This window comes from Desulfopila aestuarii DSM 18488, assembly GCF_900143695.1.
In the GTDB taxonomy this organism is placed as follows: domain Bacteria; phylum Desulfobacterota; class Desulfobulbia; order Desulfobulbales; family Desulfocapsaceae; genus Desulfopila; species Desulfopila aestuarii.
Genome location: NZ_FRFE01000036.1, coordinates 1 through 47,702, shown reverse-complemented (window position 1 = coordinate 47,702; position 47,702 = coordinate 1). Strand labels below are relative to the sequence as shown.

Genomic DNA, 47,702 nt, shown 5'->3' with positions numbered 1-47,702 from the left:
AGAGGACCGGGGTGGACGAACCTATGGTGTGCCAGTTGTTCCGCCAGGGGCATTGCTGGGTAGCTAAGTTCGGCAGGGATAACCGCTGAAAGCATCTAAGCGGGAAGCCCACTCCAAGATGAGATTTCCCATGGCATTAGCCATCTCAAGGCTCGTTGTAGACTACAACGTTGATAGGTCGGGTGTGGAAGCGTGGTAACACGTGGAGCTTACCGATACTAATAAGCCGTGCGGCTTATCCACATTTTTTTGATTAACACTGACTACTGATTACTCTACTATTCGATTATCTTTTTTATTGATAGTGAGGAGTTAGGTGATAGGAGTAAGGAGTGTACAGTTTGGCGCCTCCGGCGCGAAACTAAAGTCCCCTTCCCCCTCACCCCTTACACCTCACAGCCGAAAGATTTTTCGGCGGTCATAGCGAAGAGGATCCACCCGTTCCCATTCCGAACACGGAAGTTAAGCTCTTCAGCGCCGATGGTACTGCATGGGAAGCCGTGTGGGAGAGTAGGTCACCGCCGATTCTTTATACAAACGCCCCGATCAGAGTAATCTGATCGGGGCGTTTTGTTTTTCAGTCCAAAGGCGTGAAGGACAACAAGTGATATGGGCTATCTTTGCGCCCAAAGCGTCAAGTTTTATCCACCTTACCAAGCCATTTTAAAATGTTACCCTTGTCACCTCTCCTCTTCTTCACTCAAACATACAAATCCTGCATGCTTCTATGTGGCAATCGCTCATAGCGCTCCTGCACTTCAACACACATGGTTGCGACCGGTCTAGCCAACAATCTTCTCAGCCCGATCTCTTCACCGGTAATTTCACAATAGCCATACTCCCCTTCTGCTATTCGGCTCAGTGAATAGTCAATCTGCCTTAGCAAGCGGTTCTGATGATTTCTCGTCTGAAAATCAACTGTCATTTCCGTATTGGCGCTACTTTGATCAATAGGATCAGGTTTGCGTATATCAACCTCTTTGAGGGTCTGGATAAAATTTCTGGATGAGGCAATCAACTCGGACCTCCACATCATGAGATGAACTCTGAAATACTCTAGTTGATTACTATTCATGTATTCTTCATCTTCAGTGGGACGATACTGTTCAATGGTTCGTAAGATCATTTCCATCTCCTACCCTAATTGTTTGTGTGAAGACTTCTATACCTCGCCTTGAAAGTTCATGGATTCCCGTTGGGATAGGTATCATCTACCCTGCTCTTTTTAGTTTAGCGTTATCGAACAATTATTTAATTTGTCATTTCTTGTTAGCCGTAACCCTGCCTTCCTAGAAGTACCACTAGTCATTCATTTTGATTCCTCAGCATTTTCAATGTCCCTAGAACCACTTGCCTCTCTGCACATACGGTAATAGAAGATAAAATTACACAGATCAAACCATCTAATATCATTGAAGATGCCTGAAGAGTTCTTGCGGAAAATCGTATCTCTTCGTATATATCTATCCCTGAAAACTCAGCAACATTCCATTTCAACCACCCAAAGCGAGGAACATAGATGACCAGCAATCCGCAACTCTCCGTTATCGTACTGGCAGCCGGCAAAGGCACCAGAATGAAATCCGGCAAAGCCAAGGTCCTGCATGAGGTGTTTTTTGCTCCTATGCTCCATCACGTACTTCAGGCTATCGCTCCTCTTTCCCCTGAGAGAACGGTGGTTATCGTTGGCCACCAGCGTGAAGCTGTTGAAAAGTCTGTTGCACCTTATTCAGTCATCACGGTGACCCAGGAAGAACAACTCGGAACCGGCCACGCCGTAGCCATTGCTGAACATGCAATTCCTGGAACAACAGACACGGTTATGGTCCTTTGCGGTGACACTCCACTTATTCGACCGGAAACACTACAGGAAATGTACGCCACGCACCGCAATAGCGGTGCCGATTTGACGGTGATGACCACCCTTCTCGACAATCCAACCAATTATGGTCGAATCATTACCGACAAAAACAACCTCGTGTTGGGTATCGTTGAAGAAAAGGATGCTTCCATAGAGCAGAAAGCTATCCAGGAAATCAATGCAGGTATCTACTGTGTCGATAAACAGTTTCTCTTTACCGCACTGGCGCAGGTAGACACCAATAACAGTCAAGGTGAAGTATACCTAACTGATATTGTGGCCATTGCTGTTCGAGAGGCTCGGAAGGTCGAAAAATATGTCTGTCCGCGACCACAAGATGTGCTTGGTGTAAATTCCAGGGTTGAACTTGCCGAGGCCCACGGCCAGTTGCAGCAACGTAGAAATGTCGAAGTTATGCTGCAGGGCGTAACCATTCAATCACCAGAAACAGTCTCCATCTCATCTGCAGCGATCGTGGGGCGGGATAGTCTTATAAAAAGTGGCGTGCAAATTCATGGCACAACAATAGTCGGCAAAAAATGTGTCATTGGCAATGGCGCCATACTTACGAATTGTAAACTTGGCGACAACGTTGAGATTGGCCCGTATGCCGTTCTTCACGATTGTTCAATGCCTGATAAGACGATAGTTGCCCCTCACAGTACGACATTCTAGACGACTGTTTATCACTCGATTGCCAAAGAATATTGGCAATCGAGTCAAATACGGGTAAATTTATTTATTGCATCGTTTTTTCAATACAGCAGCCTCGTTGTCCACGGCATTCTCGTTAATCCATCCACGTTATGCACCATACGCTTAAGCGGCGCAGGCGCGTTTTCATTACTCGAATTCTTCAGTAACCCGACATCGTTTCAACGAGTGCTTCCAGCACGACCCAAACAAAACTTAAAGTCACTACCAGAAACACGCGGTCTGTTACTTACAGCAACAGCTACTACGAAACATTTCCTACTCTTTTCAGATTATTAACACCTATCCGGAGTCAGCCATGAGTGATTTGAAGAAAATGTACAGCACCATCCTGGGAGACCAGTTCCCGATGGAAATGACCATCACCTTTGGTGAGCAGAAACTCGTCTACAAAAAACGAACCTGGAAAATTTCCCAACCTGACGGGAGTGTCGATGAGCGCGGTGTTCGCTATGGAGAGAACCCTGATCAGGAGGCAGCTCTCTTTGAACTGGTCAACGGCAATCTTGTTCTCGGCGACTGCCATTATATCGAGCCAGGTAACGGACTGGTGTCGGCCATCGAGGTGGAGGATATGCTACAGGTCGGCAAGCATCCGGGCAAGATCAACCTCACCGATATAGATAACGGACTTAATATCCTCAAGTACCTGATGGATAAACCCGCCGCGGTTATCCTCAAACATAATAATCCCTGCGGGGCCGCCTATGGATCGACTCTAGCCGATGCCTTCAATCGTGCTAATCGAGCAGACCGTATTGCCGCCTTCGGTGGTGCAGTGGTCATGAGTCGTCCCTGCGATAAGGATACGGCTGAAATGCTTGCCAGCAATTATCTTGAAGTGGTGTGCGCCCCTGAATTTGAAGCTGGAACACTCGAAATCTTGAAAAAGAGCAAAAATTTACGAATTATTCGGATGAACCGTATCGATCGGCTAGCCGAATTCGAGAAATATCGTTTTGTTGATTTTAAGAGTCTTATCGATGGAGGCATCATTGTTCAACAGTCAGCAGTAAATTCCATTCGCTCAATACGAGATCTGAAACCTGCTACAGCTTCATGGCAAGGCAAGGAGTATCAATGTGATCGTGAGCCCACCCAACAGGAGATCGATGATATGATTTTCGGCTGGGCTATCGAGCATGGAGTCACTTCCAATTCTGTACTCTATGTGAAGGACGGCTGCACCGTCGGCATCGGAACCGGCGAGCAAGACCGCGTTGGCGTTGCAGAAATTGCGGTACACAAGGCCTATATCAAATATGCCGACATTCTCTGTTTTGACAAATACGGCATCCCGTATGCCGATCTTGAGCTGGCGATCACAAAGGGTGAGCGGAAAATGGCAGAGAAGGAAGAGATCGATGCCAAGGTTCAGGCTGACCGCGCCGGTCTACCCGGCTGCACCATGATCTCAGATGCTTTTTTCCCTTTCCGGGATGGTGCCGATGTAGGAATTAAAGAGGGAATTACTGCCATTCTCCAAGCAGGTGGCTCCATGCGAGACTTCGAGACCATCGAAGCCTGTAATGAAGCAGAGCCAAAAGTTGCCATGATGTATACAGGCCAGCGCTCTTTCAAACACTGAGTGTTTCATCATTTCTCAGAGCTCTATAACAGACAGGGCCACCTCGCAAGGTGGCCCTGTCTATTGAAACGGAGCATTGGATCACGTGGACGATGATCTTAGTTTCGCAAATTTACAAGGAAACCGAACCAGATTTTCATTGTCACACGCTGAGAGTTGGGCCATAATCTCCGAGCCATTAAAGGTGGCTATGTCATACAAGACACTGGCCGTCTCAACATTGGCGGTTATTAAATCCATATCAATTCTCGATCAGAACGACCACCAGATGAAATCAAATAAACGTGGTATATCCCGGATATTCTCGGCCTTCTTTTATTCCCTCGACGGCCTCATTTCCGGCTTCAAGTATGAAGAAGCTTTCCGCCAGGAGGCCATACTGTTCATACTGCTACTGCCGGTAATCTATTTCGTACCGGTATCCCTGGCCTTCAAACTTGCCCTTCTGGCTGCCAACGCTTTGGTGCTCATCGTAGAGTTACTCAATTCTGCCGTGGAGGCAGTGGTCGACATGGTCTCACCCGACTACCATGTTCTTGCGAAGCGGGCCAAAGATATGGGCAGCGCTGCTGTGCTCCTCAGCCTGTTTCTTGCCGGCGGCCTGTGGCTGACAGCCATCTATCAGGCATTCTGCTGACCTTTAGAGTGCATGGACATATAGCAATCACACATCGATCCAGCGATTTTCTGCTACCGATTGAAGACAGCAGTCGCACACCTTTACCGCATAGAGGCCATCCTCACCAGTGACCGGATTGTTCTGACCAGTCTCCAGAAATGAGGCCCAATCTTCAAGCAATGGCAGAATGGTTGGTACCTGCTCAAGTTGCTCCTGGAAAACGACGCTGCTATGGCGAATGGTCTTGGTAAAACAATGAATCTGATCGCCATGGAGCTGTCCCTCCTGGCAGATAAATTCATACCGGCCACTCCTGGCGTGCCCTACCTTACTGACATCAAGGGTCCCTAAAACCCCATTTTCAAATTCCAGCAAGACGATAACCAGGTCTTCCAGACAGCTGCTATGGACACAACGTGACGCCGCCATTACACGTCTGATCCGTAATCCGGTGATAACCTTTAAGGCATCGAAGACATGGACGGCGGTATGGATGATGACACCTGCCCCAGCTACTTCCGGGTCATCATGCCAGGCAAGAGTTGATGGTTCGATACGCTGATTGACCGCCAGGGAGTAGAGCCTTCCCAAGTGTGGCAGCTGCTTTTGCAATGAACCGATCACAGGATTATAACGAAGCGTCTGCCCTACGGTGAGCGGACAGCCTGCCTCCCTCATGACCCGGACAATCTCTTCCGCATCCCGGCCGTTCCCCGCCAAGGGCTTTTCCAGGAGTAAGGGTTTGCCATGCTCGGCACACAGTCTGGCAATATCCAAATTCAGCGAAGGTACCGTGACCGCCACCAGGGCATCGACATCAGGACTGGCAACAAGGTCACGCCAGTCAGGGAAATAGCAGGTCTCCCACTCTTTGGCCTGGTTAAACCCCTCTTCTGAGCGCCGGCTGATGCCGGTGAGAGCAAAGGTGTCAATATCGGTTATGATGTGATTGGCATAGCGGCTGCCATGCTTACCGGTACCTATCAGTCCAATTCTTTTCATCCGCAACTCCCAGAAGTATGGATGGCAGCTGGAAAGTCTTTCAGGCAAGTACCGTCCGAAAGAATATCACGTAACCAACTGTGCCCACGGTAAAAAGAAAAAATCCCAAAAGAGAGATCACCACGAAAAGTCGCACCATGGAAATCCTGCGCTTTTTTGCTCGCCCCTTTCCTGCCCGTGATTTCCTGGCTGTCTTTTTTCCGTTCGTCCTCTTCCACATACGGCAACCTGTTATCCGTCCTGCGTACTTTAGCAATAATTTTCGTCGCGACAATGCGCTTATTTGTGTCTATTCAACACATATCTCGTCAGTGCGAGAAGGGTCTGTTTGGCCGGATCGGTATCGGTTCCGGGAAAGCAGTCAAGTGATGCCACCGCATCCTGTACGGCGGCTTCAGCTTTTCTGCGAGTTGCATCATAGCCGTTATATTTGTCAATGAGCCCGCTCACCACCTGAAACTGTTCGGTTCGTAAAATCTGATCTTTGAGGATTTTTTCGAGCAGTTCACGATCAGACTGATCAGCACGCTCCAGTGTCTCAATCAACGGCAACGTCATTTTCCCTTCAGCCAGATCGTTGCCGACCCTTTTTCCGGTTTTTTTCTCGTCGCCGGTATAGTCGAGCAGATCGTCGATCATCTGGAAAGCACAGCCAAGCCCCACCCCATACGTGCGCAAAGCCTGTTGCTGCACTCGGGTTGCGCCACCAAAAAGCCCCCCAATCTCGCAGGAAGCGGCAATGAGCAGCCCAGTTTTTCCCATAATTGCTTCGGCATAATCCACCTTAGACAGATTTGTCTCTGAAGCGTTTCTCAGCTGCATGAATTCACCGTCTACCATTCCAGCAGTGGCCTGGCAAAACACACGGAGCCCATCGTTGCCGGTCATTTCTCCGACTATCTCCATGGAACGGGCATGCAGGAAGTCACCGGCCAGAATCGCTGCCACCAGACCGAACTGCCTGTTGACCGCCGGCCTGCCGCGTCTGGTCAGGGCATTGTCGATCACATCATCATGGAAAAGGGTGGCAGCATGCAGATACTCAAAGGCTTTTGCCAGCTCGTAAACTTTCTCATCATTGCTGCCGGCCAGTCGGGCACACAGCACGACCAACAATGGGCGGATACGTTTACCACCGTTAAAGAGGCCGTATTCAAGCACATCGGATAGCAGGGGGTCGAATTCAGGTCGCAGACGAGCCAGATCTTCCAGCATCACTGCATCTATCTTTTCCGCCTCGACCTTGACGGCCGCCATGAGTTGTTCTTTATCCGCCATTTTTCATCACATTATTGCAGGATTCGGTAAAAGCCATAGGACCAGCTTTTCGGCTGTAACCGATCAATTCCCAACGGCCGCTTTATCAATCAATTTCAGATGTACCATAAAAATCGCCAACAGAGTGCAACGACCGCACCACCGGTGACGGTGGCAGGCTTGCCCGAAATTTAAGGCCATAGCCTTTGGTGAAGAGCCGCACATCAAGAATGGCAATGACACCACTATCACCCGCCGCCCGCATCAACCGACCAACGCCCTGCCGCAAAGTCAGAATAGCACGCGGAACCTGAAAATCAAAAAAGGCATTGCCACCCTGTTCGGTCACAGCCTGGATGCGCGCCTGAATTACCGGGTCGCTGGGTACTTCGAAAGGCAGCTTATCGATTATGACGCAGCTGAGCGCTTCGCCCTGAACATCGACCCCTTCCCAGAAGCTGGCAACTGCCACAAGTACCGAGCCGCTATTTGCCCTGAACTTCTGAAGCAGGCTGTTTCTCGAACCATTTCCCTGGACAAAGACCGGATATTCCAGATGAGCCTCGAGATAGGCAGCCATACTTTCCATCCCGCGAAAACTCGTACAAAGCACCAGTCCCCTGCCACGGCTCAGCTGCAACAACTCCGCTGCCCTTCGACAGGAGATATGCTGATATGCCGGATCAGCAGGCTCGGGAAAACCCTTTTCCGGGATATAGATTAGGGTCCGCCGCTGATAATCAAACGGAGACGGCAGGCGAAGAAACTCAACACTCTCGTCAAGGCCCAGCCGCTGCTGAAAATAGCTGAAATCGCCGCCAGACGAAAGCGTCGCCGATGTCATGATACACCAGTCGACGCCAGAATACAGCGTTTTCCGTAAGTGATCCGCCACCTTCACCGGAGTAGCCGATAACGTAACTGATCGCTCTCGTCGTTCATACCAGTGCACATACCCATCAGTTTCGCCAGCATCGTTGGTAAGCGCAATCTCAAGAAGATTGTCCGCCAGTTCTAAAGCCCGCTTTTCCAGAGTACGCCAGCCTTCACCGAAACCGCTGCAGTCACCCAGATCTTTAGCAAGGCGTTTAATGCCGGTGGCGAGCAGATCAACTTCCTGATGCCAGCGGCTATACGAATAGTGGCGAACAAACTCGAGCAGGTGGAATTTCCCTGTCTGTACAGGAAAAAGGGAAGCAAACTCATCGGTCCGCTGCTTCAGACCCTTTGCCGAACCGACGATCCTGTCGTAACGGTTCGGATCAAGATCGGTCTCGGCCTGCCGTTCGATATCTGACACCAGGTCAATAAGCTGGTACTGGCTAAATCCTTTACCGAAAAAGGCGGTGGCGACATTTTCGATATGATGTGCCTCGTCAAAGATTACTCCTTCATAGCGCGGAAGTACCTCACCAAAGCCACCCTGTCGCAAAGCCAGGTCAGAGAAAAAGAGATGGTGATTAACTACCAGGAGCGAGGCTGAACCCGCTCTCTTTCGCAACTGATTGACAAAGCAACTGGTCGCCTCTGGGCAATCACTGCCAAGGCACTGGTTGGACTGGGCGGAAATTCGCGGCCACAATGAGGAGCGTTCAGGCAACGATTCAAGTTCGGCACGATCACCGCTTGTAGTATGCTCAAGCCACTTGCCGATCATACTGCAATCAGTATGATCTTCCTCACGAAACTGGCCGGAACCCTGATACTGAAACCAGCGATAGAGACAAAGATAATTTTGGCGACCTTTAATACACACTACAGGGATTTCTCTTCCGAGAACCCGGCTGATCAGCGGAACCTCCTTGTTCATAATCTGGTCCTGGAGATTCAGGGTGGCAGTGGAAACAACCACACGTCGACCTGAAAGCACAGCAGGAACAAGATAAGCAAGCGTCTTACCAATACCAGTTTCTGCCTCAATCACCAGTAATCGTGCCCCTTCTGCCGACACAGAATCGGTGTCTCCCGAGATCACTCCTGTAACAGCGGCAGCCATAGTCTGTTGACCGGAGCGCGGTTCATAGTTCTCAAGATAGCCTGCAAGGGGGCCTTCTGGCGAAAAAAAATTGGACATTCTTTATAACTGGATCAACAGTAAACTCGAAAGGCGGATAGAGCCGTTACGATAGTAAGTGAGCGTGTATAACAAGCTGAACATGAATGTAACATCATATATCTACATAACAATATCAAATGATGCACTTTGCTTTTCTTACAATCACCACCCAAAAAACAATATGGAGAAAATACTAACTACTCCCCCGGAAGAAACATTTTACATACCCTCAATGGGTGGATTGTATTTCAAAAAATTGGAGTTGAGTATACAATAGAAATGCATACACGAGTAGACCAATTTCACAGGCAATACTTCCCTTGTGCGCTCCGGCCGTACTGCAGTTACGGCGGTAACTGATCCGAGGCAGCACAAGACCGGCACTACGATTATGTTAAACATGCTCATGGCTGCCAAAATAGATCCAGCCCCCGGGACATCTGCATCCTACCCGTAAAACCGGAAAGCGTGTTATTACCAGCTCGATTTTTTTTGTCCGAAACAGCTATTTTCACGCCCACCTCAGGCAGGCATATGGTTGAATTGCTCAACGCCTCAGATAATGAACCGTTATTAGCCTCGGCAGAATTGCTCGATAAAGGCGAAGCGGTGGTTATTGTCGATGACTCCCCCGAAGTGGTCTTGCTGCTCAATCGCTATCTTGAAAATCAGGGTTTCACCGTCTTTCAAGCCGGAAGTGCCGCCGAGCTGTATACTTTACTTGAGACCAGCCGCATCGCGCTGGTTCTTCTCGACATAGGGCTTCCCGACAGGGATGGTAATGAAGTACTCCATGATATCGTACCGAAATATCCCGATCTCGGAATTATCATGGTTACCGGCACCACCGATCTCTCCACGGCCCTGGACTGCCTCAGGCTGGGAGCCGATGACTATCTCACTAAGCCGGTCACCATCAAACAGTTCAGCCATATCGTCAGATCGACCCTGAAAAAACGCCGGCTGGCGATTGATAACCGTAAATTTCAAAGCGAACTCGAATCCACGAATTACCGGACCCAGTTTCTTCATGCCCTTAACCTGAAGATGAACTCGGTTTATCTCAGTACCGTAGAGCTGAAAGGTATACTACAGGCCATTCTAGTCGGGATCACCTCAGAAGAGGGATTGAAATTCAACCGGGCTTTTCTTGCCCTCTACAACGAAGAAACCCAAATGCTTGAAGGCCGCCTGGCTATCGGTCCTGCCACCCGTGAGGACGCCAGTAGAGTTTGGGAATCGATTAAGCAGAAAGACCTGCACCTTCAGGACATCATCACCCATGTTCAGTCCTCAGAATCTGAAGGAGACGTAGCCATTAACCGAGTTGCCCGTCAGCTGAATATCCCCATCACCGAAAGCAATCATGTTCTGGTGGCAGCCGGCCGTAAGCGACAGAGCATCATGGTCGTGGATGGTTACGGGTACGGGTATGATGTACCGGAGCAATTGCTGCGTACACTTGACCATGACACTTTCATCGTCGTGCCCCTCTACTCTCCCAGCAAATCACTGGGAGTGATCATCGTCGACAATTTTGTCACGAGAAAGAAAATCAGTCAGGAAGATATCCTGACCCTGGAAATCTTTGCTAGTCAGGCGAGTCTTGCCATAGAGCACAGTCATCTCTATGAGGATATGCGACTGAAAATCAGGGAATTGGAGCTTGTTACCCAGGAGCTGGAGAGAAGTAAAGATCTGCTGGTGGCTTCAGAACGATACTCTGCCGTCGGCCATATGTCGGCTCAATTGGTACACGTTATCCGCAACCCGATCACCTCCATCGGGGGGACAGCCCGCTTACTTGCCAAGAAAACAGACGACGATTATATCGCCAGCTTTTTGAATATCATCACCCGGGAGGCGGCAAAGATCGAGTCGACCCTTGAGGATCTGTTCAGTTTCGTGGAAGATAGCGAATTGAGCCCTGCCGACCATCAACTCTACCCGTTGATCCGACGCAGCGTGATGATCTTCTACGCCACCATGAAAAATGCCAACATTACGTATCAGCTAGATCTACCAGGAGAAAGTCCGATAATGCATGTTGACGCTACTAAAATGCGACAGGTCTTTCTCCACCTAGTGAAAAACGGTATTGAGGCTATGCCCAACGGCGGCACACTCAAAGTCAGCTGCCAGGAAAAAGAACATACTATTGAGATCAGCATCAACGATACCGGCTCCGGCATCAGCGATAACAACCTCCGGATGGCAGCCGATCCTTTTTTCACCACGAAAACATATGGCACCGGCATGGGTCTCACCCTTGTACAGAAAATTACCGAGATGCATGATGCCACTTTTGCCCTTCAGCACAATGAAGGTGGCGGCATGACCGCAATCGTCAAACTGCCCAAAAGTCGTCTAGCGGCCCCGTGACCAGGAGATCAAACAACCACAGAACAGAAGAAGAAGTGCAATGGCCAGGGTAGAGCGTTGTGCGAATAGAAAAGCATCGCCATAGTCGTGAGTGAAGTGCAGTACACTCTTTCCACTGGTCAAGCGACCATAGAGAAGCGAAAAAGTTGTCCCCGCCAATGCCGTTCCGCTCAGCATCCCGAAATTTCTTGCTGTTGCCAGGATACCTGAAGTAATCCCTGCATAGGAGTCCTGAACTTTGCTGAGCACTGATGCGCTGTTTGGTGAAAGAAAAACAGACTGACCTGCGCCAAGCAATGTCAGCCGCCAGCAGACACCAAAAAACGAAGAATCGCCATCAAGCAGAAGAAGACATAGAACCGCAACTGTGCTTATCAGCAACCCAACTGTAGAAATCACTCGGGCACTGCCCAACCGGTCATACAACCAACCAGACATAGGGGACATGACCACCAGACTCACCGGAAGGGCCATCATGACCAGGCCAATTCTTCTGGGAGAATATTGAAGAATATAATCAAGATAGAACGGTAGCAGAATAAGTACAATAAAAAGTGCACCAAATGAAATGCCCGCTGTCGCGACACCGGTCCAATAATAGCGTCTTCGTACCAGCACCAGCGGTAGTATCGGTGCTTCGGCTCTCTTTTCGACCTTGAAAAACAGATAGAGCAAAAAAATGATCGCTAGAATCATCACGATATTGAAATACCAATGGGGAAGAGTACCGTTGGCCAACAGGACAAACGCCACGACAAACCCAACCCACAGTAGCCCGCCCTGCCAGTCGAATTTCTGGTGATGCAATTCCTCGCGTTTGCGCAGATCGGGCAGGAGATAGAGACTTCCTAAAAGAGCCGCCATGGCAGCAAGAGGGACTGGAACCAGAAAAACCCCACGCCAGCTGGTCACTGAGAGGATAAATCCGCTTATCAGTGGTCCGGTCATGAGGCCACACGATGTCGCCACACCAACAAAACCGAGTGTTTTCCCAAGATGTTCACGCGGACTGACAAACTTTAAGATTGCAGGTCCGGTGGCCATCATCATGGCAGCACCAACTGCCTGCACCGCCCTGGCAATTATTAATAATGAGAATAGCGTGCTTACAGCACAGACAACAGCCCCGCATGCAAAAACAACCATGCCGGTGATATAGACCCTGCCTTTACCAAACTCGTCGCCAATCCGTCCCCAGAAGACAAGAGAAAAGGTGATCACCATCAGGTAAATAAGGACCACCAGCTTGACTTCACCTATCCCCACTTCGAAACTGCGCATTATTTCGGGGAGTGCAACATTGACCATACTGCTGTCCATGGTCGACAGCAGCACGCCGCAGGCGATCAGCAATGCATAGAAACGACTCTTGGTCAGTGGTGCTTTATCCATAATGATATTGAATCACAAGCGATCAGGAAGACCAAGTGGAAGATGAGGTATTCAAACCATTTTGAAAAGACAAAGAAAAAGGCGGGCTCCCGGAGGAACCCGCCTTTAAAAGACGCTCTTCTAATCTTAGCTTGTTACTAAATTAGAAGGATACATCAAGAGACAGACCAACTGCGGTAGGATTCTCGTCACCAAGATCGTCAACGTCAGCATAACCAATTTGGGCACTCAGTGAAGCACCGTCGGTGATTGCATACTTTGCAGTACCACCAACCTCGAAGAGATCCTGATCATCCAGGCCAGCTGCATACGGATCAACAGTTACGTATGAGAACTGAGCGCTGATGCTCAACTTCTCAGATACCTGGAAGGTCGGAACAATAGCGGCCCAGAAAGCCTCGCCAACTTCACTGAAGTCCGTACCAATTGAAACCTGGCTGTAGTCCTGCAGCATGATGAACGGTCCGAAATCGGCCTCGTCGATGTTGTAGCCGTCAGCTGTGAAGCCAACCATGCCCAGCAGTGATACAGGACCAACCGGAACGGTTGCTTGTAAGTAACCACCCCAACCGTCGTCATTGGTAGCGGACAGGAAGTTTTCCTCCTGATATGCAATCTCACCAACCAGAGCTACGTCAGCAACAGCACCGGACACTTGAACGGTACCAGCGAATCCGGCTTCACTGTTATCCTGGTAAATACCACCAACAGTCAAGCCCCAACCACCTTCAAAGCCCTGATTCAACAAGAAACCGAACCAATCCTGATCGCTGAAGTCAAAACCGTCTGCTTCATTTTCCTCTGTTTTATCAAAGAATACAACCAAACCGGTCTTGTCATTCTTGTATTTCACCTGGAGGCTGTCTGCACGGCCGTCAAAATACAGGAACGGAGTTACGTCACGATTGATGAGACCACCCTCAACAGTCACCATTCCCATAGGTACGCCGATATAAGCGTAGTCGGTGTAAATATTGTTGTTCTTATTACGGGTATTGCTGGTTCCGTCCCAAGTTCCCTCAGCAAGACGTACACGAGTCTTCACATACGCACCACCTTTGGTGTCTGCTTCAATCTTGAAACGGGTACGGCTATTCCACGTATCAGCGCTGTCATCATCAGCAGGATAAGCAGTCCAGGTGTCATCAAAATTGCTCTTGTAGTTCATACGAGCACGGGCATCACCACTAAACTTAAACTCTGCCATGGCAGAAGTAGCCATGGTGCCAACCAGTGCAAGACCAGCTACTGCGAGGATTACTTTTTTCATCTCTTTTCTCCTTAATAACTGTAGCCCCTTCTCAAGGGACCCTATTATCTCTTCATCGCAGCTCCAATCCACGAGAAGAGGCTTTTACTTCTTAAAATGTTACTTGTTATTTATCCCGCCACGTATAGCATGTCAAGATTTTTTTACTCTGCGGTTTAATTTTTTATACTGGTGCGCGTACTGTTCTCACCCGTTACACCAAAAAAGTATACCTGCCCCCGCACCGCATGAGTGTTGCAATGATCTTCTTGCCTACTTCATAGACACATTCATCTCATATTTCAAAACCTTACTGTCACTTGAATAGGCAAATCCCAGCATTTGCGTATCCGGTACCTGGGCAATATATAATGCGCTGGTTGCTTTTCCGCCCCCTTCTCCACGAGGAGGCACGTACATATAATCGGCAAGGTACCCTGTAACAGTATTGGTTTTCCATAACTCGGCCATTGCTGTTTCCTGCCAACTCAGACAGGCAACAGAACCTCCGTCATACTCCCTGAAACTCGCAAACCACTTGGGAGTAATACGTTTGTTGCTACCGGTAATGATTTCGTCGATTCCATCTTTATCCACGTCGACAGCGAGCAGTCGCGTAGGGACAAACACAACAAGTTGTTCTATTTTCTTATTATCGTTTTTACCAAACAAATCCCCTACCGACGTTACCGCACTTTTCGGTGGTCCGATAAAATTGCGGCTGCCGCCATAATCGTTTTCACTTACCCAAAGAAGACTGTTCGAGGCATCATACACCAGTATTTTTTCGTTACGATCCACGGCGACAAGCTCTTTTCCACCTTTTCCATCAAGTTCGGCATAGACAAAATCGAACAAGTGAAGGTTAGCCGGCAACGGCAGAACCTTGTCTTCAACATAACCTTTCGTATTTTCATCGAATACAAGTTTTACGATGTTTTTCTCTACAAAGCCGAGAGTATAATCGTTGCTGCCTCGCTGGCCCGCAAGAATCCAACCATCAGCAGGTGTTTCAACCGGCCGGATGTAATAGCGGATATCAGTCAGAACGGGTTTCAACCCGTTAGAAACCGACCAGCTAAAAACTGCTGACGACGCAAGAATTTTATTATTTGCACTGAGATAAATCTCTGGCGCACCGTCCCCATTCAGGTCAGCAATATTGACCGCATGGATCTTGTATGATTTATCGAACTTGTATTCTGCAAGTTTTTTGAACACGGTCTCGTCAAAACGATAGATTTCAAGAGTGGTACGAGAGGCTGCAACAATCTCCATGATACCATCTCCATCCAGATCGCCGGTAGCCATGGAGACAAGGGTAAGAGGTAAATCCGAACTTTTTCGTACCCCAAGGGACTCTACCTGCATGGCACCTTCCGCCACAATTGCCCCACTATACAGACCTTTTTTGAAAATCTTCTCTGGATGTTCAGTACCAAATCCGGATATCGCTTCTCTATCGCTGCCCTGGGTATCAGCAAATAACGCTCCTGCTGTCCTGGATCCGATTCCCCGAGAGGCGATATCGTCAGCCAGTTCTTCAACAGAACTGATGATTTGGCTTTCATTTTCAGCGAGAACGGCAAACCCCCCTTCCCGTGCCCCGGGTGTCGTTGTTTTACGGCTGAGGGTCGCCTGAATTTTCAGCCCCGTCTGCAGGGCATAGAGCGAACCGGAGATCAAATAGTCGGCGTTCAACCTGGTGAATACCGTTTCCCCAGCGGCGGCCCCTTCACCACCCTGCAAGGCTGCAAGGTCTGTCGCAGAAAGAGCATATTCCACAACTTCTATATTCTGTTTGGCCGCCAGTCTGCTGGCGATCATGGTCCGGACACTATCAGTCAGATATTGAAAGTCGCCGGCGGAACTCCCGTCAAAGGGCAGCACCATCACCCGGGACAGCTCTGCTTTTTCTGCTGCAATTGCAGGTACAACACCAGTAATCATCAGGCAAAGAACAATGACAGCCGCAATCCTGCTCAACATATGTATCTCCTCAATCTCTTATCATCAGCACCACCGGACTCCCGGTAGCTTTTCAGGCTGTACCTATATCCCGTTTTCTTTTTCGTGGCAAGTACAGTATTGAATCCGCGAACTTCCATAGTTTTTCACGAGTTACCAACTATTCCCAAGCTTTTGGTTCCCAACATAACAACTAAGTCGACTTTCTTTGTAAAAATCGTCTTGACATTTTAGCAACAAAGGACGATATTGGAATTAAGTATAATTTTTTGTACCACAGAACACCAATACACAGTGAGACACTGGATAGGGACACCACAAATGAAACAATTAATGCTTCTCATAATCGCACTTGTCGCGATTACAACTGCCACTCAGGCTTTGGCCGAAGGCAATGAGACGCATAGTGTCTACAAAGTAACGACCTACAATCTCGGAGCCTTATTGGGAGAACAAGGTGGGTCGAAACTCAGTCTCCAGAATTATGAGCCGCTGATGATCACTAGTACCAAGGCTGATATTCTGAGTGTCAATGCTGCCAAAGCAAACAACATCCGCGGCACCGCCCAGGCCAGAAACGCCAAAGGCTTTGCCATTGCCGCAGAATACAGTGCCACGCCGGAAATCGCATTGCAAGGTGTATTAGGCGTAACGCAAAATATGCAGCCAAGTTTGGCATTCGACACTGAGGCCGCCTGGGAAGCGAACTTGGGTGTCATCTACCGCTTTCTTGATAATCTCAGCTATGAAGTGCATTTCGGCTATATGGATGCTGGCAATCTGCTCAGAGAACGTAGCAGCTACAGCAACGATGAAAGCATTATCATGATCAGCAATAAACTCTCATTGAGTTTTTAGTCGAACGTAGTAGTTTTTACACAGCCCCTTCCCCTATCGGGTAAGGGGCTTTTTTTTGGCCATTACCATACTCCCATAAAGAGCGAGAGCCAAACCATCCTACTTGACAGGTCATATACAGTGGAATAGGTGCTCGTTATATGTTCAGCAATGCGGAGCACCTCATCTCCGCAATCACCTCGTCTTTTTTCCGGTATTATTTATGAGCGGCACATCCACCTACAACATCCTCATGTACTCCCACGACACCTACGGTCTGGGACATATTCGCCGCTCCATGGCTATTGCCAACCACCTGCGTGACAAGAACACCAATGTGCTTATTCTGACCGGTTCACCCATAGCCGGGCGTTTCGCCTTCCCTGAACAAGTCGATTTTGTCCGGATCCCTGGGATGATTAAGAAAACCAACGACGATTATCAGTCGCTTTCCATCCGTATTGAGCAGGAACACGCGCTATCTATTCGTACCAACATCATCCTCGCTACTGCCCAGGCCTTTCAGCCCAATCTTTTTATTGTCGATAAGGAACCACACGGTCTCAAAAGAGAGGTACTGCCTACACTTGAGTGGCTCAAAAAAGAGTGCCCGCAAACTACCTCAATCCTCGGATTGCGTGACATTCTCGACGACAGCGAGGTCATCATCAACGATTGGCGGGAAAAAAACGTCTACAACTCGCTAACCAGCCTTTACGACCAGATCTGGGTATACGGTAACCAGGAAATATACGATCCTATCTGCCAGTATCAGATACCTCAAGAAGCCCAGGACAAGGTGAAGTTTACCGGCTACATTCCCCGCAAGAACCTACCAGATAACACCAGGTGCAGGATCCGCAAGCAATTCCGCATACTCGAGGATGATATTTTTGTCCTGATCACTACAGGTGGCGGCGGTGACGGCATGGAGATGCTGGAACACTATCTTGATATGCATGATTACTACCCGACATCCCTGCCTTTGAAAACGATCATGATTACTGGCCCTTTCATGCCGAAAAGCCAGCGACGTGAGGTCCAGCGACGAGCGAAGCTCCATGGGATAAAATCATTACCCTTCCACCACAAAGTAGAAGAGATGATGAAGGCGGCGGACCTGGTCATCTCTATGGGAGGGTACAACACCATCTGCGAAATTCTCACCCATAAAACGCCTGCCCTTATCATTCCCCGCGAATGGCCCCGCCGCGAACAGCTGATCCGCGCCACCTGCTTAAAAGAGCGAGGCCTCCTCGATTTCATCCCCTGGACCGAAGTAAACCCACAGCTCCTCAGGGACAAGATCTTCTCGATCATTGAAAACAAGGACAGATACGTGGAGGCCATGAGTGGCTTCAAGCTTTCCGGGCTAGATACCATGCTGGCTGAGCTGCACCATCTACAACACAACTGACCCGCCACCCTTGCCCATATCCGCCATCACGGCCAACCATCACCGTCTTTTTTGGCTTACAAAAATCCCAATGACCGACTCCAGCAGACCCGTTATCGCCTATATATTAAAAGGCTATCCGCGCATTTCTGAAACCTTCATCTCAAATGAGATCCTCATGCTCGAGCAGCTCGGTTTTAACATGCGACTGTTTTCGATGCGAAAGCCAAGGGAAAATTTCAGCCACGCCTCTGTCAAAAAAATCCGGGCCAGGGTCGATTATCTACCAACGGAATTGCTGCTCGAACTGCCACGTCTACTCGTCCCAAATATTTTTCTGGCTAGCAAAGAGCCCAGACGCTACCGCCAGGCCCTTATGCTTGCTGGAGCCAGGTTCAGGCGAACCGGTAAAATTGCCACCATCAAGCATCTGCTCCAAGCCGGCTACATGACAAACAATTTCCTATTACATGAACCGGAAATACGACATTTACACGGACATTTCGCCCATTCTCCCACCTCGGTCACCATGTTCGGCGCAATCCTGTCCGGATTGCCATTTAGCTTTACTGCTCATGCCAAGGATATCTACACTTCCAACCCGGAGCAACTGCGGGAAAAGATGGATGAGGCGCGATTTGTTGTGACCTGCACCCGTCACAACGCGGAATACTTGCGCAGCATCGCTCCTGATTCAGCCACCCCGATCCATTGTGTCTATCATGGCATCGATCTGGAGCTCTTCAATCATCCAGAGCAAAAGCCTGTACCCACCGAACCGTACCGGCTCTTCACCGTTGCCCGCCTCACCGAGAAAAAAGGTCTGCCAACCATCTACCGTGCCCTTGCACATCTGAAAAGCCGCGGTGTATCCTTTCAGCATGTCCTGATCGGTGATGGCGATGACCGGGAAAAGATTCTTGGCTTGATCCACACTTTGGGCCTCGATGATCAATGTCACTGGCTGGGAACAAAGACCCATGACGAGGTGCTGGCCCGTTTCAAGGAAAGCGATCTCTTTGTGTTGGGTTGCGAGATTGCTGATAACGGAGACAGGGACGGGATCCCCAATGTATTGGTGGAGAGTCTGGCCATGGGAGTACCGGCCATCTCCACCACAGTATCGGCCATTCCCGAAATCCTGAAAAACAGGGAAACCGGGCTGACCGTACCACCGTCTGATCCTGACGCCATGGCAGAGGCCATCATGACCTTGCTGGAAGATCGGCAACTGCGCGAACACATCATAAACACTGGAAACACATGGGTTGCCGAGCAGTTTGACAACCGGTTCTGGATCGAACGACTGGCTGAGATCTTTCGTGCCGAACCCCATATCGGCTAAAAACCGGAGGTTCATCGTGGACACAACACACAACACGACTACCCCATACATTTATGGATTGCTCCGCCATGGTGAAACTGTCTGGAACAGTCAAAAGCGGGTGCAAGGACATGGCAACTCCCCCCTTACCGAGCACGGCAGGTCGATGACCGCAAAGTGGGCTGCCTTTCTTGCCGATGGCGGCTGGCAACACATCCTCTGCAGCGATCTGGGCCGGGTAAGGGAAACTGCCCAGATCATCAACGAGGTCCTGCAAATCCAGATAACGGAAGACGTGCGGCTGCGCGAGCAGGATTGGGGCGACTGGGAAGGTTTGAAGGTTGATGATGTACGCCGGGACTTTGCCACCGAGCTGGCTGTCATGTCAGCACAAGGCTGGGATTTTTGTCCACCAAACGGCGAGAGTCGAAAAGATGTTCGAGATCGTACCTTGGCGGCGCTTGCCGCATACCGTGCCAAACATCCAGCCGGAAAAACCCTGGTCATCTGCCATCTCGGTGTTATCAAATGCCTCGTCTACGGTGTTGCCGGTTGCAGTTTTCTGCCCGATGACAACATCAACGTCGAAAAGGCCTGTTTGCACCACATCCTCTACGAACAAGGCCAGTACCGACTTGGCCCGTTGAATATCAGGCCGGAGGCCGCCTTGTGAGAATCGCCTATTACTGCCAGCATGTTCTCGGCATCGGTCATTTCCACAGAAGCCTTGAAATCTGCAAAGAGCTGGCCGAACACCACGAAGTACGGCTCATCGTGGGCGGTCCGCCGGTAGATGATGTGCCGAAAACCATCACACTCGTCCAGCTACCTGGACTGCAGATGGATACGGACTTCAAAAATCTTGCCCCCTGCAATTCCGCCTATTCCCTTGACGAGGTCAAAAAACAGCGAGGCACTCGCCTTTACTCGTTTTTTGAGAAGTTCCGACCCGAAGTTTTCCTGGTAGAGCTCTACCCTTTTGGCCGTAAAGCCTTTCGTTTTGAGCTCGACCCAGTTTTAAAAGCCATACGGAAAGGTGAACTTTCCCCCTGCAAATGTTTCGTCAGTCTCCGGGATATTCTTGTTGAACGGCCCAATGACCGCGAACGTTTCGAAGAAAGGGTAATCACCACCCTGAACCGCTTGTTTGACGGTTTGCTGGTTCACGCCGATGACACCGTCATCACCCTTGGCGAGACCTTTAACCGTTACCCGGATATTGATGTTCCCATTCATTATACAGGTTTTGTCACCCCGAAAAGCACACCACAGTCACGTGAGAAGATGCGTCACCAGCTCTCGCTCGCCGCGAACGAGAAGCTGATCGTGGTCAGTGTCGGCGGGGGAAATGTGGGAGAGGAACTGCTCGTCGCCTCGATTGCGGCATTCAAACAACTCAATACCGACAAGAATTGCCGGATGCAGCTTTTTTGTGGGCCATATTGTCCGGAAAACACCGTGCAGCGACTCTTGCTCAACCTGCCGCCCAATGCTGCTGTCGACCGTTTCAGCGCCCATTTTCCCGACTGGCTGCAGGCCGCAGACCTTTCCATTTCCATGGCCGGGTACAACACCTGTATGAATATCGTCCAGGCCGGTATTCCTGCTCTGGTTTACCCTTTCGCCCAGAACCAGGAACAAGCCTTTCGTGCCAGACGACTGGCCAGGAAGGCCACAATCACCATCCTGGGCGACACGGACCTGACAGAGCACACCCTTGCCACCCATATAATCAGCATGCTGGGTCGAACCCGCTATCAGGCCGACATCAACCTCAATGGTGCAGTCGGCAGCAGACTCCAGATTGAACGCTGGTGTCAGGGAGTATAATTGATGCATTATCGCCCTACGGTACTCTACCATCGATCTATCCCTCGCCTTTCCGAACAACTGGGTGCCAGTATCGATCGGGGCTGCGATGCATACCATGGAACAGAACCGATCGAGCTCTTTTTTCGCGCAGATGATATCGGAGTGGCGTCGAGACTCTTTCACCAGTTGATTCTGCTCTTTCAGCGCCACCAGATGCCGCTCTGCCTTGCAGTCGTACCCTGCTGGCTCACCCAAAAACGATTTGCCGATATCCGCAATATCACCGGGACTGACGACGCCCTCTGGTGCTGGCACCAGCATGGCCGACTGCACAAAAATTTTGAACCCACCGGCAAAAAACAGGAATTCGGCCCTGCCAGGAAGAAGGCTATAGTCAAGGGTGAACTTCTGAAAGGCCAGGAGCGGTTGCGTTACATCATGGGCGAGAGCCTTTCACCCTATTTCACCCCCCCCTGGAATCGCTGCAGCGTTGAAACGGCCGAAGCTCTTGGCGAGCTTGGCTTTGCCGCTATATCACGTTCCATTGGTGCCCGTCCGGATCTCTCACACATTCTGCCTGATTTCCAAGTCAATGTCGATCTGCACACCAGAAAAGAACTCACGTCGGAAGAGAGCCTGCAGAACATGCTCCGAGAACTCGAAAACAGCATTGCCTCTGGCCGATGTGGAATCATGCTCCACCACCAGCGCATGAATAACAACGCGTTTCTGTTTCTTGATCTGCTGATGAGCCACCTGGCCCGCCAGCAAAAGATTGCTCCGCGAAGATTTGAAGAATTAGTGTAGGCGAAATTCCCACCTTTCTTCTCATCTTCTACAGTTACCGTATCGCATCACATTTTGCGTGATGACCGTTTCTGCCCCGCCCACCTTTCTGTCACAGGATTTATAAGCTTCTTCCGGGAGAATTTTTCTCAATTTCCGATCAGCACCATTGACATTGATAGCTGCTAAAATTAAGATTTAGCTAATATTTTCTTTAGATTCAGAGCATCAAATCCCTCACAGTCTACCAAATGACTTATGAGGTAATAAACGATCAGCACCCATCAGGTAGGGAGGACACATGCGGCGTCTCGTGGCACTGCCCATGGGCAAATCGGTCCAGATGGCATACCAGTCGATCAAGGTACGCTTCTTCCGTTCGCTCATCACCACCATGAGCCTGGTTCTGGCGGTGGCCTTTCTCTGCTACATCCTGGTGGGCAACGATCTGGCCCAGGCATTGCTCAGTACCGGAGATCCGGTTCTTGGCCAGAAACTCATCTCCGCCGGCTATGACGTTGCACCCGGAGACACCAGCCTTGCCGCCACCGCGAAACAGCGATGGATCGTCTTTCTCTCACTGCTGGTCTGTGTGGTCGGTATTATCAACGCCCAGCTCATGTCGGTAACAGAGCGGTTTCGTGAAATCGGTACTCTCAAATGCCTTGGAGCGCTGGACCGCTATATCGTTCGCCTCTTCGTTCTCGAAGCAGCGATGCAGGGGCTGACCGGCTCTTTTGCCGGGATGCTGGCCGGTATTCTGGCAGCGACATTTTCGGGGACGATCCGGTTCGGTCTTGATATTTTCGGGATATACCCCTTTCAGGAGATCATGATCTCCGCGGCCTGGGCTATCGCGACCGGTACCGGCCTCAGCCTTCTCGGTGTTCTCTACCCCGCGCTTCTGGCTGCCAGAATGCAGCCGGTAGAGGCTATGCGGGTCGATCAGTAAAACAACAGAATCCCCTGCCTGCTAATTCTTATCACCCCGGGCAGACTCCATAACAGGGAGCCACTATGGCGGAAAAACATATCGTTCGTGTTACCGATGTCACCAAGCATTTCGATCTTGGCAAAATCGTGGTCGAAGTGCTGAAAGGCATCGATCTGACGATTGAAACCGGTAAATATATTTCGATCATGGGACCATCCGGCTCCGGCAAGTCAACCCTTTTCAACATGATCGGCGGCCTGGATAAACCCACAAGCGGCAAAGTTTTCATCGACGAGGTGGACATCGCCCAACTCGACGCATATGAACTCGCCTGGCTCAGGTGCCGGAAAATTGGCTATATCTTCCAGACCTTTAACCTCATCCCGGTCATGACCGCCCTTGAAAATGTGACCATCCCCATGACCTTTGCCGGGGTCTCCCACGATGAAAGCCTTGAGCGCGGTATGGAGTTACTGCAACTGGTGGGCCTGGAAGGCCGTCACTCTCACCGCCCTTCTGAGCTTTCCGGTGGACAGCAACAGCGAGTGGCGGTTGCAAGGGCGCTGGCCAACAATCCGGCCATTATCCTGGCCGATGAACCCACCGGCAATCTCGACCTCAAGACCGGTGAGGATATCATCCAACTGCTCAAAACCCTGAGCAGCTCCTATGGGGTAACCGTCATATCGGCAACCCATGACTACAAAATGCTGAATGTCTCCGATCAGGTAGTCTGGATCCGGGACGGCCGGGTGGACAAGATTCAGGAACGCTCGGAACTTGAGATCAGGACCGGAGGCCTCGGCACTGTGGAGGCTGAGCCATGATAGCAATTGCTCTCTCAACCAGTAACCGGAAAACAGCATGAACGCTTCTTCCCGCCTCATCGCACTCCTGCTGCTGACCTTTTTCGCTGTTGGCCAGCACAGCAATGTGTACGCTCAGCATGGGACACTCTTTGAGGACACCATCCGCGAACTGGCGAGTTACGATAGTCGTGCCACCGGTTCCGAGGGCTACGAACAAGCAGCAGAATATATCGAAGAGAAATTCGAGCAGTTGGGACTCGAACCAGCCAGTCATTATTATACCGTACCGGTCCGAAAAGTCCGTGAGGCAAGTATCACCATAAACGGCGCGACCAGACAGTTGCGCCCCTTTCTCTATAACGCCATCACGCCGGGAACAACAAACGGCGTCCTTCAGGGACCACTCTATTATGTCGGCTCAGGCTCACTAACGGAACTAAAAGGTGTGCCCATTGCCGGCTCAATCGTCGTGATGGAATTCGATTCCGGCCGCAACTGGCAGGTGCTTGCCAGCCTCGGGGCCAAAGCCCTTATCTACCTGGATCGTGGTACCTCACGCTCTAAATATTTCTTTACAGAAAAGCACGAACTCTCGCCGCTGCAATTCCCCTGTTTCTGGATAGACGAAACTGAATCAAGCACCCTGTTTGCCATAGATAAGGACAAACCCGGTACCTTGCTGGCCCAAAACGTAGCGCTGCAGGCTGCAGTCAGTTGGAATGAAGTGCTGGCCAGAAATATTTACACCACCATCCCCGGCAATGACGACAAGCTGAAAGAAGAAGTGGTGATTCTTGAGGCCTTCTTTGACTCTGAGGAGTTTGTCGCCGGTCTGGCACCAGGAGCTGACGCGGCAGTATCTGTCGCCACACTCCTGGAGATCGCCGAAACACTCACCAAGAACCCACCCAAACGCTCCGTTCTGCTGGTCGCCTCCAGTGGCCATGCTCAGACCCTGGCCGGCATGCGGGAGATGATCTGGAGCCTTAACGAACGATCGAAAGAGCTGCGCGATATGCGCCGTGATCTGCAGCATGACATCAAGGACATAAGGGAAAACATCAACATACTCCGTAACCTGAGCTTTCCTCTGACTACTGATATCAAACAGGACCGGGCAATTGCAAAAGTTATCAGTAAACCACTGAAATTTGCCATAGACACTATCTCCCGAGAACTTATTCAGCTGCGCATGGCCGGTGTTACCGAGGAGATCAAAGCCAAAATCGCAGAGACCTCGGCAGCGCGATTTGCTCTCAGGCGACTGAGCTGGGCCGAGAACTACCACAACCTCCCAGCGGAAGAAGTCGAACTGCTGCAAAAGCTCATCCCGGAAGCTCTGACGGAAAGCGAGATACAGCTTGCCGAACTTGAACGCCAGTTCAAAGCTTTAAAAAGTGCCAATTCCTTTCGTCTTGCGGCCAGAAACTACAACATCGCCGCAGTTGTCAGCCTCCATCTTTCCAGTCATGGCGACGGAGTGGGCGGTTTTCATCGTGGTTACCTCTATAACCTCAAACCGACCATCAACCGGACAGGCATCTATAGCACCATTGCCGATGTGATGGCCGAAGCCGCCGAATCGTCAATTGAGCGCAATCGATATAAGGACACCCTCCGCCCCACCAGAATGCGCAGCTGGGAGTCCTGGTTTCTCGATCAGCCACAACTTGGCGGAGAAATCAGCTCACTGGCCGGTATGCTCGGTATCAGTCTTGCGACCACCAGCGACAGTCGAGCGCTCTGGGGTACCCCCTGGGATCGGGTTGAGGAAGTGGATTGGGAAAACGCTCAGCAGCAGGCCCAGCTTGTCGGTGACCTGGTGCGCGGTATCACCGAGGCGTCTGCTCTTAGTACCGACAATCTCCCCCGTGACGGGTTCTCCACCGCCTCAGCCAGGACCAACCTGCTATTGCAGGGGGAGCTATTCGCCGACTATCCGGCTACCGGCACCACCATTCTCGCTTATCAGGGGCTGAACCGCTTTTACGCCAAGGTGGACCACCGGGGCACCTTTACCATCCGCGGAATCGCCGACAAGAAGAACGTGCTCGACAAGCTGATTATTGAGGGCTACCGCTTTGACGAGACCACCGGTAAGGTCATCTGGGCCATCGACAAGAAAGAAACCGGCAAGGATAACTACCGGTTGAAGATGCTGCGGAAATCGATGAAGACCGACCTGGTGATGTTCAACTGCCATGAAACCACCGTTTTCGATCTGCTTGAGCCGCGCAGCTTCAACTACATGACAAAGCTCGATCTCTTCGACGGCCGCCGCGACGCCCCACCCCAGCATTACTGGTACAGCCGGATAGACACCAGGGACTCCATCATCACTTCGGTCTATATGGAGCCGGGTGCACTGATGAAGATGACCCTCTCCGATACCGTCCTCACCCGGAAAATGCTGCTCACCAACGCTACTCCAGAAGATCCAATGGGGACTGGTTATCCGGTGGATGATTCACCCGCCATCTACCACAGCGCCTTTCACGCCGCCAATGATGCCTGGACTCTGCTCACCCCGCGGATCAACAACCTCCAGTCACACGGCATTTTCGACGAAAAGATCGACAATCTGCAGCAGCGCGGCCTTGCCGCACTCAAGAAAAGCAACGAAGGGTACAGGGATCTCAACTATGCCGAAGCCCGTGAGGCTGCCGCTGAATCTCTGGCCCTGGCCAGCCGGGTCTATGTTCAGGTGGAAAAAACACAGAAGGATGTCCTGTTCGGGGTGTTGTTTTATATCGCCCTGTTCGTGCCTTTTGCCTTTTGCATGGAACGCTTTCTCTTCAATTTCACAACCATTTACAAGCGCATCATCGGCTTTGCCATGATTCTGGCCCTGCTGATCGCTATCATCTACCAAGTCCACCCCGCCTTCCAGCTCACTTACAGCCCCATGGTGGTCATCCTGGCCTTTTTCATTATCGGCCTGTCACTGATGGTGACACTCATAATTTTCTTTCGCTTCGAAGAAGAAATGGCGCTGCTGCAACGCCGCGCCACCCATAAACGGCCAGAGGAGATCAGCCGCTGGAAGGCCTTTGTCGCCGCCTTTTTCCTGGGCGTCTCCAATCTCAGGCGACGAAGACTGCGGACCTTGCTCACCTGCTCGACACTTATTATCCTCACCTTCACCATCATGAGCTTTACCACTATCAAGTCGAGCCGACAGCAGAACCTGCTGCTGTTCCAGGATACCGCCCCCTATCACGGCTTGCTGTTGAAGAAACTGAACTGGGCCAGCCTGCCGACCCAGGCAACGGACATCCTTGTCAACTCCATGCAGGCACTGGAACACCCGGCACCACGGGTCTGGTTGGAGGCCGTCGACCCCTCCCAGACGATCCAGGCCCCGATAGCCAATGGCGACAACCAGGCAGTGCTGCAAGGACTGATCGGCTTAAGCCCGGATGAACCCTATGTCACCGGTCTGGATTCGGTTCTCACCAGTGGCCGTTGGTTCACGAAGGAAGACAGGCAAGCTATTTTACTTGAAGAAAAGATGGCAGCGCGCCTTCGGGTCGTCGGCAACAATAGCGAAGTTCAGCTCTGGGGCGAGGTCTACCAGGTGGTCGGGACCTTTAGTGCCGAGCTTCTGGAAAAGGCCGTGGACCTGGATGGCGAACCGCTCACCCCTGTAACCTTTCCCGAAGAGGCTGGCAGCAATATTAGTGAAGAAGAACAGGAAGCCAAGGAATCGGGTGAGGAGATCATCTCCTTCCAGAGCCGCTATCGCCATGTAGCCGCCTCGCAAGTGGCCATTGTGCCGGCATCTACCCTGCTGGCCGCCGGCGGCACACTGAAAAATATCGCCGTCCGGCCGGAAAACAGCGACACCTTGAAAGAAATCGCCACGCTTTTGACCGACCGATTCAGCCTGGTAATCTTTTCCGGTGCTCCTGATGGGGTCTGGCTCTATAATGTCAGTGACACCATCAACTACCAGGGTGTGCCGGATATCATCATTCCCTTGCTGATCTCCATCCTTATCGTCCTGAACACCATGATCAGCTCGGTTTATGAACGAAAAGGCGAGATCGGTGTCTACACCTCGGTAGGCCTTGCCCCCTCCCATGTTGCCTTTCTTTTTGTCGCCGAGGCCTTGGCGCTGGCAGTCATATCAGTGGTGCTCGGGTATGTCATCGCTCAGGTCGCCGCCTCGTTTTTTTCTGCGACCAGTCTGTGGGAAGGCATCACCGTCAACTACTCCTCCATGGCTGGGGTTGCTGCCATGGTCCTGGTTATTCTCGTGGTTTTGATCTCAGTTATTTATCCTGCCCGGGTGGCGGCCCGCATTGCCATCCCCGATGTCAACCAGACCTTCGCCCTGCCTGCGCCGGTGAACGACACCATTACCGTCAATCTGCCCTTTCTCATGAAATACGATGAACACGAGTCCATCGGCGGCTTTATCCACGATTATTTCACCGGCCACCAGGATATCTCCCAGGGGATATTCTCCACCGGCCCGGTGGATATTGTCTTCAGTTGCGCCACTGTCGATGAGATTGCCAAAATGATACAAATGAGCGATTCGCCCCATGACCTGCACTGCCTGCATCTTCGGGCGAATGTCTGGCTGGCACCATTTGACTTTGGAATAATGCAGTCCGTCGACATCCAGTTCTGCCCGGCCATTGAGGGAAAAAATTATCTCTCCATCAAAGCAACCTTACAACGGAAATCCGGTGAGTCGGTGGTCTGGCAACGAATCAATACCATCTTTCTCCACGATCTTCGCAAGCAGCTTCTCGTCTGGCGCTCACTTGATGATACCAGTCATAAACAGCTTGGAGAAAACTTTCGGGCCCTTGCTGCCGAAAAAATGTACCCGGAGGGCGTCTAAATGAGCACATCCAGCCAGCAACAACCGCCCCTGATCCGGCTCCGGGCCCCGCTTCTCGGGATCATCCTCGCGATCGGCATCTGCGTTGTCACACCCTATAACAATATCTACCTGCAGGCCACTCCATTGGGCGGCGGCCATTTCCCGTTAGCACCATTTGTCATCTTTCTTCTTCTGACTGTCCTTATCACGATCCTCGCCAAGATCTTCAAACCGCTTGGTTTTCTCTCCGGTATTGAACTGCTGGTGGTGTGGATTGAGATGGTTATCGGTTCCGGTATCGCCTACACCGGTCTCGCCCGAACCTTCCTTATCAATATCACCGCCCCGGCTCACTATGCCACCGTTGGTAACCGCTGGAACGAAACACTCCAACCCCTGCTCCCCCCATCGCTCAGCCCATCCGATCCCGAAGCCATCGAGATGCTCTATCGGGGCATTGCCGGAGGCAGGACCATGGGCTGGTTCGAGGTACTGACCAATATCCCATGGTCAGCCTGGTTGACACCGTTGGCCATGTGGGGATTCTTCATCCTGGTCGGTTATCTGGTAATGATCTTTCTGGTCAACATCCTGTCCCGCCAATGGATTCACAACGAACGGATGAACTTTCCGTTATTAAAAGTGCCCCAGATGATCAGCAAGGCAGTGGATAACGGTGAGGCGGGTTCGTTCTTCTGCAACCGTTTCCTGTTGGTAGGTATAGCCGTACCGGCCTTTCTCCATCTGATTAACGGCCTGAGTCTCTACTATCCGTCTGTTCCGTCGATTCCAACCCTGCTTTTAGCCGGTTCCTATGTGGCTGACCGCGGAGTTCTTGCCGGTTTTGCGAAATTGAAGCTCTACTTTTACCCGGCCTTTATCGGCTTTGCCTTTCTGACGTCCAGGCAAATCTCCTTTTCCTTCTGGTTCTTTTTCCTGGCAGGCGGCCTGGTATACGGCATTCTCGACACCCTTGGCTATGCAATTCCCGCCTCCGAGCTCGGCATAACCTTCGGCCCGACCCTCACCCGGCCCGAAGAGATGCAGATGATCGGGGCCTACGGCATCTTTTTTCTCTTTCTGGTCTGGCTCGCCAGGCAACATCTCATCATGGTGGTTCGTCAGTCCCTTTTTCTGGCGCCGGCAACGGAAAGTCACTCCGAATGGTTCGACGTGCGCATCTCCTTCTGGGGAGCACTGGCTGGCTTTACCATTCTCATCGGCTGGTACGTCCTGCAGGGAATGGCCTTTACTACAGCGATCTTGCTGGTCGGCGCCTTCTATATGATCATGCTGGTAGCCACCCGCATCATCTGCCAGGGGGGCCTCGCCTATTTCACCCTCACAGCCGCCCCCATCGACGGCATGATCGCCCTGTTCGGTACCAAGATGTTCGTCGGCACCAGTGGCTTGCTGGCCGGCATGAGCCAGAAAACGCTTTTTGTCGATCTGCGCGAATCACTTATGCCTTCGCTGGTTCATGGTCGACGCATTCACCAGAACAAGCTGCCGGCCGGTCTCCTTTTCGGCAGCATGGTTGCAACCATATTGCTCGCTACCATCGCCTCGGTGATGTCAATGATGGTGCTTTGCTACCGCTTCGGAATCCGTGAATTGCAGCTGGAATGGGCCAACCGGACGACAATCGGTGTATATGAAAACATCCAGCGACTGGTGTCCGCCCCCATAGAATCCGGCAACTGGGTTTATACTTTCGCCCTGATGGGGGCCTTGGTCATGCTGTTGCTGGTGGTCTGTTATCACCGGCTTTACTGGTGGCCGATCCATCCTATTGGCTATCTCACTGCGTACAGTTCGGCCATGCGTATACTCTGGGTAAGCTTTTTCATCGGCTGGGCCTGCAATGCACTGTGTATGCGGTATGGCGGAATCCACCTATACCGGAAACTGCAGTATTTTTTTATCGGTCTTATTATCGGCGACTTTCTCATGGGCGGCGGCTGGGCCATCGTCGGCCTCTTTACCGGCACCAGTTACCAGGTTCTGCCTGATTGATCAGCCAAAGGCGAGATACCTTCTGGCATAATTATTTTGCGGAGTTGAACCTGCACCATGTATGACGACAAGGAACTAAAAGAATATCGGGACCTGCTCCCGCAGCCGACCCACTTCGAAGAGGGATTCGACTGGAAAACCATCATCGGCGCCATCTTCATTGGCTTTCTGATGATGCCGGGCTCGATGTACCTGCAGCTCGTGATCGGCCAGGGGATAGGCCCAGCCGCGCGTTGGGTCACTATTATCCTTTTTGCCGAGATTGCCAAGCGGGCCCACTCCGAGCTGAAACAGCAGGAGATCTTCCTCCTCTATTATATGGCCGGCGCAGCACTGGCCTCGCCTTTTTCCGGTCTGTTGTGGAACCAGTATCTGGTGCAGTCGGATGCAGCCCGGATGCTGGGGGTGACAGAGTTCATTCCCTCCTGGGTAGCGCCCGGCCCTGATTCGGCCTCAATGGTCGAGCGCACCTTTCTCCATCGCGACTGGCTGGTCCCAATTTTGCTCCTAGTAGGATCGCAGATCATCCAGCGCATCGACCATTTCGGCCTCGGATATGCCCTCTACCGTATCACCTCCGATGTAGAGAAACTGCCCTTCCCCATGGCTCCAGTAGCAGCCCTGGGCACGATGGCCCTTGCCGAGTCGGCGGAAGAAAAAGGCAAAAAGAGCTGGAAATGGCGGGTCTTTTCCATTGGCGGGGTGATAGGCCTCATTTTTGGCGGCATATATGTGGTGCTGCCCATTGTGTCGGGCCTCATTTTCACCGAACAGATCCGCCTTATCCCCATTCCCTGGATTGAGCTGACCAACCACACCGAGGATTTTCTGCCGGCGGTTGCGACAGGTCTTCAACTTGATCTCGGGCTGCTCTTTGTCGGCATGGTATTACCTTTCTGGGCAGTAATCGGCGGACTGATCGGGCTCATCATCACCTTTATCCTGAACCCGATGCTCTACTCCTGGGGCATCCTGACCCGCTGGCACCCCGGCATGGCCACGGTGGACACGGTCTTTGCCAACAATTTCGATTTTTACATGAGCTTTGGTATCGGCCTCGGCCTTGCAATCGGCTGCATCGGCGTCTGGTCCGTGGTCAAATCGCTCAAAGATTCCAGTAACCGTGGAAGCTTGCAGGATCTCTTTACCCCGCCACCCGGGCGAGGTGATTTCAATTTCTGGATATCGATTGCAATCTATTTTTTCTCGACGCTTGCCTATGTGGGGCTCTGCGTCTGGTTGGTGCCGTCTTTTCCCTGGGTCTTCTTCCTCGCCTATGGCTTCATCTACACCCCTATTATCAGCTACATCACCGCCAGGATGGAAGGTATTGCCGGCCAGTTCGTCAGCCTGCCATTGGTGAGAGAAGCGAGCTTTATCGCCGGCGCCCGATTTTTCGGGTACCAGGGCATCGAGATATGGTACGCGCCGATCCCCATTCACAACTATGGCGAAGCCACGGTCCAGTTCCGCCAGATAGAACTGACCGGCACCTCTATTCGCGGCATCATCAAGGCCGAGGTACTGGTCTTTCCCATCGTGATGATTGCTAGCCTGCTCTTCTCGCAGTTCATCTGGCGATTGGCCCCAATTCCGTCGGCTAGCTACCCCTTTGCCCAGGAACTCTGGCATCTCCAGGCCTTGAATACCCTGTTGATGCAGACCTCGACCCTGGAAGGAAACTCGATGTTCTACCAGGCCTTAAACGGCTCAACCGTAGTGAGCGGTCTCGGTTTCGGACTGCTTATGTATTTTGTCCTGAGCCTTTTCGGGTTGCCGGTGCTGCTCATTTACGGAGTAGTGCGAGGGCTCGGTCAGTCGACGCCGCATGGTCTTATCCTCGAGGTGGCTGGCGCTTTTCTCGGCCGCTATTTCTTTATGAAAAAATTTGGCCCCATGTGGCGTCAGTACGCGCCGGTGCTACTTGCCGGTTTCTCCTGTGGCATGGGCCTTTCCGGCATGTTTGCCATGGGCTTTGCCCTCATTATGAAATCACTCAGCTACATGGCCTACTGACCGATGAGCAAATTCGACACCACACCCATCACTAAGCGCACGCTTTTCTCCTGGATCATCAACCGATTCCGGGGTCCGCAGCTGATGCTGCTCGGTGTCATCATCGTCAGCCTCTTTTTCCGCGTCTATCCGCTGGAGATGCAGCGCAAGATCATCAACGAGGCAATCAACCTCAAGGAAATAGACCTCCTCTTCCTTTACTGTGGTCTTTACATGGCGGCGGTGCTGGTGGCAGGGCTCCTAAAATATTTCATCAACTCGTATCAGGCGATCATCGGCCAGAAGATCCTGATCGAAATGCGTCAGGAACTGTATAATCATATCCTGCGGCTCCCTCTGCAATTCTTCCACCGTACCCAGACCGGCACCATCATCTCGGCACTCACCGCCGAACTCAACGCCATTGGCATGTTCCTAGGCGGAGCGCTGGCCATTCCCGTCACCTCCTTTCTCACCTTTCTCGCCTTTGCCGGGTATATGATCTACCTTAATCCTTTCCTCGGTTTGATCAGCATGACCGTCTACCCCTTCGAACTGGTGGTTGTGCCGCTTTTACAGAAACGCTACAATGCCATCAACCGTACCCGAGTGACGGTGACCCGTGCCATGGCCAATCTGGTGAACGAGGCAAGTTCCGGCATCCACGAGGTACAGGCCAACGCCGGTTTCGATCTGGAAAAGACTCGGCTTGATCGGCTGGTGGAACGGCTCTATATCATCATGCGACGGCTGTCCATCCTGAAATATGGTATCAAGTTCAGCAACAACCTGTTCCAGAGTCTCGGCCCCTTCCTCCTCTTTCTCATCGGCGGTTACCTTGCTATCAATGGCCAGTTCACCATCGGCGCACTGGTGGCCTTTCTTTCTGCCTATGAAAAGGTATACGATCCATGGAAGGAAATTATCGAATATTACCAGGATTATCAGGATGCAGAGGTCCGTTATCGGCAAATCATGGAAGCCTTCGACCTTGAGCCGGAATATCTGCTGGCAGCGCCGGACCGTAAACCGTTAACCCTGAAAGGCCATATCGAAGCCCGTAATGTCGGTTATACTATCGACAACACCACCCGACTGCTCGACGAGGTAACCTTTGACCTCACGCCCGGCAGCCATATGGCCCTTATTGGCTTTTCAGGCTCGGGCAAATCGACCTTAAGTCTGTTGATTGGCCAGCTCTACAGCCACACGCAAGGGGTGTTGAGCGTAGATAATATCGAAATCAACGAGATGACCAAGCTCGATATCGCCAAAAATATCAGTTTTGTCTCACAGCATCCCTTTATCTTTACAGGGACGGTCCGCGACAATTTGCTCTACTCCTGCTCAGCTCTGCAGCGGTCCGGGGTTCTGGATGAGCTTCCGGACAGCCCGGACCTCATAAACATGATCGCAAATGTGGGGCTGGCCGAAGATGTGATTCGTTGGGGCCTCAGAACCGTGATTCCGCCGCGACAGGCCTATCCACTGGTGGACAAATTTTTGCGTATGCGCGATATCGTCTCCAGTGAACTGCGGCGCCAGTTTAGCCACGTGGTGGAATTCTATGACGCCAATCTTTTCCTTGAATATTCCACCCTCGGCATCAACCTCACCTTCAGCAGTTATCCTGGCAGCCCACATGTGGAAGGGTTGATCGGCAACGAACCCTTCCGGGCCTTTATAAAGGACAATGCGTTACTGCCATGGCTTTTAGAACTCGGTCGTTCCATTGCCAAAACCACCATCACGCTGCTCGCCGATTTCCAGAACGACGAGTTCTTCTTCCAGGGCAGCCCGATGGAACCAGACCAGCTCGACAGCTATATTGCTCTCGTGAAAAAAGCGGACAGCAAAGGGATTGAGCAATTAAAGGATCAGGATCAGGATCGCTTTCTGGCCCTGGCCCTGCTCTTTACCCCGGGCCAGCACAAGATCTACACCATCAGCAGGGCCGATAAAGACAGGATTGTAGCTATGCGCCAAAAATTCCTGCAAAATGTGCTCGGTATCGACCTGGAACAATGCCGCAATGGTGTTCTGCAGCGCACCATCTACGACATGGCCCAGATGGCACCCGAACGACATGCCATCTTCTTCACACCCTTCTGTGCCAGCCAATACCTCTACTCCCACTCGCTCCTTGACAACATCATCTTTGGTACTGTAATTGAAAAGGATGTAGTGCAGTCGACCCTTGCTCCACTGGCACTGCAGCTTTTCAAGGATCAGGGACTGCTCGACGAAGTTTTCGAGATCGGTCTGGACTTTCATGTGGGCAGCAAAGGCGACAAGCTCTCGGGCGGCCAAAAACAGAAGATAGCCATCGCCACGGCCCTGTTAAAGAACGCGCCCATTCTCATACTCGACGAAGCTACAGCCAGCCTGGACAACAATTCCCAGGCCAGAATCCAGCAGTACATCAACACCCAATTGCGCAAGACGACAACGGTTATTGCGGTAATGCATCGCCTTGACATGATCGCCGGTTATGATCATATTCTCGTTATGAAGGCAGGCAAGGTCGTAGAATCCGGCGGATATACTGAACTTATGAAAGAAAGAGGAATTCTGTATGAGCTCGTCAACAACTCCTGAGTGCAATTGCAGAATCACCCTCGATTTCGATATACTCCGCCAGAGCCAGGTTTTTGCCGGTGCACCGGCGGAGGTCGTTAAGCTCTTTGCCTATCTATCCCGACACCGTACCTACCAGCCAGGTGCAAGTATCCTCCTTCAGGGGGACAAGGCGGAAAACTGTTATCTCATCATCAGCGGTGAGGTGGACATTATCACCCGTCACAGGGATCAGGAAATTGTCGTACAGCGTCTTCGGCCCGGCAGTTTTTTCGGGGAACTGGCGCTTCTTGCACGTTTTGATTGGTTTTTTTCTGCAAGAGCTACCCAGGAAACCGAAATTCTGATCATCAGCCGGGAAGGATTCGAGAAAGTATTAAGCAAATATCCAGAAAAGCGTGATAAGATAACAGAGAAAGTTATCCAACTTCGGATCTCCCGCTTCGAAAACCAGACGGCTAACCTGCTGGACCGTCTGTTGGAAGCGGGCTTGAGCGCAGACAGCGGCCCGCTCATCGGCTGATAGAAATTTCAATTTTTACCTTTATTTCCACACATCATGAAACCTACCAGAACAATCGTCCTTGCCATCGCTTGCTGCCTGTGCTTCATAAATAGTACATCTGTCCTGGCCAAAGGAAAGGCACCACTTGAGGTCGGTGGTTTTGTACTGGGCTCGGATGTTGGCGATTATCCAGATGCCATGAACACCAACTTTCTTAAAGAAATGGTGATCACCGACTGGCATGGTTTTCGGAAAGGGGTAATCAGCTACGGTATTTGTAAATATCCCAACAAGATCGTTAGAATCGAACTGAAATACGAGGATCAGACAAAAGAGTACTTCCTCAAACTCTTGAGCGAATATAAAAAGCAGTTCGGTGCCCCGGACGAGTGGAAAGGCGATTCATTTGGCATTCTCCACATCTGGAAATGGTATTTCAAAGACAGCGCAAACCGGACCATCAGTCTTTTACTGCAGCATAATCTCCGTAATCCCAACGAGTCTATCGGTAATGTGGTCAAGTTATCCTATACTGATATGATGGAGGAGGAGCGGGAGTGCTTCAACCAGATGTGTGAAGAGAAAAAGAGTGACAAGGACCGGGAACGACTCGAGCAGTTGAAAAAGCCGGATTGGCAGTTCCTGATCCCACGCTAATCGATGGTCTTATCCCCTACTATCGACAGCCGAAGGCTGACAGGCTGGAACGGTCTGCAGTTCAGCAATCCAGTCAACTGGGAGGTAATTGTCGCCGGCCCCCGTCATCTATTAGTCGAAAACGATCTCAATCCTCTTCTGGAGATCCGCTGGGAACCAGACGGAAAAATTTCGGTCGATCAAGTTATCCAGGCAACCATCAGTCGGCTGGCCGACAGCAAGCTGTCGGTATTAAAACTTGTTCCACCTGAGCCTTTTCGCAACCTCAATCTTCCCGATCTCTCAGGACTTACCTGGCACGATAACGAATCCCTGGACGCCCTGGTCTGGCAATGCCCAGTCTGCAAAACGGTGCTGTTCTTACATCTGAACAGTCAGCAGACCAATCCGGCAACTGTCGCCTCACTCCTGCAATCCCTTCGCTGTCATCAGAAGCCCGAAGAAGATGCACTCTGGTCGATTCAGGATTTTCGTTTGATTCTGCCTCCCGGTTACACCTATATAGACTCCACCTTTTCGGCTGGCCTGAGCCGTCTGGCTTTTTCTGGTCAAGATCTTCGTCTCGATTTTTGCAGGCTGGCCCCCGCCTCTGCCCGGCTTGCCCAGTCGTCCCTCAGTGAGTTGCTGAAAAGCATGCTCGGCAGGCAGGAACAGGAAGAAATACTCAATCATTCAAATGTGATGTGCGAAATGCAGGTCAATCCCACTTTTGCACGCCGGCTTGTGGCGCATCTCACGAGAAAATCTATGTATCGCTGGGGCAGAATATGGCATGATGAACACCATAACCGTCTGCTCTCCCTCATCGTCGAAAGCAGGCATCTCATTCATCTCGATGAAGCCCATCACCTCGCCAACAGGTATGAAATTCTTCCGCTCCAGTAAAACACGCCCTCCTGCTCTCAGTCGCAGCGAAGCCCTGGCCTGCGTTCCTGAGATCGTGCCGGCCGTCTCCTGGCAATCCCAGGAATCTGGCGATATCCTGATCGAATATCCTTTGGTGGTCAAACCGCTGCTGAAAGCAATTTTTTCCCGTTTCAATCGAGAATCAACCGAAAATCTCACGAGAAAACTGCAGCTGGACAGCCTGGGTAGTCAGGTCTGGGTGCTGATCGACGGCAGCAACAGCGTGGGCGAAATTATCCGCACTTTTGCAGATTCGTCGACCATCACAACCCAGGAGGCAGAGCAGTCTGTGACGACCTTCCTGCGGGAACTGGGAAAAAGAGGGCTGATAATTCTACGCTAACCCTAACTGCCTGGCGAGCAACTGCAGATCGAGCCAGGTGGCTTTTTTCATCTCAGGGTTCTGGAGCAGAAAGGTGGGATGGTAGGTGGCGATCAACGGAATTTTCCGGTCATTGGGACCACTGCAGACATGCAGCTGCCCACGAAGTTTCGACAATGGCTCCCGTCTGTTCAAGAGCGCCCGGGTGGCTATCAGTCCCATACTGAGGATAACCTCGGGCTGGATCGAAACAATTTGACGGTGCAAAAACGAGACGCAGGCGCGCACATGCTCGGCCTTGGGCTGACAGCTATCGGCAATACCACACTTGATCACATTGGTGACAAAAACGTTGTTTTTCGGCAACTGGATGGCCTCCAGCATCTTGCCCAGCATCCGGTCCTGTTCAATGCCGAAAACACAGCCGACCGGTGATTTTTGCCCCCCAACCAACGCCAGCCAGTCTCCGACGATCAGAAGTTTCGCCTTTTCAGCACCCCCGCCGGGTACTGGTACCACCCGTTTCTCCGACAAGGCGCAACCATTACATGCCATTACCTCTTCGCGGATATCATGAAGTGCGCTCACCTGAATACGCTGAGATGATTCGCGCTTGAGCTTTGGCGGTTCCACCGGACGTACAGTCTTCTCTGCACTACCGATCGCTGTCGGTGGTCTCTGCCGTCGCACCTCCTGTGGCAAATCCATACCGGTTGTCATCCGCAATAGTCCACGTATTTCCTCCGTGGCGGGATAACTCTCTATACCGGATAGCCGATGATAGTTGAGCAATGCCTGCAGGTCCCGAAGAATAATCTCTGTATCAGGTGTGAGTGTTCTTTCCATAATCATACATTTTGTCAGGATACAATTTCGTCAGATACCACGAATTCTCAAAGAGATACCATATTACCACAAGAGTAAAACCCCGGCACCAGATAACAACACTACCACGGACGTCCATCTTACATGGTGATACTTACGTTATTTTTTTACAAAACTACTACAAATTGAGATGCAATTGTTTTGAGCATATGCTAATGTAGTATCACACATTGTGGTTCCAGCAGTACATGACTGTCAAGGAATAATGCTTCTTAGATTCTATTTGGCAGCCCCATCAATAACAAAAGTGTAAGGAAATTGAAATGGACAAGCTCGAATTCAGGAAGTCACGGAAAAGACTCGGCAAAACACAAAAGCAACTCTCCGAACTCCTTGGAATGTCCCTGAAGACCATCCACAGTTATGAACAGGGCTGGCGTACCATTCCAACCCATATCGAACGTCAACTCTATTTTTTGCTCATCCAGCAGCGCGGACGTAATAACCCGCTTACTCCCTGCTGGGACAAAAAACAGTGCGATCAGAAGGAGGCGTGTCCGGCATGGGAATTTCAGTCCGGTCATCTCTGCTGGTTTCTCTGCGGCACCCTCTGCGAGTGCACCCAGGACAAGGACAACAAGAGCAAACTGAGTATCTGTCGCGAATGCGAAATTTTCACCTCGCTTCTTGACTGACTCATTCGCCGGAGCCGCTCCTTTTGCGAATTGCTTTTCTCTTGCGCCGTTTGCGACCAGTACATATCATGTGAAACACATGACACTGCCGCCACGGCGCAATTATTTTAAGACACCTTGAATAGTTGAACATTCCGTTAATATTGAATTATTCAAAGTGGCCTTGAGTGTAACATGAAGCAACAGGAGAAGTATATGCCGCTTTACGAGTTTGAATGTCTCGAATGCAATTCCCAGTTTGAAAAAATCGTCCCGATTGCTGATGCTGCCCGCGACGTCACCTGCCCGAAATGCAGTAGTAGCAAAATCAAAAAAGTTATCTCAGCCGGCAGCCACCGGCTCAGCTCTGGTTCTTCTCTTTCCACAGCGGGAGCCGGCTGTCCCGCCAATTCACGATTCCGCTGAGGCTGATAACTGAAGGCCCCGTGAGGGCCTTTATTCATCTTTTTTATCATCAGGAGTGGGCTTTGCAAAGTCATAGACCCGCTCATTGGGCTTAAGCAAACCGAAATCACGCCGGGCAACCTCTTCCAGATGGGTTGGATCGTTTTTCATTTTATCGATACCCTCCTGTAATTTGGCATTATCTTTTTCCAGATGTGCGGTTTCAGCCTGCAAGGCCTGCACTTCTTCACGTTTGGAGAAGATCGCGAGCAAGCCACTGCCAGGGAAAAAAAAGAGCCAGGCAAAGGCAAAAATGACGAGAAGGGCAATGGCTCTTCTCAGCCAGAGTTGCTGGAGTGGTGTCAATTTCTGATTGGTGTTTCGTCTCATGCCTGCCATAATTTACTCTATAGATTCGAAAAAGATTTCCGGACAAAAAGGAGTATGGACCAACAGGCAACCACCCCTGTCCTGACCGGCTCTTCCTCACAGCTTTATACCAAACCGACGGAGTTATGAACAGTACACTTTCCACAACCTGCCTGGTAAGCAGCTGTCTTATGGGATTCTGTACCCGTTATGACGGCGCGACCAAACCACATGAAGACTGCATCCGCGCCCTTGCCAAAAGTTGTTGGATTCCAATCTGCCCCGAGCAGCTCGGCGGCCTCGCCACTCCACGCGAAGCGGCTGTTCTCACAGGTGGTAACGGCCATGACGTCCTGGCCGGGCGGGCACAGGTCATAACCGGATCGGGTCGTGACGTGACTGAAAACTTCATACGCGGAGCAGAGATGGTGTTGCAACTGGCCCGGTTACAAAACATCAGCACCGTTATCCTGAAAGCCAGATCACCTTCCTGCGCTGTACATGGCAAGATAGGGGTTACCGCAGCCCTGCTCAAGACCCACGGTTATACCTTGATAGAATACTGATCCGCGACGACGCCTACCCAAAAGCAATCGGTATCTGGCCAATGGTAGATCTTTAGGGTATCCGCATCACCATCAAAATGATGATTCCAGCCTCATAAAGCAGGTAGAGCGGACCACCCATCAACAGCATATTGACGATATCGGGAGTCGGCGTCAACAGCGCCGCAACGATAGCGATCAGCAGCACGGCGTAACGCCTGTTCCGCTCATAAAATTTACGGGAAAATACCCGCACCCGGGCCATGAACACCATGAACATCGGCAGCTCGAAAATAGCCCCGAAAGCCAGGATAAAGAGTGTGATAAAGTTGACGAACCTGCTAACGGAAATGACTGGCTTCAACTCCTCTGAGCCAAAGCCAAGTAGAAACTTGATGCCAAAGGGCAGGGTAATCGAATAGCAAAATATAGTACCAGCGTAAAATAACAGACAGGTAAAGAATATGAAGAAAAACAAGGCCCAGCCGGACACCTTGAATGGCTTACCCATGGCCCGCCACAATACTGTCATAATCCAGGGCATGAGCAGAAACATGGCTCCGAAAAGTGCAAGTTTCACATGGGCGAGAAAAGGTCCGGCAACCGAGAAAAAATACAGTTTTTCTGCGAGATGCCCCTGGACATAATGCAGCAATTCCGGTGTAATAAAGAAGATAACAAGGGTGGTCAGGATAATTGACACTCCCAGGCTGCGGATGGACCGGCGGAGTTCAGCAAGAAAGATGATGATTGAAGTGTGGGCAGCCATTCGAAAAAGATGCGGAAGAGTTTAATTGGTTTTTGAAAATCAACGTTCACCATCACCAGAGCCAGACAATATAACGACGTTGCCTCATGCTTATCTGGCTCGGGAGTCTTTTACAACTCTATCACTGTCAACGCGATACAGGCCGTAGAATCTTGGACGAACGTGTCCCGCGCCCCCTGGCGGTCGACGCAGCCAACAATAGCAGAAGGGACGCCCAATTGCAATTTGATTGAGGTTGCGCTCATCGGCTTGCCATGATAAAGATTACGTCGTTACCATAGGTTAGTTCGTGAGTATTCGCATGTAGTTCACCCCTTATCTCTAACTCAAAAAAGTATCATGCTAGAATTACGATTCATTCGGGAAAATATAGATCTCGTCAAAGAAAAGACCGCCCGCCGCCATATGTCCACTGAGCTGATTGATACCTTCAGCGAAATCGACAAGCGCCGTCTGAAAATTCTGGGCGAAGTGGAAAGCCTCAAGAACCGGCGTAATGTCGCCTCCAAAGAGATTGCCCAGCTCAAGCAGGGCTCTGCGGAAGACAAAGCGAAGGCAGAACCGATGATCATCGAGATGCGTGACATCGGTCAGACCATCAAGGAGCTGGACACGGAACTGGCAGAGATTGAAATACAGCTGCAGGATATCGTCATGGCCATCCCCAACCTGTGCGATGACAGCGTACCGGTAGGCCATGATGACAACGATAATCTCGAGATCCGTAAATGGGGCGAAAAGCCGGAATACAGCTTCACCCCGAAACCCCATTGGGAAGTAGGAGAAGACCTGAAAATCCTTGATTTTGAGCGTGCCGCCAAGCTCTCCGGCTCCCGTTTCGCCCTGCTCTCCGGCTTTGGCTCCCGCCTTTCCAGGGCGCTGACCAACTTCATGCTCGACCTGCACACCCAGAAGCACGGTTATACCGAGGTGCTGCCCCCGTTCATGGTCAACACCCCGACCATGACCGCCACCGGTCAGCTGCCGAAGTTCGCCGAGGACCTTTTCAAGATCGATGGCTGGGACCTCTATCTCATCCCGACAGCGGAAGTGCCGGTGACCAATATCCACCGTGACGAGACCATCGACGAAAAAGAGCTGCCGATTTATTACACCGCCTACACACCCTGCTTCCGCTCCGAAGCAGGCTCACATGGCCGGGACACCAGGGGCTTGATTCGTCAGCACCAGTTCGAGAAAGTCGAGCTGGTCAAGTTCACCACCCCGGAAACCTCAATGGCAGAACTGGAAAGTCTTCTCGCTGACGCCGAAGAGGTATTGCAGCTGCTCGGCCTTCATTACCGGGTGGTGCAGCTCTGTTCCGGCGATCTCGGTTTTTCTTCGGTCAAGACCTACGATATCGAGGTGTGGCTGCCTGGCCAGGAAACCTATCGCGAAATTTCCTCCTGCTCCAACTTCCTTGACTTCCAGGCGAGACGTGGCGCCATCCGCTACCGCCCGGAAGGCCAGAAGAAAAGCAAGCTGGTACACACCCTGAACGGTTCCGGTCTTGCGGTGGGCAGAACCCTGCTGGCGATTCTCGAAACCTACCAGCAGGCAGATGGTTCAGTAGCCGTACCTGACGTGCTGAAGCCCTATTTTGAGAACCGATTCCAGAAGTAAATGTGATCATAAAATGATCTAACTCCAGCGGTCGAACGGCACACTGCCGCTCGGCCGTTGTTGTTTTACCACGTTGCATTAGCGTACTAACCGGGAACGATCACCCACCTCTGCCTCTGGAGGCAAAGAAGAAGACATGCAGATCCAGCGTGTTGCACGACACTTGACACCACTTATTCTCGTTATCCTCGTTGTCTTGGGATGTTCCGATTATTCCTCTGCTTCCCAGCCGGCTCCGACAACCGTGAGCCAAACCGATGTCACCGCTCGCGTCGCTGGTCTGAGCGATGAAGAAGCACGCAAGCTGCTCATCTCCGAACTTGAAAAAACGGCAAGTCAAGATGAAACACTGAAAAAGCTCGGCCCTGATTCAAATTCTCCACTTGCCCGCCTGCTCAATGTTCTCGACACTAAATCAGACGTCTCCGAACAGGGCACCCGCCAGCTCCTCCAGGCCCTGCCAAAGGTGGGAGCCGACCTGTCTACATCTTTCAGGAAACTCTGTCCCTACAATACATCCACCGGAGCCATGGAAAATTTGCTCTGGGTTCTTTTTTTCCTGGCTACCGGTATCATTATAGAACTGCTCTTCGTCCACCTGGTCGTCCGCCGAATATTTGCCAACGTAGCCTCATTTACAATCCCGACAGCTATAACGGGCGTTGACAAACTTATTGCTTCAATCACCCAGGAACTGCCAAACTTCCTGCGCCTGCTCATCTATTTTTGCGGCTCCTACGTTATTTTCGTTTCGTTCATTTGGACAGACTCCCCCAACGTCCAGATGTTTTTTCTGGCGATCCTCATTCTTTCAACCCTCATCAGGGCATTTGCCATTCTCACCAGGATGTTTCTGTCGCCGCAATCCCCACTCTTTCGGATTGCACCGATCAACTGCCATCTTGCCGGAATCGGTTATCGAGCTCTCCTCATCACTTTCAGCTATATCCTGACAGTGATGATGTTCGGAATAGTACTGAAAAAACTTGGGCTCTCAGCGCCAACGCTCAGGCTCTATTTTCTATTTAATGCAACGTTCCTCTTGTCTGCCACAGGGGCCTGTATCCTTTTCTATCGCAAACAGGTCGCTGATGCCATCATCCAAAGTCCCAGTGAATATGGCGAATGCGCATCCTGGGGGCGAAACCAGTTTGCCGCGATCTGGCATCTTTTGGCCCTCGCGTACCTGGTACTGCTCTGGATACTCCTGTTTAACGATATCATCGACCCAGCCCAAGAGAATCGGGGAGCATTTCTCTTGAGTTTTTTCGTGGTTCCGATCTGGATGGTCTCTGACAAGCTCCTGCAATGGCTGGTTAAATATGCCATGGCAACCCTGAAGATCCATCTTGAAACGTATGAGGACAGCGGCGAGGTCAGCGAAGCCGATATCCTGCAACGCGAACAGGGCAAAAAGACGTTCATGAAAACCATGACCGTTGCCCGTACAGGCCTGGTCATCCTGATTCTCATCTGGATAGCCGGACTCTGGAACATCTACATACCGGTCTTCTCTAACCTGTCCGGGGTTGTCTTTGACACACTCATTATCCTGACCGTAGCCATCATCTTCTGGCAGTTCATAAGCAACTGGATAGAACAAAAAATCGAGGAATCCCTCCCTGCAGATAAAGAGAAAAAAGAAGATGAGGATGACTGGGGAGCATCGGCCAATCGCGGTCGCTCCTACACCCTTCTGCCCATGCTGCGTAAATTCATCGGCACCATCCTTGTTACCATGGTGACCATGACCATCCTCTCGTCAATGGGAGTCGATATAGGACCGCTTCTAGCCGGTGCTGGCGTGGTTGGCCTGGCTGTTGGTTTTGGTGCCCAGAAACTGGTAGCTGATATGTTCTCAGGTTTTTTTTATCTCCTGGACGACGCTTTCCGGGTAGGCGAGTATATTGAGGCAGGTGGTATCACCGGCACCGTGGAAAACATTAGTCTACGAAACGTCATGCTTCGCCATCACCGGGGAATGCTGCAGATTGTCCCTCATAGCGACCTCGGGCCCATCACCAACTATATGCGTGGCGGCTTAATCGTGAAGTTCAATCTCGATTTCCCCTACGATGCCGAGATTGATCAGATTCGAAAAATCATTAAGAAGGTTGGCCAGGCCATGCAGGAGGATGAAGAGTTTAAGAATGACTTTATCAGGCCGCTCAAATCTCAAGGGGTCAGGGAAATCACCAACTCGGTCATGACCATTAGGGTCAAATTCACCGCTAAGCCGGGCGCCCACTTTCTTATCCGTCGAGAAGCCTACAAACGTATAACCGAAGCGCTCAGAGCCAAAGGTATTCACTATGCTCACCGTAAGGTTATCGTCGATATCCCCTCACAACCTGGGAGCACTGAAGAGCACATTGCTTCAGCCGCCGGAGCAGCCACCGGAGAGCTGATCCAGCAGGAAGAACAAAAAGCTGCAGAGGCTTCAACCAGGCAGAAATAGCCTATGCCCATAATTTGAAAAAATACGTGTGAGGACATAACAACCCTCACACGTATTTTCCATTTTACATATTACCAATGACAATAGAACGTCCGTAAAGGTAAGCGCGGATGCTGGTGCGGCAGTTATTCAAAGCCTGCAGGATATTGCTCCTGATCTTGCACGCTTCATCATCGAGTTCTCATATGGTGATATCATTTCCCGTGCAGGCATTGATGGCCGTGTAAGAGAGCTTGCTACTGTCGCCATATTGACTGCACTTGGTAACGCACAGCCCCAATTGAAGGTACATCTCAGTGCTGCGCTTAACGTCGGTGTCTCTCGCCAGGAACTTATAGAAATAATTCAGCAAATGGCACTGTATGCTCGTTTTCCTGCAGCGTTAAACGGCATTAATGTCGCGCGAGATCTATTTGCACATGCTGTGCTGATTAGTTCGGATTCTTCAAGGACTGCGACGCCTAACCCATGATTTCGCCCGTTCAACATTCTAAAAGGGAGCCATCATCCCAATATCGAGGCGTGCTCTCAGGGCAGGAGCTTCCAATTTCTTTCCCGGTAACGTTTAAAGGTAGGGTTTTAGATGTGAGTAGCGGGCTTGAGTCCGATGTGTATTTTTAAATTTTCTTAGGGTTGCCATTGATAGACAGTTTAATGATGTCTGCCCTGGCGCCTAGCGACATCATCATCTGAATTCGAAACTCGATCTTAATTTGTACATATCAAGATATTCCAACTCCTACTCTCTGACCTCTAATACTCTTGACAATATAGTATTTACTTCCGAACAAATAGCGATTCCAATTACAATTCAGACGTATTTTACTTCCTGATCTAATTTTTTTCGTTAGAGGGTTCCCATAGGGCAAGTCGAATGATGCGCCGACAGATCCATCTGTCACATCATAAAGCATCACTTCGATAAGATCATAGTTTACTGTAACTACAACGACTTTTCCTGTTTGCGCCTGCCGTGGTCTAAGTCGTCGATTTAAAATACATAGAGTAGATTCCTGACATTTGTGACATTTAATTGACCTCCTCATTACACCCACGGGTATTGCTATCAAGCGTTTTGCATTGCAAGAATGGCATTTAAAATTAATCTTGTTATTGACCACTTGAAATGTTCTTCTTGATCTAGTCATTGACTCCTTCCTCCGTTTGGCGAGCAAAGCTAGAAACCCCTTTGAATGACATTTTCAGCTAGCTGGCAGAAATGCAATACCTACACCTGCCTAACCAACGAGCAGAAAAGTTTTTACAATCAAAATGAATTGGGGCAATTAGAAGACCTTTTCCACTGTCTGTAATTCTGCTTTTGATTAGAGAAAACTACACATATACGGAAAGATGTACGTAATATCGGAAAATCTCATAGAGTTATCAACCAATGAGGTGACGCCAACAGGAGGGAATTAAGCTATAATCCGTTGAAACTGCTGAGAGGAATATACTGAAATTAAAACCGCAATCGAACGTGTTATTTTTTTAGCAGAAAAATTGCTGTTTAAACACAGCAACAGCATAAGGCATTGTTATATTATACAATTCACGCCAGCTGCCAAAGAATCAATTTGATAAGATATATAATGTCCGATAGAATGAGCATATAGGTGATCATTCAAGATAGATTACGGACGCATTCTTTCAAGAATCGTCATGTCTTTGCAGGAAATCAAACTGGAGAGTATTAATAGAAATCACTAATATTCCAGCATTGTATGATTACATACTCGTCGATGACGACAATATTCAACTTGCAGTTTTAGCAAAGCACAATGAGTTGTTCCAGATTCCTGACATGATTTGCAAATTTTCTTTAAATACCTTCGCATACCTTCCCTTATCGCAAGAAGTCCACTATGAAAAAGAGAATTGGACAACAGAAGGTCGCTCTAACAGGACGTTGAAAAATTGTGCAGGTTTATAACGATCATTTTTATGCCTGCTTCAAAATTGATCTTTAACACTGTTTATAGGGGCTCTTCCTCAGTGAAGTAAGCGTATTTTCGCTCCGTAATCACGGTTGCTTGTACCCTTAATGGGCATTTTACCATTAACCGGAGACACCTATCCCCAGGCTGCGCATCCTGACCATGTTGTATGTCGCCGCTGCGAATGTAAACAAACACCCTATTCTTTCGGCACCCTTGTATCTCGATTTTCGTAGCCAGGCGACGTCCTTGATCCAGCCGAATATCTCTTCAACGCGCTTGCGGGTTTTCTGACT

At 50.7% G+C, this 47,702-nt stretch carries 37 protein-coding genes and 2 rRNA genes; 28 read left to right on the top strand and 11 right to left on the bottom strand.

The genetic code is table 11. From position 1 onward, the window contains the following. Together BUF15_RS22695 and rrf are read left to right on the top strand one after the other, a co-directional pair. Positions 1–243, top strand: a 23S ribosomal RNA gene (locus tag BUF15_RS22695); the annotation flags it as partial. A 167-nt stretch (positions 244–410) separates the two neighbouring features. Further along, a 5S ribosomal RNA gene (rrf, locus tag BUF15_RS22690) occupies positions 411–527 on the top strand. 173 nt (positions 528–700) lie between these two features. On the opposite strand, the gene BUF15_RS22685 is transcribed toward rrf, so the two are convergent. Then, entirely contained in the window at positions 701–1,126 is a 426-nt protein-coding gene (locus BUF15_RS22685; protein WP_200802457.1) for a TraR/DksA C4-type zinc finger protein, read from the bottom strand. A 393-nt stretch (positions 1,127–1,519) separates the two neighbouring features. Between BUF15_RS22685 and BUF15_RS22680 the strand changes: the two genes are divergently transcribed. The 3 genes from BUF15_RS22680 (at position 1,520) to BUF15_RS22670 (ending at position 4,800) form a co-directional block, all read left to right on the top strand. Next, a complete protein-coding gene (locus BUF15_RS22680) occupies positions 1,520–2,536 on the top strand; it encodes a bifunctional UDP-N-acetylglucosamine diphosphorylase/glucosamine-1-phosphate N-acetyltransferase GlmU (RefSeq protein ID WP_073616085.1) in 1,017 nt (338 codons plus the stop codon). A 337-nt stretch (positions 2,537–2,873) separates the two neighbouring features. Continuing rightward, the gene (locus tag BUF15_RS22675; RefSeq protein WP_073616083.1) at positions 2,874–4,163 is read left to right on the top strand and encodes an IMP cyclohydrolase; all 1,290 of its coding nucleotides are present in this window, start codon (positions 2,874–2,876) and stop codon (positions 4,161–4,163) included. Positions 4,164–4,353: 190 nt separating this feature from the next. Next, entirely contained in the window at positions 4,354–4,800 is a 447-nt protein-coding gene (locus tag BUF15_RS22670) for a diacylglycerol kinase (RefSeq protein ID WP_200802456.1), read from the top strand. Positions 4,801–4,827: 27 nt separating this feature from the next. Here the strand turns inward: BUF15_RS22670 and BUF15_RS22665 are convergent, their stop codons facing one another. The 3 genes from BUF15_RS22665 to BUF15_RS22650 form a co-directional block, all read right to left on the bottom strand. Continuing rightward, positions 4,828–5,784: a Gfo/Idh/MocA family protein gene (locus tag BUF15_RS22665; RefSeq protein ID WP_073616081.1), complete on the bottom strand. Its 957-nt coding sequence runs from the start codon at positions 5,782–5,784 to the stop codon at positions 4,828–4,830. A gap of 279 nt (positions 5,785–6,063) precedes the next feature. Beyond that, on the bottom strand, positions 6,064–7,062 hold the full coding sequence (locus tag BUF15_RS22655; protein WP_073616077.1) for a polyprenyl synthetase family protein: 999 nt from the start codon (positions 7,060–7,062) through the stop codon (positions 6,064–6,066). A gap of 85 nt (positions 7,063–7,147) precedes the next feature. Continuing rightward, positions 7,148–9,115: a DNA repair helicase YoaA gene (locus tag BUF15_RS22650; RefSeq protein ID WP_073616075.1), complete on the bottom strand. Its 1,968-nt coding sequence runs from the start codon at positions 9,113–9,115 to the stop codon at positions 7,148–7,150. A gap of 516 nt (positions 9,116–9,631) precedes the next feature. Here BUF15_RS22650 and BUF15_RS22645 point away from each other — a divergent pair. Beyond that, entirely contained in the window at positions 9,632–11,479 is a 1,848-nt protein-coding gene (locus BUF15_RS22645; protein WP_073616073.1) for a response regulator, read from the top strand. On the opposite strand, the gene BUF15_RS22640 is transcribed toward BUF15_RS22645, so the two are convergent. The 3 genes from BUF15_RS22640 to BUF15_RS22630 all read right to left on the bottom strand — a co-directional run bounded on the left by BUF15_RS22640 (position 11,465) and on the right by BUF15_RS22630 (position 16,109). After that, positions 11,465–12,871 (bottom strand): MFS transporter, encoded by a 1,407-nt coding sequence (locus BUF15_RS22640; RefSeq protein WP_073616071.1) that lies wholly within the window; start codon positions 12,869–12,871, stop codon positions 11,465–11,467. The two genes, BUF15_RS22645 and BUF15_RS22640, sit on opposite strands and share 15 nt — an antisense overlap. A 142-nt stretch (positions 12,872–13,013) precedes the next feature. Next, positions 13,014–14,141, bottom strand: coding sequence for a porin (locus tag BUF15_RS22635; protein WP_073616069.1), 1,128 nt, complete (start codon positions 14,139–14,141; stop codon positions 13,014–13,016). 252 nt (positions 14,142–14,393) lie between these two features. Then, positions 14,394–16,109 carry an FG-GAP repeat domain-containing protein gene (locus tag BUF15_RS22630; RefSeq protein ID WP_073616067.1) on the bottom strand — a complete coding sequence of 572 codons (1,716 nt, stop codon included), beginning with the start codon at positions 16,107–16,109 and terminating at the stop codon, positions 14,394–14,396. A gap of 300 nt (positions 16,110–16,409) precedes the next feature. Between BUF15_RS22630 and BUF15_RS22625 the strand changes: the two genes are divergently transcribed. The 16 genes from BUF15_RS22625 to BUF15_RS22550 all read left to right on the top strand — a co-directional run bounded on the left by BUF15_RS22625 (position 16,410) and on the right by BUF15_RS22550 (position 37,822). Further along, a complete protein-coding gene (locus BUF15_RS22625; RefSeq protein ID WP_143170841.1) occupies positions 16,410–16,946 on the top strand; it encodes a hypothetical protein in 537 nt (178 codons plus the stop codon). Between the two features lie 202 nt (positions 16,947–17,148). Beyond that, complete coding sequence (locus tag BUF15_RS22620; RefSeq protein WP_073616064.1) at positions 17,149–18,342, top strand: glycosyltransferase family protein; 1,194 nt, start codon at positions 17,149–17,151, stop codon at positions 18,340–18,342. 70 nt (positions 18,343–18,412) lie between these two features. Further along, on the top strand, positions 18,413–19,666 hold the full coding sequence (locus tag BUF15_RS22615) for a glycosyltransferase family 4 protein (protein ID WP_073616062.1): 1,254 nt from the start codon (positions 18,413–18,415) through the stop codon (positions 19,664–19,666). Positions 19,667–19,682: 16 nt separating this feature from the next. Continuing rightward, the gene (locus tag BUF15_RS22610; protein WP_073616060.1) at positions 19,683–20,318 is read left to right on the top strand and encodes a histidine phosphatase family protein; all 636 of its coding nucleotides are present in this window, start codon (positions 19,683–19,685) and stop codon (positions 20,316–20,318) included. After that, positions 20,315–21,475: a glycosyltransferase family protein gene (locus BUF15_RS22605; protein WP_073616058.1), complete on the top strand. Its 1,161-nt coding sequence runs from the start codon at positions 20,315–20,317 to the stop codon at positions 21,473–21,475. Before BUF15_RS22610 ends, BUF15_RS22605 begins: the two co-directional genes overlap by 4 nt. A gap of 3 nt (positions 21,476–21,478) precedes the next feature. Further along, positions 21,479–22,264 carry a polysaccharide deacetylase family protein gene (locus tag BUF15_RS22600; RefSeq protein WP_073616055.1) on the top strand — a complete coding sequence of 262 codons (786 nt, stop codon included), beginning with the start codon at positions 21,479–21,481 and terminating at the stop codon, positions 22,262–22,264. 280 nt (positions 22,265–22,544) lie between these two features. Continuing rightward, entirely contained in the window at positions 22,545–23,195 is a 651-nt protein-coding gene (locus tag BUF15_RS22595) for an ABC transporter permease (RefSeq protein ID WP_073616053.1), read from the top strand. A gap of 65 nt (positions 23,196–23,260) precedes the next feature. Beyond that, entirely contained in the window at positions 23,261–24,004 is a 744-nt protein-coding gene (locus BUF15_RS22590) for an ABC transporter ATP-binding protein (protein WP_073616051.1), read from the top strand. A 37-nt stretch (positions 24,005–24,041) separates the two neighbouring features. After that, entirely contained in the window at positions 24,042–28,841 is a 4,800-nt protein-coding gene (locus BUF15_RS22585; protein WP_073616049.1) for an FtsX-like permease family protein, read from the top strand. Next, positions 28,842–30,839, top strand: coding sequence for a DUF6785 family protein (locus BUF15_RS22580; protein WP_073616048.1), 1,998 nt, complete (start codon positions 28,842–28,844; stop codon positions 30,837–30,839). Between the two features lie 57 nt (positions 30,840–30,896). After that, positions 30,897–32,855 (top strand): OPT family oligopeptide transporter, encoded by a 1,959-nt coding sequence (locus BUF15_RS22575; RefSeq protein WP_073616046.1) that lies wholly within the window; start codon positions 30,897–30,899, stop codon positions 32,853–32,855. 3 nt (positions 32,856–32,858) lie between these two features. Then, on the top strand, positions 32,859–35,432 hold the full coding sequence (locus BUF15_RS22570) for an ABC transporter ATP-binding protein/permease (RefSeq protein WP_073616044.1): 2,574 nt from the start codon (positions 32,859–32,861) through the stop codon (positions 35,430–35,432). Next, a complete protein-coding gene (locus BUF15_RS22565; protein WP_073616042.1) occupies positions 35,410–35,934 on the top strand; it encodes a cyclic nucleotide-binding domain-containing protein in 525 nt (174 codons plus the stop codon). The genes BUF15_RS22570 and BUF15_RS22565 overlap by 23 nt, the downstream gene beginning before the upstream one ends. 36 nt (positions 35,935–35,970) lie before the next feature. Continuing rightward, positions 35,971–36,573: a hypothetical protein gene (locus BUF15_RS22560; RefSeq protein WP_073616041.1), complete on the top strand. Its 603-nt coding sequence runs from the start codon at positions 35,971–35,973 to the stop codon at positions 36,571–36,573. 3 nt (positions 36,574–36,576) lie between these two features. After that, on the top strand, positions 36,577–37,458 hold the full coding sequence (locus BUF15_RS22555) for a hypothetical protein (protein WP_073616039.1): 882 nt from the start codon (positions 36,577–36,579) through the stop codon (positions 37,456–37,458). Further along, positions 37,436–37,822: a PqqD family protein gene (locus BUF15_RS22550; RefSeq protein ID WP_073616037.1), complete on the top strand. Its 387-nt coding sequence runs from the start codon at positions 37,436–37,438 to the stop codon at positions 37,820–37,822. The genes BUF15_RS22555 and BUF15_RS22550 overlap by 23 nt, the downstream gene beginning before the upstream one ends. On the opposite strand, the gene BUF15_RS22545 is transcribed toward BUF15_RS22550, so the two are convergent. After that, positions 37,814–38,647, bottom strand: a complete 834-nt coding sequence (locus BUF15_RS22545; RefSeq protein WP_159441356.1) for a uracil-DNA glycosylase — start codon at positions 38,645–38,647, stop codon at positions 37,814–37,816. The two genes, BUF15_RS22550 and BUF15_RS22545, sit on opposite strands and share 9 nt — an antisense overlap. Before the next feature lie 302 nt (positions 38,648–38,949). Here BUF15_RS22545 and BUF15_RS22540 point away from each other — a divergent pair, with 302 nt between their 5' ends. Continuing rightward, positions 38,950–39,321: a helix-turn-helix domain-containing protein gene (locus tag BUF15_RS22540; RefSeq protein WP_073616032.1), complete on the top strand. Its 372-nt coding sequence runs from the start codon at positions 38,950–38,952 to the stop codon at positions 39,319–39,321. Between the two features lie 174 nt (positions 39,322–39,495). After that, positions 39,496–39,726: an FmdB family zinc ribbon protein gene (locus BUF15_RS22535; RefSeq protein WP_084554398.1), complete on the top strand. Its 231-nt coding sequence runs from the start codon at positions 39,496–39,498 to the stop codon at positions 39,724–39,726. A 30-nt stretch (positions 39,727–39,756) separates the two neighbouring features. Here the strand turns inward: BUF15_RS22535 and BUF15_RS22530 are convergent, their stop codons facing one another. Continuing rightward, the gene (locus BUF15_RS22530; RefSeq protein WP_084554396.1) at positions 39,757–40,104 is read right to left on the bottom strand and encodes an FtsB family cell division protein; all 348 of its coding nucleotides are present in this window, start codon (positions 40,102–40,104) and stop codon (positions 39,757–39,759) included. Positions 40,105–40,220: 116 nt separating this feature from the next. Between BUF15_RS22530 and BUF15_RS22525 the strand changes: the two genes are divergently transcribed. Further along, entirely contained in the window at positions 40,221–40,640 is a 420-nt protein-coding gene (locus BUF15_RS22525; RefSeq protein ID WP_073616028.1) for a 2-thiouracil desulfurase family protein, read from the top strand. Between the two features lie 52 nt (positions 40,641–40,692). Here the strand turns inward: BUF15_RS22525 and tatC are convergent, their stop codons facing one another. Continuing rightward, complete coding sequence (gene tatC / locus BUF15_RS22520; protein WP_073616025.1) at positions 40,693–41,388, bottom strand: twin-arginine translocase subunit TatC; 696 nt, start codon at positions 41,386–41,388, stop codon at positions 40,693–40,695. A gap of 339 nt (positions 41,389–41,727) precedes the next feature. Between tatC and serS the strand changes: the two genes are divergently transcribed. The 3 genes from serS (at position 41,728) to BUF15_RS28470 (ending at position 45,941) form a co-directional block, all read left to right on the top strand. Continuing rightward, positions 41,728–43,011, top strand: a complete 1,284-nt coding sequence (gene serS, locus BUF15_RS22515; protein ID WP_073616023.1) for a serine--tRNA ligase — start codon at positions 41,728–41,730, stop codon at positions 43,009–43,011. Positions 43,012–43,147: 136 nt separating this feature from the next. Further along, a complete protein-coding gene (locus tag BUF15_RS22510) occupies positions 43,148–45,469 on the top strand; it encodes a mechanosensitive ion channel family protein (RefSeq protein WP_073616021.1) in 2,322 nt (773 codons plus the stop codon). Positions 45,470–45,530: 61 nt separating this feature from the next. Then, on the top strand, positions 45,531–45,941 hold the full coding sequence (locus tag BUF15_RS28470) for a carboxymuconolactone decarboxylase family protein (RefSeq protein ID WP_073616019.1): 411 nt from the start codon (positions 45,531–45,533) through the stop codon (positions 45,939–45,941). A 1,587-nt stretch (positions 45,942–47,528) separates the two neighbouring features. Here BUF15_RS28470 and BUF15_RS22500 read toward each other — a convergent pair. Further along, positions 47,529–47,702: transposase (locus BUF15_RS22500; RefSeq protein ID WP_143170840.1), on the bottom strand; the 174-nt coding region annotated here is incomplete at its 5' end.

Excerpts from the sequence above, each read along its gene's own strand:
- BUF15_RS22525 (WP_073616028.1), top strand. The coding sequence starts at position 40,221 with ATGAACAGTACACTTTCCACAACCTGCCTGGTAAGCAGCTGTCTTATG.
- BUF15_RS22555 (WP_073616039.1), top strand. The coding sequence starts at position 36,577 with ATGGTCTTATCCCCTACTATCGACAGCCGAAGGCTGACAGGCTGGAAC.
- BUF15_RS22630 (WP_073616067.1), bottom strand. The coding sequence starts at position 16,109 with ATGTTGAGCAGGATTGCGGCTGTCATTGTTCTTTGCCTGATGATTACT.
- BUF15_RS22615 (WP_073616062.1), top strand. The coding sequence starts at position 18,413 with ATGACCGACTCCAGCAGACCCGTTATCGCCTATATATTAAAAGGCTAT.
- BUF15_RS22620 (WP_073616064.1), top strand. The coding sequence starts at position 17,149 with ATGAGCGGCACATCCACCTACAACATCCTCATGTACTCCCACGACACC.
- BUF15_RS22635 (WP_073616069.1), bottom strand. The coding sequence starts at position 14,141 with ATGAAAAAAGTAATCCTCGCAGTAGCTGGTCTTGCACTGGTTGGCACC.
- BUF15_RS22530 (WP_084554396.1), bottom strand. The coding sequence starts at position 40,104 with ATGGCAGGCATGAGACGAAACACCAATCAGAAATTGACACCACTCCAG.
- BUF15_RS22585 (WP_073616049.1), top strand. The coding sequence starts at position 24,042 with ATGAACGCTTCTTCCCGCCTCATCGCACTCCTGCTGCTGACCTTTTTC.
- BUF15_RS22640 (WP_073616071.1), bottom strand. The coding sequence starts at position 12,871 with ATGGATAAAGCACCACTGACCAAGAGTCGTTTCTATGCATTGCTGATC.
- BUF15_RS22575 (WP_073616046.1), top strand. The coding sequence starts at position 30,897 with ATGTATGACGACAAGGAACTAAAAGAATATCGGGACCTGCTCCCGCAG.
- BUF15_RS22510 (WP_073616021.1), top strand. The coding sequence starts at position 43,148 with ATGCAGATCCAGCGTGTTGCACGACACTTGACACCACTTATTCTCGTT.
- BUF15_RS22550 (WP_073616037.1), top strand. The coding sequence starts at position 37,436 with ATGAAATTCTTCCGCTCCAGTAAAACACGCCCTCCTGCTCTCAGTCGC.
- BUF15_RS22560 (WP_073616041.1), top strand. The coding sequence starts at position 35,971 with ATGAAACCTACCAGAACAATCGTCCTTGCCATCGCTTGCTGCCTGTGC.
- BUF15_RS22565 (WP_073616042.1), top strand. The coding sequence starts at position 35,410 with ATGAGCTCGTCAACAACTCCTGAGTGCAATTGCAGAATCACCCTCGAT.
- BUF15_RS22580 (WP_073616048.1), top strand. The coding sequence starts at position 28,842 with ATGAGCACATCCAGCCAGCAACAACCGCCCCTGATCCGGCTCCGGGCC.
- BUF15_RS22540 (WP_073616032.1), top strand. The coding sequence starts at position 38,950 with ATGGACAAGCTCGAATTCAGGAAGTCACGGAAAAGACTCGGCAAAACA.
- BUF15_RS22655 (WP_073616077.1), bottom strand. The coding sequence starts at position 7,062 with ATGGCGGATAAAGAACAACTCATGGCGGCCGTCAAGGTCGAGGCGGAA.
- BUF15_RS22680 (WP_073616085.1), top strand. The coding sequence starts at position 1,520 with ATGACCAGCAATCCGCAACTCTCCGTTATCGTACTGGCAGCCGGCAAA.
- BUF15_RS22535 (WP_084554398.1), top strand. The coding sequence starts at position 39,496 with ATGAAGCAACAGGAGAAGTATATGCCGCTTTACGAGTTTGAATGTCTC.
- tatC (WP_073616025.1), bottom strand. The coding sequence starts at position 41,388 with ATGGCTGCCCACACTTCAATCATCATCTTTCTTGCTGAACTCCGCCGG.
- BUF15_RS22650 (WP_073616075.1), bottom strand. The coding sequence starts at position 9,115 with ATGTCCAATTTTTTTTCGCCAGAAGGCCCCCTTGCAGGCTATCTTGAG.
- BUF15_RS22625 (WP_143170841.1), top strand. The coding sequence starts at position 16,410 with ATGAAACAATTAATGCTTCTCATAATCGCACTTGTCGCGATTACAACT.
- BUF15_RS22675 (WP_073616083.1), top strand. The coding sequence starts at position 2,874 with ATGAGTGATTTGAAGAAAATGTACAGCACCATCCTGGGAGACCAGTTC.
- BUF15_RS22545 (WP_159441356.1), bottom strand. The coding sequence starts at position 38,647 with ATGGAAAGAACACTCACACCTGATACAGAGATTATTCTTCGGGACCTG.
- serS (WP_073616023.1), top strand. The coding sequence starts at position 41,728 with ATGCTAGAATTACGATTCATTCGGGAAAATATAGATCTCGTCAAAGAA.
- BUF15_RS22595 (WP_073616053.1), top strand. The coding sequence starts at position 22,545 with ATGCGGCGTCTCGTGGCACTGCCCATGGGCAAATCGGTCCAGATGGCA.
- BUF15_RS22685 (WP_200802457.1), bottom strand. The coding sequence starts at position 1,126 with ATGATCTTACGAACCATTGAACAGTATCGTCCCACTGAAGATGAAGAA.
- BUF15_RS22645 (WP_073616073.1), top strand. The coding sequence starts at position 9,632 with ATGGTTGAATTGCTCAACGCCTCAGATAATGAACCGTTATTAGCCTCG.
- BUF15_RS22570 (WP_073616044.1), top strand. The coding sequence starts at position 32,859 with ATGAGCAAATTCGACACCACACCCATCACTAAGCGCACGCTTTTCTCC.
- BUF15_RS22590 (WP_073616051.1), top strand. The coding sequence starts at position 23,261 with ATGGCGGAAAAACATATCGTTCGTGTTACCGATGTCACCAAGCATTTC.
- BUF15_RS22665 (WP_073616081.1), bottom strand. The coding sequence starts at position 5,784 with ATGAAAAGAATTGGACTGATAGGTACCGGTAAGCATGGCAGCCGCTAT.
- BUF15_RS22670 (WP_200802456.1), top strand. The coding sequence starts at position 4,354 with ATGTCATACAAGACACTGGCCGTCTCAACATTGGCGGTTATTAAATCC.
- BUF15_RS22600 (WP_073616055.1), top strand. The coding sequence starts at position 21,479 with ATGCATTATCGCCCTACGGTACTCTACCATCGATCTATCCCTCGCCTT.